60 protein-coding genes (1 of these 60 only partly in view) are annotated in these 54774 nt (G+C 67.6%); 17 read left to right on the forward strand and 43 right to left on the reverse strand.

Translation table 11 applies throughout. The features are described 5' to 3' along the window. Positions 1-120 precede the first annotated feature (120 nt). Positions 121-1095 (reverse strand): zinc-binding alcohol dehydrogenase, encoded by a 975-nt coding sequence (locus ACFW16_RS24670; RefSeq protein WP_380310023.1) that lies wholly within the window; start codon positions 1093-1095, stop codon positions 121-123. 76 nt (positions 1096-1171) lie between these two features. Between ACFW16_RS24670 and xylB the strand changes: the two genes are divergently transcribed. Both xylB and ACFW16_RS24680 read left to right on the forward strand, forming a co-directional pair. After that, the gene (gene xylB, locus ACFW16_RS24675; RefSeq protein ID WP_380310025.1) at positions 1172-2641 is read left to right on the forward strand and encodes a xylulokinase; all 1470 of its coding nucleotides are present in this window, start codon (positions 1172-1174) and stop codon (positions 2639-2641) included. After that, entirely contained in the window at positions 2638-2826 is a 189-nt protein-coding gene (locus ACFW16_RS24680; RefSeq protein ID WP_380310026.1) for a hypothetical protein, read from the forward strand. The genes xylB and ACFW16_RS24680 overlap by 4 nt, the downstream gene beginning before the upstream one ends. Positions 2827-2990: 164 nt before the next feature. Here the strand turns inward: ACFW16_RS24680 and ACFW16_RS24685 are convergent, their stop codons facing one another. From ACFW16_RS24685 to ACFW16_RS24710, 6 genes are all read right to left on the reverse strand, one after another. Next, positions 2991-3854 (reverse strand): DMT family transporter, encoded by an 864-nt coding sequence (locus tag ACFW16_RS24685; protein ID WP_380310028.1) that lies wholly within the window; start codon positions 3852-3854, stop codon positions 2991-2993. A 210-nt stretch (positions 3855-4064) separates the two neighbouring features. Further along, positions 4065-4706 (reverse strand): LysE family translocator, encoded by a 642-nt coding sequence (locus tag ACFW16_RS24690; RefSeq protein ID WP_380310030.1) that lies wholly within the window; start codon positions 4704-4706, stop codon positions 4065-4067. A gap of 259 nt (positions 4707-4965) precedes the next feature. Then, positions 4966-6171 carry an ABC transporter substrate-binding protein gene (locus ACFW16_RS24695; protein WP_380310032.1) on the reverse strand — a complete coding sequence of 402 codons (1206 nt, stop codon included), beginning with the start codon at positions 6169-6171 and terminating at the stop codon, positions 4966-4968. Between the two features lie 293 nt (positions 6172-6464). Next, on the reverse strand, positions 6465-7460 hold the full coding sequence (locus tag ACFW16_RS24700; protein WP_380310034.1) for a PBSX family phage terminase large subunit: 996 nt from the start codon (positions 7458-7460) through the stop codon (positions 6465-6467). A gap of 73 nt (positions 7461-7533) precedes the next feature. Continuing rightward, complete coding sequence (locus tag ACFW16_RS24705) at positions 7534-8925, reverse strand: nucleotidyl transferase AbiEii/AbiGii toxin family protein (protein WP_380310036.1); 1392 nt, start codon at positions 8923-8925, stop codon at positions 7534-7536. Between the two features lie 175 nt (positions 8926-9100). After that, positions 9101-9880, reverse strand: a complete 780-nt coding sequence (locus ACFW16_RS24710) for a DNA-methyltransferase (protein ID WP_380310038.1) — start codon at positions 9878-9880, stop codon at positions 9101-9103. 144 nt (positions 9881-10024) lie between these two features. Here ACFW16_RS24710 and ACFW16_RS24715 point away from each other — a divergent pair, with 144 nt between their 5' ends. Next, positions 10025-10561, forward strand: a complete 537-nt coding sequence (locus ACFW16_RS24715) for a hypothetical protein (RefSeq protein WP_380310040.1) — start codon at positions 10025-10027, stop codon at positions 10559-10561. Between the two features lie 286 nt (positions 10562-10847). Here the strand turns inward: ACFW16_RS24715 and ACFW16_RS24720 are convergent, their stop codons facing one another. The 14 genes from ACFW16_RS24720 to ACFW16_RS24785 form a co-directional block, all read right to left on the reverse strand. Then, entirely contained in the window at positions 10848-11534 is a 687-nt protein-coding gene (locus tag ACFW16_RS24720) for a hypothetical protein (RefSeq protein WP_380310042.1), read from the reverse strand. 159 nt (positions 11535-11693) lie between these two features. Further along, the gene (locus ACFW16_RS24725) at positions 11694-15452 is read right to left on the reverse strand and encodes a host specificity factor TipJ family phage tail protein (protein WP_380310044.1); all 3759 of its coding nucleotides are present in this window, start codon (positions 15450-15452) and stop codon (positions 11694-11696) included. Beyond that, positions 15442-15849: an NlpC/P60 family protein gene (locus ACFW16_RS24730; protein ID WP_380310046.1), complete on the reverse strand. Its 408-nt coding sequence runs from the start codon at positions 15847-15849 to the stop codon at positions 15442-15444. Before ACFW16_RS24730 ends, ACFW16_RS24725 begins: the two co-directional genes overlap by 11 nt. Next, positions 15846-16385 carry a DUF1833 family protein gene (locus tag ACFW16_RS24735; protein ID WP_380310047.1) on the reverse strand — a complete coding sequence of 180 codons (540 nt, stop codon included), beginning with the start codon at positions 16383-16385 and terminating at the stop codon, positions 15846-15848. Before ACFW16_RS24735 ends, ACFW16_RS24730 begins: the two co-directional genes overlap by 4 nt. Before the next feature lie 4 nt (positions 16386-16389). After that, the gene (locus ACFW16_RS24740; RefSeq protein WP_380310049.1) at positions 16390-17217 is read right to left on the reverse strand and encodes a hypothetical protein; all 828 of its coding nucleotides are present in this window, start codon (positions 17215-17217) and stop codon (positions 16390-16392) included. Next, positions 17218-19410, reverse strand: coding sequence for a hypothetical protein (locus ACFW16_RS24745; protein ID WP_380310051.1), 2193 nt, complete (start codon positions 19408-19410; stop codon positions 17218-17220). It lies immediately after the preceding gene. Positions 19411-19416: 6 nt separating this feature from the next. Next, positions 19417-19905, reverse strand: coding sequence for a hypothetical protein (locus ACFW16_RS24750; protein WP_380310053.1), 489 nt, complete (start codon positions 19903-19905; stop codon positions 19417-19419). Then, positions 19902-21824, reverse strand: coding sequence for a hypothetical protein (locus ACFW16_RS24755; protein ID WP_380310055.1), 1923 nt, complete (start codon positions 21822-21824; stop codon positions 19902-19904). The genes ACFW16_RS24750 and ACFW16_RS24755 overlap by 4 nt, the downstream gene beginning before the upstream one ends. After that, entirely contained in the window at positions 21794-22162 is a 369-nt protein-coding gene (locus tag ACFW16_RS24760) for a phage virion morphogenesis protein (protein WP_380310057.1), read from the reverse strand. Before ACFW16_RS24760 ends, ACFW16_RS24755 begins: the two co-directional genes overlap by 31 nt. Beyond that, a complete protein-coding gene (locus tag ACFW16_RS24765) occupies positions 22162-22590 on the reverse strand; it encodes a gp436 family protein (RefSeq protein WP_380310059.1) in 429 nt (142 codons plus the stop codon). Before ACFW16_RS24765 ends, ACFW16_RS24760 begins: the two co-directional genes overlap by 1 nt. Beyond that, on the reverse strand, positions 22587-22760 hold the full coding sequence (locus ACFW16_RS24770; RefSeq protein WP_380310061.1) for a hypothetical protein: 174 nt from the start codon (positions 22758-22760) through the stop codon (positions 22587-22589). The genes ACFW16_RS24765 and ACFW16_RS24770 overlap by 4 nt, the downstream gene beginning before the upstream one ends. Beyond that, on the reverse strand, positions 22760-23698 hold the full coding sequence (locus ACFW16_RS24775; RefSeq protein ID WP_380310063.1) for a phage capsid protein: 939 nt from the start codon (positions 23696-23698) through the stop codon (positions 22760-22762). The genes ACFW16_RS24770 and ACFW16_RS24775 overlap by 1 nt, the downstream gene beginning before the upstream one ends. 16 nt (positions 23699-23714) lie before the next feature. Beyond that, a complete protein-coding gene (locus ACFW16_RS24780) occupies positions 23715-24077 on the reverse strand; it encodes a DUF2190 domain-containing protein (protein WP_380310065.1) in 363 nt (120 codons plus the stop codon). Beyond that, a complete protein-coding gene (locus ACFW16_RS24785; protein ID WP_380310067.1) occupies positions 24070-25197 on the reverse strand; it encodes a hypothetical protein in 1128 nt (375 codons plus the stop codon). The genes ACFW16_RS24780 and ACFW16_RS24785 overlap by 8 nt, the downstream gene beginning before the upstream one ends. 327 nt (positions 25198-25524) lie before the next feature. On the opposite strand from ACFW16_RS24785, the gene ACFW16_RS24790 reads away from it, so the two are divergent. Both ACFW16_RS24790 and ACFW16_RS24795 read left to right on the forward strand, forming a co-directional pair. Then, a complete protein-coding gene (locus ACFW16_RS24790) occupies positions 25525-26907 on the forward strand; it encodes an AAA family ATPase (RefSeq protein WP_380310070.1) in 1383 nt (460 codons plus the stop codon). After that, complete coding sequence (locus ACFW16_RS24795; protein WP_380310072.1) at positions 26908-27510, forward strand: hypothetical protein; 603 nt, start codon at positions 26908-26910, stop codon at positions 27508-27510. It begins immediately after the preceding gene. Positions 27511-27617: 107 nt separating this feature from the next. Here the strand turns inward: ACFW16_RS24795 and ACFW16_RS24800 are convergent, their stop codons facing one another. The 3 genes from ACFW16_RS24800 to terL are packed head-to-tail and all read right to left on the reverse strand — an operon-like array spanning position 27618 to position 31505. Next, on the reverse strand, positions 27618-28862 hold the full coding sequence (locus tag ACFW16_RS24800) for a PBECR2 nuclease fold domain-containing protein (RefSeq protein ID WP_380310074.1): 1245 nt from the start codon (positions 28860-28862) through the stop codon (positions 27618-27620). Next, positions 28852-30396 (reverse strand): DUF935 domain-containing protein, encoded by a 1545-nt coding sequence (locus tag ACFW16_RS24805; RefSeq protein ID WP_380310076.1) that lies wholly within the window; start codon positions 30394-30396, stop codon positions 28852-28854. Before ACFW16_RS24805 ends, ACFW16_RS24800 begins: the two co-directional genes overlap by 11 nt. After that, positions 30393-31505 carry a phage terminase large subunit gene (gene terL, locus ACFW16_RS24810; RefSeq protein WP_380310078.1) on the reverse strand — a complete coding sequence of 371 codons (1113 nt, stop codon included), beginning with the start codon at positions 31503-31505 and terminating at the stop codon, positions 30393-30395. Before terL ends, ACFW16_RS24805 begins: the two co-directional genes overlap by 4 nt. A 269-nt stretch (positions 31506-31774) precedes the next feature. On the opposite strand from terL, the gene ACFW16_RS24815 reads away from it, so the two are divergent. Continuing rightward, positions 31775-32077 carry a hypothetical protein gene (locus tag ACFW16_RS24815; RefSeq protein ID WP_380310080.1) on the forward strand — a complete coding sequence of 101 codons (303 nt, stop codon included), beginning with the start codon at positions 31775-31777 and terminating at the stop codon, positions 32075-32077. A gap of 31 nt (positions 32078-32108) precedes the next feature. Here the strand turns inward: ACFW16_RS24815 and ACFW16_RS24820 are convergent, their stop codons facing one another. From ACFW16_RS24820 to ACFW16_RS24880, 13 genes are all read right to left on the reverse strand, one after another. Next, on the reverse strand, positions 32109-32507 hold the full coding sequence (locus tag ACFW16_RS24820) for a phage protein GemA/Gp16 family protein (protein ID WP_380310082.1): 399 nt from the start codon (positions 32505-32507) through the stop codon (positions 32109-32111). Further along, a complete protein-coding gene (locus ACFW16_RS24825; protein WP_380310084.1) occupies positions 32504-33001 on the reverse strand; it encodes a DnaA N-terminal domain-containing protein in 498 nt (165 codons plus the stop codon). The genes ACFW16_RS24820 and ACFW16_RS24825 overlap by 4 nt, the downstream gene beginning before the upstream one ends. Further along, a complete protein-coding gene (locus ACFW16_RS24830) occupies positions 32982-33404 on the reverse strand; it encodes a hypothetical protein (RefSeq protein WP_380310086.1) in 423 nt (140 codons plus the stop codon). The genes ACFW16_RS24825 and ACFW16_RS24830 overlap by 20 nt, the downstream gene beginning before the upstream one ends. Before the next feature lie 284 nt (positions 33405-33688). Beyond that, a complete protein-coding gene (locus tag ACFW16_RS24835) occupies positions 33689-34003 on the reverse strand; it encodes a LexA family protein (RefSeq protein ID WP_380310088.1) in 315 nt (104 codons plus the stop codon). Beyond that, positions 33996-34304 (reverse strand): hypothetical protein, encoded by a 309-nt coding sequence (locus ACFW16_RS24840; RefSeq protein ID WP_380310090.1) that lies wholly within the window; start codon positions 34302-34304, stop codon positions 33996-33998. Before ACFW16_RS24840 ends, ACFW16_RS24835 begins: the two co-directional genes overlap by 8 nt. Positions 34305-34312: 8 nt before the next feature. Further along, entirely contained in the window at positions 34313-34513 is a 201-nt protein-coding gene (locus ACFW16_RS24845; protein ID WP_380310092.1) for a hypothetical protein, read from the reverse strand. Continuing rightward, positions 34510-34821 (reverse strand): hypothetical protein, encoded by a 312-nt coding sequence (locus tag ACFW16_RS24850; RefSeq protein ID WP_380310094.1) that lies wholly within the window; start codon positions 34819-34821, stop codon positions 34510-34512. The genes ACFW16_RS24845 and ACFW16_RS24850 overlap by 4 nt, the downstream gene beginning before the upstream one ends. Beyond that, the gene (locus tag ACFW16_RS24855; RefSeq protein WP_342239673.1) at positions 34818-35051 is read right to left on the reverse strand and encodes a hypothetical protein; all 234 of its coding nucleotides are present in this window, start codon (positions 35049-35051) and stop codon (positions 34818-34820) included. Before ACFW16_RS24855 ends, ACFW16_RS24850 begins: the two co-directional genes overlap by 4 nt. Then, positions 35044-35385 carry a hypothetical protein gene (locus tag ACFW16_RS24860; protein ID WP_380310097.1) on the reverse strand — a complete coding sequence of 114 codons (342 nt, stop codon included), beginning with the start codon at positions 35383-35385 and terminating at the stop codon, positions 35044-35046. The genes ACFW16_RS24855 and ACFW16_RS24860 overlap by 8 nt, the downstream gene beginning before the upstream one ends. Beyond that, positions 35369-35935 (reverse strand): hypothetical protein, encoded by a 567-nt coding sequence (locus ACFW16_RS24865; protein WP_380310099.1) that lies wholly within the window; start codon positions 35933-35935, stop codon positions 35369-35371. The genes ACFW16_RS24860 and ACFW16_RS24865 overlap by 17 nt, the downstream gene beginning before the upstream one ends. After that, on the reverse strand, positions 35935-36702 hold the full coding sequence (locus tag ACFW16_RS24870) for an AAA family ATPase (RefSeq protein ID WP_380310101.1): 768 nt from the start codon (positions 36700-36702) through the stop codon (positions 35935-35937). The genes ACFW16_RS24865 and ACFW16_RS24870 overlap by 1 nt, the downstream gene beginning before the upstream one ends. Further along, complete coding sequence (locus tag ACFW16_RS24875; protein WP_380310103.1) at positions 36702-37700, reverse strand: Mu transposase C-terminal domain-containing protein; 999 nt, start codon at positions 37698-37700, stop codon at positions 36702-36704. The genes ACFW16_RS24870 and ACFW16_RS24875 overlap by 1 nt, the downstream gene beginning before the upstream one ends. A gap of 303 nt (positions 37701-38003) precedes the next feature. Further along, the gene (locus ACFW16_RS24880) at positions 38004-38654 is read right to left on the reverse strand and encodes a glutathione S-transferase family protein (protein ID WP_380310105.1); all 651 of its coding nucleotides are present in this window, start codon (positions 38652-38654) and stop codon (positions 38004-38006) included. Positions 38655-39083: 429 nt separating this feature from the next. On the opposite strand from ACFW16_RS24880, the gene ACFW16_RS24885 reads away from it, so the two are divergent. Then, positions 39084-39446, forward strand: a complete 363-nt coding sequence (locus ACFW16_RS24885) for a hypothetical protein (protein ID WP_380310107.1) — start codon at positions 39084-39086, stop codon at positions 39444-39446. Positions 39447-39678: 232 nt separating this feature from the next. Here ACFW16_RS24885 and ACFW16_RS24890 read toward each other — a convergent pair whose 3' ends face one another. Next, positions 39679-39798 carry a LysR family transcriptional regulator gene (locus ACFW16_RS24890; protein WP_380310109.1) on the reverse strand — a complete coding sequence of 40 codons (120 nt, stop codon included), beginning with the start codon at positions 39796-39798 and terminating at the stop codon, positions 39679-39681. Positions 39799-39870: 72 nt separating this feature from the next. On the opposite strand from ACFW16_RS24890, the gene ACFW16_RS24895 reads away from it, so the two are divergent. Together ACFW16_RS24895 and bdcA are read left to right on the forward strand one after the other, a co-directional pair. Further along, a complete protein-coding gene (locus ACFW16_RS24895; protein ID WP_380310111.1) occupies positions 39871-40182 on the forward strand; it encodes an EthD family reductase in 312 nt (103 codons plus the stop codon). An 85-nt stretch (positions 40183-40267) separates the two neighbouring features. Further along, positions 40268-40978, forward strand: coding sequence for an SDR family oxidoreductase (gene bdcA, locus ACFW16_RS24900; RefSeq protein ID WP_380310113.1), 711 nt, complete (start codon positions 40268-40270; stop codon positions 40976-40978). A 218-nt stretch (positions 40979-41196) separates the two neighbouring features. Here the strand turns inward: bdcA and ACFW16_RS24905 are convergent, their stop codons facing one another. After that, entirely contained in the window at positions 41197-43161 is a 1965-nt protein-coding gene (locus ACFW16_RS24905) for a transglycosylase domain-containing protein (protein WP_380310115.1), read from the reverse strand. A 633-nt stretch (positions 43162-43794) separates the two neighbouring features. Here ACFW16_RS24905 and ACFW16_RS24910 point away from each other — a divergent pair. Next, on the forward strand, positions 43795-44925 hold the full coding sequence (locus tag ACFW16_RS24910; protein ID WP_380310117.1) for a type III PLP-dependent enzyme: 1131 nt from the start codon (positions 43795-43797) through the stop codon (positions 44923-44925). A 26-nt stretch (positions 44926-44951) separates the two neighbouring features. After that, a complete protein-coding gene (locus ACFW16_RS24915; protein WP_380310119.1) occupies positions 44952-45479 on the forward strand; it encodes a GNAT family N-acetyltransferase in 528 nt (175 codons plus the stop codon). A gap of 87 nt (positions 45480-45566) precedes the next feature. Here the strand turns inward: ACFW16_RS24915 and ACFW16_RS24920 are convergent, their stop codons facing one another. Further along, the gene (locus tag ACFW16_RS24920) at positions 45567-46325 is read right to left on the reverse strand and encodes a TrmH family RNA methyltransferase (protein WP_380310120.1); all 759 of its coding nucleotides are present in this window, start codon (positions 46323-46325) and stop codon (positions 45567-45569) included. Positions 46326-46333: 8 nt separating this feature from the next. After that, a complete protein-coding gene (locus tag ACFW16_RS24925; protein ID WP_380310122.1) occupies positions 46334-46801 on the reverse strand; it encodes a RidA family protein in 468 nt (155 codons plus the stop codon). 379 nt (positions 46802-47180) lie between these two features. Between ACFW16_RS24925 and ACFW16_RS24930 the strand changes: the two genes are divergently transcribed. From ACFW16_RS24930 to ACFW16_RS24945, 4 genes are all read left to right on the forward strand, one after another. Continuing rightward, positions 47181-48275 (forward strand): ABC transporter substrate-binding protein, encoded by a 1095-nt coding sequence (locus tag ACFW16_RS24930; protein ID WP_380310124.1) that lies wholly within the window; start codon positions 47181-47183, stop codon positions 48273-48275. Positions 48276-48388: 113 nt separating this feature from the next. Further along, positions 48389-49294 carry an ABC transporter permease gene (locus ACFW16_RS24935; protein ID WP_380310126.1) on the forward strand — a complete coding sequence of 302 codons (906 nt, stop codon included), beginning with the start codon at positions 48389-48391 and terminating at the stop codon, positions 49292-49294. Further along, entirely contained in the window at positions 49291-50082 is a 792-nt protein-coding gene (locus ACFW16_RS24940; RefSeq protein ID WP_380310128.1) for an ABC transporter permease, read from the forward strand. Before ACFW16_RS24935 ends, ACFW16_RS24940 begins: the two co-directional genes overlap by 4 nt. A 53-nt stretch (positions 50083-50135) precedes the next feature. Then, the gene (locus ACFW16_RS24945) at positions 50136-51224 is read left to right on the forward strand and encodes an ABC transporter ATP-binding protein (protein ID WP_380310131.1); all 1089 of its coding nucleotides are present in this window, start codon (positions 50136-50138) and stop codon (positions 51222-51224) included. Between the two features lie 97 nt (positions 51225-51321). Here ACFW16_RS24945 and ACFW16_RS24950 read toward each other — a convergent pair whose 3' ends face one another. Then, positions 51322-52242: a dihydrodipicolinate synthase family protein gene (locus ACFW16_RS24950; RefSeq protein WP_380310133.1), complete on the reverse strand. Its 921-nt coding sequence runs from the start codon at positions 52240-52242 to the stop codon at positions 51322-51324. A gap of 337 nt (positions 52243-52579) precedes the next feature. Between ACFW16_RS24950 and ACFW16_RS24955 the strand changes: the two genes are divergently transcribed. After that, positions 52580-52882 (forward strand): hypothetical protein, encoded by a 303-nt coding sequence (locus ACFW16_RS24955; protein WP_380310135.1) that lies wholly within the window; start codon positions 52580-52582, stop codon positions 52880-52882. A gap of 55 nt (positions 52883-52937) precedes the next feature. Here the strand turns inward: ACFW16_RS24955 and ACFW16_RS24960 are convergent, their stop codons facing one another. After that, positions 52938-53900: a TolB family protein gene (locus ACFW16_RS24960; RefSeq protein WP_380310137.1), complete on the reverse strand. Its 963-nt coding sequence runs from the start codon at positions 53898-53900 to the stop codon at positions 52938-52940. Positions 53901-54098: 198 nt separating this feature from the next. On the opposite strand from ACFW16_RS24960, the gene malQ reads away from it, so the two are divergent. Further along, positions 54099-54774 carry the start of a 4-alpha-glucanotransferase gene (gene malQ, locus ACFW16_RS24965; RefSeq protein WP_380310139.1) on the forward strand. Its footprint extends 1328 nt past the window's final position, so the window shows 676 of its 2004 coding nt (coding positions 1-676); it begins with the start codon at positions 54099-54101; the stop codon falls past the right edge of the window.

Genomic DNA, 54774 nt, shown 5'->3' on the forward strand with positions numbered 1-54774 from the left:
AAAATGCCGACAGGGTGCGTCGAACGGCTTGCCCGATGCAGAAGCATCGCGCTGCGCCGCTCTCCTGCCCCGTCGGCATTTTGAACCGGCGCAGGACGCAAGGGGAGTGAGAAAGGCAGGTTAATCCTCCGGGTAGCGGATGCGCTGGCACAGCGCGCCGGCGGGGTCGGCCGCCAGCCGGGCCAGCACCTCGGGCAGGTCGTCGAACGCGCAGTCGCCGCTGAACAGCACGTCCAGCGCCGGGTCGAGCAGCAGCTCCAGCGCCGTCCCCATGCGCCTTGCATGGTCCCAGCGCGGCCGCTGCGCCGCCGCCACCATCCCGACCTGGGACGAGCGCAGGGTCAGGCGCCGGGAGTGGAAGGCCTCGCCCAGCGGCAGCAGCACCGGCGTGCCGCCGTACCAGCTGGCTTCGACCACAATGGCCTCGACCCCGGCGAGGCCGAGCGCGGTGGCCGCGCCCTTCGGATGGCCGCTGGCGTGGATCACCAGGTCCTGGTCGCCCGGCGCGTCCGGCGGCAGGGCGAAGCCGACCCCGAGCGCCGCGGCGACCGCCGCCCGGCCGGGATCGGTGTCGACCAGCGTCACCGTGCAGCCCGGGATCCGCCCGGCCAGCCGGGCGACCAGGCAGCCGACCGCGCCGGCGCCGACCACGGCGATGCGGTCGCCCGGACGCGCCGCCGAATCCCAGACGACGTTCAGCGCCGTCTCCATGTTGGCGGCCAGCACCGCCCGCTCGGGCGGCAGGCCCTCGGGCAGCGGCGTCACCGCCGCCGCCGGCACGACATAGGCGGTCTGGTGCGGGAACAGGCAGAACACGTCGCGGCCCAGCAGCGCCTCCGGCCCGGCCTCGACCGTGCCGACATTGCTGTAGCCGTATTTCACCGGCCCCGGGAACACGCCGGCCTGGAACGGCGCCCGCATCGCCTGGTGCTGGCTGGCCGGCACCTTGCCCTGGAACACCAGCGCCTCGGTGCCGCGGCTGAGGGCGCCGAAGCGGGCGCGGACCCGCACCTCGCCGGGGCCCGGCTCGGGCAGGGTCTCGGTGCCGATCCGGGCCTGGCCCGGCTTGAGGATCCAGAGGGCGCGCGCTTCCATGGATCATGGATAAGCCGGCGCATTGTCTCCGGCCAGTGGGTTCCGTAGCCTGGGGCCCGTAATCGGGAGGATGGGCATGTTTCTCGGCATCGATCTCGGGACCTCGGGGGTCAAGGTGGTGCTGGTCGACGGCGACCAGCGCGTGGTCGACCAGGAGGCGGTGCCGCTCTCCGTCTCCCGCCCGCATCCGCTGTGGAGCGAGCAGGACCCGGAGGAATGGTGGCACGCCACCGACCAGGCCGTGGTCGCGCTCAAGGCCCGGCACGCCCAGGCCCTGTCCGGCGTTCGCGGCATCGGCCTGTCCGGCCAGATGCACGGCGCCACGCTGCTGGACCAGGCCGACCGGCCGATTCGCCCGGCGATCCTGTGGAACGATGGCCGCGCCGGCGCCGAATGCGCCGAGCTGGAGCGGCGCGAGCCGCGCTCCCGCGCCATCACCGGCAACCTGGCCATGCCCGGCTTCACCGCGCCGAAGCTGCTGTGGGTGGCGGCGCATGAGCCCGACGCCTTCGCCCGCACCCGCCGGGTGCTGCTGCCGAAGGACTATCTGCGCCTGCGCATGACCGGAACGGCGGCCTCGGAGATGTCGGACGCCGCCGGCACGCTGTGGCTCGACGTCGGCGCCCGGCGCTGGTCCGAGGCGATGCTGGCCGCCACCGGCCTGCCCCTTTCGGCGATGCCCGAGCTGTTCGAGGGCAGCCAGGCGACCGGCACGCTGCGGGCCGAGGTCGCCGCCGCCTGGGGCGTGCCGGCCGATGCGGTGGTGGCGGGCGGGGCGGGCGACAACGCCGCCGGCGCCGCCGGGGTCGGGGTGATCCGCCCGGGCGACGCCTTCCTGTCGCTCGGCACCTCGGGCGTGCTGTTCGTCGCCGATGCCGGCTTCGCGCCCAACCCGGCCCAGGCGGTGCACGCCTTCTGCCACTGCCTGCCGGGCACCTGGCACCGCATGTCGGTGATCCTGAGCGCCGCCTCGGCCCTGTCCTGGCTGGCCCGCCTCCTGGGCGGCACCGAGCCGGAGCTGCTGGCCGAGGCCGAGGCCGCCGATCCGGACATCGGCGACCTGCTGTTCCTGCCCTATCTCTCCGGCGAGCGCACGCCGCACAACGACCCGACGGCGACCGGCGTGTTCCTCGGCCTGACCCATGCCACCGGGCGGCCGCAGCTGGTCCGCGCCCTCTTGGAGGGCGTGGCCTTTGCCTTCGCCGACGGCCAGGCGGCGCTGACCGCGGCCGGCACCGAGATCGGCGAGGTCTCGGTGATCGGCGGCGGCGCCCGGTCCCCCTTCTGGGGCCGGATCCTGGCGGCGGCGCTGAACCGGCCGCTGCACTACCCGGCGGGCGGCGAGCTGGGCCCCGCCTTCGGCGCCGCGCGCCTGGGCCGCCTGGCCGCCACCGGCGAGGCGCCCGAAGCCGTCTGCACCCGGCCGCAGACCGCGCATGTGGTCGAGCCGGACGCGGCGCTGGCCGAGCGCTATGCCCAGAAGTACGAGCGCTTCCGCGCCCTGTACCCGATGCTGAAGCCGGCCTGGGCGGGGGTGAAGCCATGAAGAGATCAGCGAGCGACGGCGTGACCCCGGCTCAATACGACTCGTGGTTCCGCCAGAAGGTCGCCGAAGGCATTGCCGACGCCCGCGCTGGGCATGTCCTTTCAGGAGAGGACATCGAAGCTGAATTCGCCGAACGGCGGGCCGCGACGCTGAGCGAGATCGGCAAGCAGATGGCTCCCAAATAGCTTCGCTGTCCTGTTCCGGTCTGAGAGACCGTTTGGAAATGCGCTGGCGTGAGTCGGATGGCGGTGGTTTCGAGAACCGGAGCGCAGCGCACATTGGTGCGTGAGCACCGGAAGCGCAGAAACCGCCGTCAGACGGCCGCGCCAGTAGCATTTACAAATGGTCTCTACTCTCCCGCCACCGCACCGAGGCTGGCGATCACCACCAGGGCGATACCGGCGAGCTGGGCCGGGCTGAGCGCCTGGCCGAGCACGACGAAGCCGATCAGCGTGCCCAGCGCCGGCTCCGCGCTCATCAGGATGCCGAAGGCCCGCGTCGGCATCCGCCGCAGCGCCATCATCTCCAGCGCGTAGGGCAAGAGCGGCACCAGGATGGCGAGGCCGATGGTGATGCCCAGCACCGGCAGCGGGATATGCCCGCCATTCTCCGCCAGCCCCCAGGGGGTGGCGACCAGCGCGGCGACGGCCAGGGACATGGTCAGCCCCTGCAGCCCCGCGAAGGCCTGGCCGACCCGCTTCATCAGCAGGATGTAGACCGCCCAGCCGAGGCCGGCGCCGAGGGCGAAGCCGGCACCGGCCGGGTCGACCGTCCAGTCCGACCCGTCATGCACCAGCAGCACCACGCCGACCAGGGCGAGGACCGGCCAGAGCGCGTGCCAGGCGCGGCGCATGCCGAAGGCGGCGACGCCGAGCGGCCCGAGGAACTCGATCGCCGTGGCCAGGCCCAGCGGGATGCGGATCACGGCCTGGAAGTAGCACAGCGTCATGCCGGCCATCGCCGCGCCCAGCAGGATCGCCCCGCGCCACTGCGCCCGGCTGTAGGACAGGATCTTCGGCCGGGTGACCATGGCCAGCAGCAGCGCCGCCCAGGCCAGCCGCAGCCAGGTCGTGCCCAGCGGGCCGAAGCTCTCCAGCGTCGGCGCCGCCAGGGCGGCGCCGAGCTGGATCGAGGTCATCGAGCCGACCGCCATCAGCGCGGCGACGGCGATGCCCGCGGTGGTGCCCGGTGTGCTGTTGGAATCGGTCGCCATGCTGTCTGCATCCGGCTGTCGGGTTGGGGCCGCAGTATAGCGAGGATGGAGAGTCGCGGCGGTGTCAGAGACCGTTTGGAAATGTGCTGGCGTGAGTCGAATGGCGGTGGTTTCGAGAACCGGCGCGCAGCGGACGTTTGGGTCCGTGAGCACCGGAAGCTTCGAGTTCGCCGTCAGGCGGCCGCGCCAGTAGCATTTACAAGCGGTCTCTCAGACCGGGCGCTTGTCGAAGGCCAGCCGCACGGCGAAGCCGGCGAGCAGGCTGCCCATCACCCAGCGCTGCACCTGCAGCCAGGTCGGCCGCGCCGCGAACCAGGACGCGATGCCGCCGGCGGCCAGCACGATCAGCAGGTTGACGGTGAAGCTGATCGCCACCTGTGTGGCGCCCAGCACCAGGCTCTGCGCCAGCACCCGGCCGCGCTCCGGGTCGATGAACTGCGGCAGCAGCGAGACGTAGAAGATCGCGATCTTCGGGTTCAGCAGGCTGGTTAGGAAGCCCATGGCGAACAGCTTGGCCGGGCGGTCGGCCTCGAGGTCGCGCCGCGGCTGCAGCGCCGAGCCGGCGCCGGGGCGCACCGAGGTCCAGGCCATCCACAGCAGATAGGCGGCCCCGGCCAGCTTCACCGCCTCATAGGCCAGCGGCACGGTGAGCATCAGGGCGGTGAGGCCGAGCGCGGTCGCCAGCATGTAGCAGAGGAAGCCGAGCACCACGCCGCCGAGCGAGATCGCGCCGGCCAGCCGGCCCTGCAGGATCGAGCGCGACAGCAGGTAGATCATGTTCGGCCCGGGGGTGCAGACCATGCCGAGCGCGATCAGGGCGAGGCCGGCCAGGCCGGTGGGGCTGACGATCATCGACGCGGTCCTCGGCTGAAGCGAAGCCGAGCATCGCGGCCGGCCTCGCCGCCGGGCAATCGAAACATTGCTCGGAGGGCAAGATTTACCTCCGATAGAGAGCCCCTGGCCGTGTTGCTTTCTTATTCATTGTCATTGCCGGGCTTGACCCGGCAATCCAGGGGCCACCCGGAACGGCATCGGCATTTCCTGGATGCCCGGGTCAAGCCCGGGCATGACAGTCAAAAGCGGCTGCGAGCGATCGCGACGGCGCCATCCACTAACTCTTCACCAGCGGGCAGCCACCCTCGGCCTCGGGCCGGAAGGCCTGGTCGGCCGGGATGGTGGCGCGCAGGGTGTACAGGTCCCAGTCGCCCTTGGCCTCGCCCGGCGCCTTGACCTGGAACAGGTACATCGGGTGGATGTGGCGGCCGTCGGCACGGATCCGGCCCTGGCCGAACAGCAGGTCGTCGCTGGGGTTGGCCTTCATCCAGGCCATCACCGCGGCGGGGTCCTTGCCCTTGGTCGCCGCCACCGCCTTCAGATAGTGGGTCAGCGCGGCATAGACGCCGGCCTGGATCATGCTGGGCGGGTTGCCGCCCATCTGCTCGGCGAAGCGCTTGGAGAAGGCGCGGGTGCCGTCGTTCATGTCCCAGTAGAAGCCTTCGGTGAACAGCAGCCCCTGCGCCGCCGGCAGCCCCAGCGTCTTGACGTCGCGGATCGTGGTCAGCAGCCCGGCCAGCTTCTGCCCGCCGGCCTGCAGGCCGAACTCCGCCGCCTGCTTGATCGCGTTGATGGTGTCGCCGCCGGCATTGGCGAAAGCCACCACCTTGGCGCCGGAGGCCTGGGCCTGCAGCAGGAAGGAGGCGAAGTCCTGCCCCGGGAACGGGTGCCGGACCGAGCCGACGACCGTGCCGCCCTGGGCCTTGACCAGCGCGCCGGCGTCACGCTCCAGCGCATGGCCGAAGGCATAGTCGGCGGTGATGAAGAACCAGGTGTCGTCGCCCTGCCCCACCAGCGCGCTGGCGGTGCCGTGGGCCAGGGCCCAGGTGTCGTAGGTCCAGTGCACGGTGTTGGGCGAGCATTGCGCCCCGGTCAGGTCCGAGGTGCCGGCGCCGGAATTGAGGAAGACCTTGTTCTTGTCGCGGGTGATCTGGTTGACCGCGAGCGCGACCGAGGAGGTCGGGACGTCGAGGATGGCGTCGACGCCGTCCTGATCATACCATTGCCGGGCGATGTTCGACCCGATGTCGGGCTTGTTCTGGTGGTCGGCGGAGACGATCTCGACCGTCACCGTCCTGTCGACCGCGGCGAAATCCTCCGCCGCCATCCGCGCCGCCACCACCGAGCCCTCGCCGGTGATGTCGGCATAGACGCCGGAGCGGTCGTTCATCACCCCGACCTTGACGGCGGTCTGGGCTCGGGTCTCGCCGGAGGACAGAAGGCCGGCCGCGATCAGGCCCAGCGCCAGGACGTGAAGCTTCATCGTCTCCCCCCGATAGTATGTTTTCGTTGCCGGGATGATGACAGGAAGTCCGTCGGATCGACAAGCAAGCCCGGGTTCGAGCCGGCCCATCCTTTCATCCTCCCCCTCCCCTTGCGGGCTACAGCATTCACACATCTGCTTGAGACACCGGCGGTGGGTATACGAACAGATTGCCTCTCCCGCTTGCGAGACCTTTTCACAATAGCCGCGACTGCTCTTCTTTAGTCCCCCCTCCCCTTGCGGGAGGGGGAGGATGAAAGTCCACAGCGGACAGGAGCGGCGATCGGGCCCCCTCACCACCTCCCCGTCCCCACCCAGCTCAGGCTGGCGTCATAGGTGCTGCCGCTCCTCTGGCCTTCCAGGGCATAGCGCAGGGCGTCGATGGCGTGGTTCTCGCGGTCCTCCAGCTCGGGCAGGACATCGCCGGTGCGCGGGTCGGTGCGCCAGCTGTACAGCGCCAGCTCGTCGATCAGGTGCCGGCAGCGCGGATGCACCAGGATGTCGCAGCTCTTCAGGAACTCGACGCCTTCCTTGACCGACCCGGCGCCCTTCGCCGCCGCCCGCAGCCGCGGGAAGCCGTAGCGCTGCATGTAGCTGATCGTCTCCGGCCGGGCGCCGTCGGCCACGATCGGCCAGTCGCGCGCCGCCGGCACCGTGTCGAACAGCGCCGGCGTGCGGTCGATCTCGCAGCCGACCCGATAGGCCTCGTGGTCGACATGCAGCGTCCGGCCCACCAGGAAGCAGCGCACCAGCACGGTCGGGTCGCGGGCGAAGCCCCAGTCGGCACCGAACAGGAAGCGGGCCTTGGCCGGCGTCTCGAACGGCTCGACCCGCCAGTTGCGGAACACCCGCGCCTCGCTGCTGCGCTGATAGCCGCCCAGCCAGACATGCTGGTACTTGTCCGGGTCGCGCTCGCGGTCCCATTCCATCTCCGCCTTCAGCACCTTCGGGAAATGCGGGTTCGCCATCCAGTTGGCCTCGATCAGCGTGGTCCGGGGCGGCTTCGCCCCGGCGCGGAACAGCTGGTCGACCGGGTCGTCCGGCCGGGTCGGGTTCCAGGAGAACCACAGCTCCGACTCCGGCTTGCGGATGGTCGGGCGCAGCAGCTCCAGGCTGCGCTTCGACAGCGACTGCGCCTCCTCGACCCAGGCGATGTCGTAGCCCTCCAGCGACTTGATGCTCTCCGCCGTGTGGTTCTGCATGCCCTGGAAGATGATCCGCCCCTCACCCGGCCCGAGGATCCGGTCGGCCTGGTATAGCGGGGCGCGCGCTTTTAGATGACGGGGCACCCGCTTCTGGACTGACTGCGAGCGCCGGAGTGCGACAGAGATCCGCGACGATGAGAGATGCAAACCCTGGCTGCTATGTGACGTAGTAGCCTCTCCTCCCAGAGCAGGGGTACCCATTCGGGTCCTTGTGCGGACGCAACACCGTCGACCGTGTCTTGCGGACGAACCGCTTTAGGCAATACGGGCATTCGACCTTGTGGGTCATCGAAGATCTGGATACCCACTTTCGGGAGATAGGCCGAGGCCGTGCCACGGCGCCGGCTCGACCCGATCCAAAGTCCTTGCCAAAATAATCTTTCGACGCTTTCTCGCCGGCTTTCGTTAGCTCAATCGGAAAACGTGGTTCGAAAACCTCGTCTTCTAGCTCCAGCCTCCGTATTTTATGATGGAAGAATGTTTTTACACCAGGATCGCTAGAGCGGCCGCCGGTTCGATCCCAAACGTAGAAATATTCGGCAGCCTCTCCATCCTTCTTCCGCTTATAGGCAAGCGCATAGGGCTCGACGAGGCGCGGCCGTCCATCGTCATAGGTTAGCGACAACAATCGCCTTTCCGCCCCCGCTTCCATGATCACGTTTCTATAACTGGACGGGAAAAACGGTGCGGCCTGCCATCTGGACGAGACGATGTCTTGAAAAATGGCCTCGATTGAGCTTCTAAAGCCCACTTCGGCACGATCGAAGTCAAAACGACCGACGATCGGAGCAACATATTTTTGCCAAGCGGCGCGAAAGAAGGGCATCGGAAGTCCAAGCAGGATTTCCTTTGCGGCACCGGGGCTCCGTTCAAAAATCGTCTTCCTAAGAAACGTCGACAATACCAGACTGCGATTAATATTTATCGATTCATCAAAAAAAGTCGCATAGACAAAATCATATAAATCAAAAGAATGCCGACGTTGAATTAGACACTTCAGTTTGTTTGCCAGCAATTCTTCAAGAGCTACACATCGCAACTGCGCCTGACACGCCGCCTCGTCTGAGTACGGATGAATGAGTGGGCGTGTGACGATCGGAAGGTACAACCTGTCAAATTCTGTCAGATCGATCCGAATGCTGATAAGCAGGCTATCGGAATTGCCATAGAAATCTCTAAAATAAATTCTACCTTTATAGGATTGTCGCTCAGCGTCGAGCGCCGTTTCTGCCCGCAATGTATTTTTGTCAGTATCAAATAAGACGCCGCACTGCTGATGGGCCGCAGCACAGGCTTGATTTATCTCGGCCTGCATTCGACCAACATCAATATCCGACAGAACAGAAAAATCAAGATCACTCGAAAATCGTGTATTCTGATAGAATGCTTTCCGCATGCAATTTCCACCCTTAAATATCAGCATTTCAGATAGATATGCATTCTCGTAAACAGCTTTGAGCAACCACCCGAAGACGTAGTCGCGCTCTACATTAGCATGATGTACGCCAATTATTTTGGACTGCGCCTCAATCTCTCTCTTGTCAATCATGGTGAATATTCCACTAAGCCAGGATCCAACATCTTACCTAAAATTGCTCCTGTCGCCCAGGGCAGCCGGATATCTTGCAGTGCCACGGTGGGAGTGACGGCCGACTGGGCATTGCTAATCCGGCGACCGAAAGAAGCGGGGCAACCGCCAATTGATGGCTGCCCCGCTGCACTCGTCAGTGGTCGTTGGCGACGGGAGGATGGCGATCGGATGCTCGATACGCCTCCTCGATCCGGCGGCACGCCACCTCGAAATACCCCTCATCTTGCTCGATGCCGAAGAACCGCCGGCCCAGCAGAACGCAGGCGACGCCGGTCGTGCCCGAGCCCATGAAGGGATCGAGCACCGTCTGGCCGCACAGCGGGAGCAGATCGCTCATCAGCCGGGTTGGTTTCCCGGTCAGGTGGTGCTTGTCCTCGGGAAGGACCCGATGCCGGAACACCCCAGGCAGACACGGCCCATTTACTGGTAGCGAGCCATTGGACCCCCAGGCGATGTACTCTGCCTGGTTGCGGTAGCGTCCTCGCTGCGGCCGGGCCGCCTCGGTCTTGTCCCAGATGCACAGCCCGCGCCACAGCCATCCGCCGGCCTGAATGGCATCAGTGGTGACGGGCAGTTGGCGCCAGTCGCTGAACACCAGACATAAGGCACCCGGCCGTGCGATCTTCAATGCGGCGGCCATCCAGAGAGCCGACCAGGCGAGATAACTGCGCTGGTCCCGATTGTCGCCGGAGAAGTCCCGATAGAGGTGCCGCTGTGCGGTGTTGACGTACTTCTGGGAGGGCTTGCCCATGCGATCCGCGGCATGGACCCCGCCCGAGCTATACGGCGGGTCAGCGACTAGGGCATCAACCTGATCGAGGTCCGGAATGATGCCCAGCGACTCTCCGCAATACAGGACAGCGTGGCCGATCCGCCGGACTTTGGCCCGGTGGATGATGGACGGCGCCTTCAAGATTCGACTCGACTCTCGCAAAGTTTGTTCTACCTTTGTTCACGTCGTCGCGCGGCGATCGACGGGTCGGAAACGAGCGAGTGCCCCTCTCGCGGCTTGGGCGTTGGCGCGCCCAGCCCCCGTCGCACCGGACGGAGGTGTTCGATGAAAAGGACGAAGAAGACCAAGCCCCGGATGACCCTGGCGCTGCCGCTTGATCCGGCAGCCCGGAACGATGAGCTGGAGGCCGCCGTGCGGGCGGCGGAGGCGTCGTTCCTGGCGAAATCTGCGGAGCCTGAGGCGGAACCGGAGCCCACGCCCGCTGCCGAGCCGGCCAAGGTCGCCGCGCCCGCCGTGCCCCAGGTCCCGATCCTCACACCCTCGGCGCCTCCGGCGGCCAAGGCCACGGAGTTCGTGGACGAGCCGCGCAGCGGCCGGAACACCCTGTACATCGTCGCCGCCGCCAAATGGGGCGAGATGCGGGCCAAGCGCGGCAAGAAGCTGGGATGGCAGCGCCTGCCCGACGCCGGCTTCAAGGCGAAGGCCCAGGCGCTGCGGGCCGCTGAGCTGATGGTCGAGGCCGGCCGGGCGACCGGCGCCGTCGCCGTCCAGCAGACAGCCGATCCTGACGCTGGAGACTATGACGAGCCGGTCATCCTGGCGCAGTTCGGCCGGCTGCCCGAGGGCTTCGCCGAGGTCTAGGAGGCCGCCGGGGTGCCTTGGCCCGCGAACGCATCGTCGATAATTGGGATCTCGGGATGCGGTTGTCCGACGTATCATCGGGCACCGCCATCGTGGCGAGCTGCGGCCGGTGTAAGGCACGCCGCCAGTTGGACCGGCGCAAGGTGATCGAGGCGTTCGGCAAGGAGGCCCGGCTGTTCAAGTTGGAGTTGATCTTGAGATGCCGGCGTTGTGGAACCGGAGCGGCATCACGCATTCAGCTATTTATGGTGCCGAGGTGATGCCGCGCCACTCAAAGCACAGCGGTCTAGATACCCAGGAACTTGGCCGCAAGCGACGACACAACTCCCCACGCGACCTGCTTTATGCCATCGGTTGCCTCGGCAAAAAGCCGTTGAAAGATGGGCTTTGCGCTGGCTAGGTCACCATTAGTGGTCACTTCGACCAGTTGCTTCACCTCTGCCCGCGATACTGCATCAATCTTCGCGCCGCTGCTGGAGAGCAACTGTAGAAGGTATTCGATCACCTCCGTCTGGTTCTCGATATTGACGCTAACCGCTTGGGTAACGTGGCCACCTATCCCGATCGGAGATTGGTGAAACGTTCCGCCGGAGATGTGAACGCTGGGTCGCGCCTCAGACCGTTGAGCTGGCTTTGCCGTCGCCTTGCTCTGGTTCGCAGTGCGGTAGCCTAGTTCCGTCAGATACGCGAACTCCCGCTTGCTATATATGCCGAGGATCATGACCCCAGAGTTGGGGTCATTCTCATACGCTGCCATCGGGCCGGTGCCGATCAGCGCGCTCTCCTCCAACTCCTTAAGGGCGAGATCGTAGTCGACGTTCGTCGCGCCGGAAGCAAGGCGATTGGCCTTCAAATCGGTAAGCGACAAACCCTCGTAGCCGGCCCGTAGGTCATCTGCGGTCAGGTCCCGCGCCATAAAATCGGCAAGCAAATCGGCGAGAACCGCCAGGGGTAAACTATCCAGTTTCCGCATAAATGCCTCTCCCAATGTCCGCTTCGACGGCGGAGGCTAAATGTCATTCATCATTCGACACAGGGCAAGATATGGAGGCGCGGTGCAGCTCCGCCGCGCCTCCGGTTGGATTTCACCTGTTCAAGATCCGCGAGGCCGAATCAGCCTCCGCTCGGCGCCCTACGGCAGCGCCAGCGTGGTCGCCGGCGACAGGCCGGCGCCATTCTTGGCCCTGATATCCAACTCCAGCGCCGGCCACGGGCCGCCATCGGCTGCGATCAGGTCGGCCGTGTAGGTCCAGCCGTTGTAGAGCGCGCGGTAGGTACGCACCGCCGCGGCCTGGCCGTTCGGCCGGACGGCGATCTGGTACTCGGTCGCTCCGGTCGAGGGCTCCCATTGGAACACGAGATCCGGCGAGGTGTAGGCGTTGGTCAGCTCGGCGTTCTCCGGCGCCGCCGGCGGCTGCTGGACCACGGTCAGCGGGATGCCAGCGGAAACCAGGTAGTCGCCGGGGAACAGGTCTCTGGGCTCGATCCGCACATACTGCGTCTGCCCGGCGGGCGGGGCGTCCACCTCGATCTCGGTCGCTGTGCCCTCATACACCAGGTTGGACGAGAGGGGCGTGAAGTCGGCGGCCGGCCCGCGATAGACGGCATAGGACTTGAAGTCCGGCTCGGTCACAGCGGCCCAGCTCACCTTCATCCGCCCGGTAAGCTGGGGCGTGACGGTGATGTCGGCCGGCGGCTCGGGCGCTGGATCGAGGACGCGCAGCACGGCCGGCGTGGGAGACTGGCCGGCCTCGTTGACTCCGACCACCTGGATCTCGAACCGCCGCCACGGGCCGCCGACCGGCTGCACGTCGCCGGCCGAGATCGTTAGCGGCGGCAGCGGAGTGGAGAGCGCTAACGCCAGCTTGTCGAAGATGCCGGGCGTAGCGTCCTCGACATAGAGCGAGACCTGGTAGGACGCGGCCCGCGGAGCCGGATTGAAGCGCAGGCGGGCGGAACCGGCGGCATACCGGGTTTCGAGGGCGAGGCCGGAGACCACCGCCGGCAGGATCTGCGGCTGTCCGTAGACGCCGCCGATCGGCGGCGTCCAGGGTCCGCGGAACATTCCGACCGCGGCACCGCGGATGTAGAGCATTCCCGGCTCCGGCCGCACCGTGACGCGGTTCGCCTGGCCGGCATAGACGGTCGACCAGGCGATGGTGTCCCGCGACGTCTGGATGATGTAGCTCACCGCGCCCGGCGCGACGGCCCAGGACAGGAACAGGATGGGGTCCAGGCTGTTCGGGTCCTGCGCGATGCGCAGGTCCCGCATCTCCGGCGCGTCCGGCGGTAGCGGCAGGATCGGCGGCATTGGCGGGACCGGGAGACCCTGCTCGGCGACATGGACATACTCGTCCTCGATCTGCAGCTGCAGCTCGGCATGGGTGAGGTCGATGGGGCGGGCCGAGATCAGCAGGAACCGCTTAATGAACTCCTTGCCCGGCCCGGCGACCCATTGGGTCGTCACCGCATCCGGATCGAGGCGGATGATGTCAGCCAGCGAGGCGCCTTGCTGGGCGGCGACCAGGTCGTGGTCGGCCCGATCGACGATGGCCTGGTCGTCGAATTCGCCGCGCGTGATCTTCACCGGCCCCCACTCGCCGCCGTTCGGCCGGCGCAGCGCCATCCAGTGCTGCGCGCCTTCGACCCAGCCGATCGCCTCGTCCAGGTCGAGCGTGAGCGTTGCCGGCGCGAAGCCCATGACATCGCCGCCGTAACCCCATTGCGGCATGTCGTGGTTGAGGATGACCAGGTCGCCGCGCTGCAGGAGCCGGCCCTCCATCTCCGCCTGGAACTTGGCGAAGATGCGCCGCCGCGCGTTGACCGCAGCCTGGTAGATGCCCTCGCGGAACGCCTGGGGCCGCTTGGCGCAGCCGAACAGCGACATGCGCGCCGGCTTGACCGAGGCGCTGCCCGGCAGCGCACACCGGACCTCCTGGTCGGTCCAGACCTGCTCGTCGACATACTCGACGATCACGTCGTCGGGCGACTCCGGGTCCCAGAGCTTGTAGGTGACCTCAAGCGTGCCGCGGACGATGGACCGGGGCGTGAAGACGGCCTTGGCGATGCTCTGCGGCCGGTCGCGGGCGACGGTGACGATGCCGCCTAGGTTCACGTGCTGCGCGCGGCCGACGCGGAGCAGCGCGGTCAAGGCGTCCTCGAAAGAGCGCTCGGTGTCGAACACGCCGTCGAAGGTGTCACCGCGCTGTGCCCATACCTGGTCCAGTGCCAGGAAGGCTGGGAGGTCGATCCGGCCATCCAGCACGCCCGCGCCTGAGCGGCCGTTGCGGAGCATGTAGGTCGCTGCCCAGGCGATCGAGCGTGTCGGCTGTTCCTCGGTCCAGCTGGCGCCGGTCCAGATCGGCAGCATGCGGGTCTGGATGACCCTGAACTGGCGCGACGACTGTTCCGAAAGCTGGTCGGTGGCCTTGATCTTGACGGCGAGCAGCGAGGTATCGGGATAGGTCTGCTCTCCGACGATGTAGGCCCGGAGCCCGCCCCAGACCGAGCTGTCGCGGACATTGGTGTCGTTGGAGTTCTTGCTCGTCCGCCGCATGCGGGCCTGGTACCGCCCATCGGCGACGTCGAATGGAATCGTGAGGCGCTGCGGGTCGACGGTGGCTCGCTCCACGAAGGGCTCGCCGAGTGTCACCCAGCCGCCGACCGGATTGCCGAGGTCGTCGATCTGCCGGGCCTGGCACTCGAAGGTGACCGACTGCTCGCCGATGTCGCCGTCCTTCTCGTCGGCCTCGAAGAGCCCCTGCGGGAAGACGATGTCGAAGGCGAGCCGGTTGCAGATCTGGCCCGGCCCCGACGCCGCGAAGGGACCGACCCAGCCTTCAAGGACGATCTCGATCTCGGCGTCGGTCTCGTCGGCGACCGGCTCGGCGACGATGACGGTCTTATCGTCCGGCGAGATCGAGACGATGGTGAACGTGCCGTTGTTGTGGGCGGAGCCGGCAACGATCACCTTGTCGCCGACGATGAAGCCCTCAGCGCCCTGCGACTTGTCCTGGTCGAAGGGGCCGTCGCCCTCGCGGAAGCGGATGGACCGGTCGGCCGCATGGATGTCGACGTGCCCCTCGCTGCGCAGATGGCGCAGGCTCTGCCCCGTCACCTCCGCCGAGGTCACGACATTGAACGGCCATTTCACCTTGCCGCCCGGCGGGATGAACTGCAGCTCGACCCCGACGAAGTTGCCGGTCAGGCCGCCGGCTTCCCGCCAGAGCGAGGTGTTGGCGATCAGCACCTCGTGGTGCTGGTAGCGGCCGACGCCCAGGCTGAACAGCTGGTACAGGAACTGCTCGTTGTCCTGGAAATCCGCCCAGGGCGGCGCCGCGAAGTCGGGGACGAGGATATGGCGGCCGAACAGCTCAGGGATCGGCTGGTCGAGCCGTGCCTGGTTGCCTTGCGCCTGCAGGCTGTAGGTCGGCGAGGCCGCGGGCAGCCCGCCGGCGCCGCCCGGCGACTTCGGCGTCGCCGGCGGCAGGATCATGTTGATCAGGACGCCGCCGACCAGGGTGATGCCGGCGGTCACCAGCGACAGCGTTGCCGCGGTGGCGCCCACGCCGGCGATGACCGGCGCCAGGTAGGGCGCCGCGACCGCGAGCGCGAGCATCGCCACGATGCGGAAGATGCCGGCCGAACCGCCGCCGCCATCGCCCGGCAGCTCGATGAAGGCGACGCGATCGGTCGGATCGATGACCGTGGTCGACCAGTCCGCGCGCAGGACCGGCACGTCGTTGCGGATGCAGACGACGGGGATGCGCTGGTCGATCGGGTGGCGCTCCAGCCATCCGGCGATCGTCACCGGCTCCGCCAGCTCGAAATGCGCGATCGGCCCGAGCGGCGTGGTCCGGCAGATGGCCGGCTCGATCCCGTCAAGCGGCATGGTCGTACCAGGTGAGGCAACGCCAACCGCCGGCGGTCAGCTTGGCCGGGGTGTCGAACAGCACCCCGCCGGAGCGGGCCGCATGCAGGACGCCGCCTTCATCGAGCTGGAGCCAGACCCCGACATGGTGCGGCGTCGAGGCATGGCTCATCTCCACGATCGCGCCGTGGACCGCGGCCGGGATCGGCGACCAAGCGGAACGGGCGTGGTGGCGCCGGATGGTGCGGGCGATGGTCAGCGCATCGTCGGTGCCGACGCGCACGATCGGCAGCTCGCGGCCGAACAGCTCCCGCTGGACGTAGCGGCAGAGGCCCCAGCAATCGAAGGCGTCCGGCCCCTGGCCGCCGAGCGCCCAGGGCAAGCCGATCAGGCTGTTGACGAGGTCCGCGGGCGTCATCGGGCCAACAGCGGGAAGCCTTCGCGGGTGTAGCGGAGACCCGGAAAGGTGCGGTTGACGAAGTCGAGGAAGCCGGCCCGGCCGGTCACGCGGTAGATCGTGGCGATGGCCTCGCGCAGCGTGAAACCGCTCATGACCCGGTGAGGCTGCGAGGTGTCGGCGGCCAGGTACTCCCGATAGGTCAGCTCGATCGGCGCCCGCACGGCGATGGCCTGGCCGAGGCGGTCGGCGATCTCTCGGGTGACGTTGTCCACCGAGATCTCCATTTCGGGGAGGCGGCCGGCCGCCTGCTCGGGCAGCCCTACGGTGAAGGCGAAGCCCTTGAACGCCACCTGGAGGCCGCCGTGCAGCGGCGCGTCGGCTTCGAGGGTCAGGACGTGATCGTCGTGATCGAGCACCACCCGCACGGCATCGGGCGCGCCGCTTTCGGTGACGAAGGCCGGGTGCCGCATCTCCAGCGTGTGCAGCACCAGAGTATTCGGCGCCGCGTAGGCGTAGGCTTCGGCCAGCGCCTGGCTGATGGTCGGAGCCGTCATCGGGTCAGCGGCTCCGAGCCTGGCGGATGACGGCGCCAGCAGCGTCGACCGTCGCCAGGCCCTGGTCCGACAGCTTGCGCTTGTAAACTCCCCAGGTCTCTACCGCGAGGCTGCCTCGCGGGTAGATCGGCGACTGCGATCCGAGGACGGGCTTCATCGTCGAGACGACGTTGCCCGCGCCGTCCTTGGTCATCGCGGCGATGTCGACTTGGGCGGAGGCCCGCACCACGATGGCGCCGCCTCGGACAAACAAGACCTCGGCCGTGCCAGTCGAGGCGCTGTCGGGCGCAAAGCGCAGGCAGAGCGTTCCGATGGCCCCGTAGGTCAGGCCGGCCGTCCCCGGCGTGCCCACCGCCGGCAGCTGCACGCCGTTGGCCGAGACCCGCATCGCGAAGGCCAGGAGCGTGCTGGCGTCCGGATAGATGCTGCCGACGGTCTGGAACACCACGATGCCGCGCGTCGTCGTGACCGTGGTGGTGATGAAGCCGCTGGTCCAGGGGGACGGGCCGCCAGGAACGAGCGGCGACTCAATCCTGCCGTGCCAGAAGGCAGACCACGGCTGCGTCATGTCGATCGTCGGGCCAGGCACATGGGCCGTCGCCTGCAGCCTGATGCCGCCGTTGGCCATTAGCGCTGCGCTGTCACCCGCCGCGCCGGCCGTCTGGGCAGCTGTGGGCGCGCCGCCCGGCGCCCAATTCTTGATCGAGCCGACCGTGTCGTTCTGGTCGAAGCAGTAGAGGCCGACCAAGTCGGTGATCGGGAAGCCGCGGACACCGACGATCGGCAGGTCGGGACGCGGCGCATTGCCCTTGAGCCGGATGAGCAGGGCCATTCAGCGGATCTCCATCTCGAAGGCGATGAGCCAGTTCCAGAGCGGGTACGGGCCGGATCGGCCGTTATAGGAGGTGTCGGCGAAGACGAGCGGCGATGTGGCGCTGTCGTCGTCGCGGATGTTGCCGAAGCTGAAAGGCCGGTAGGCGGAGATCGGGTCGCCCGCGGCGAAGGCCGTCCCGGTCAACTCCCGTGCCTCGCCGCGCAGGATCGTCTGCCCGCCCGTCTCGATCACTTGGCGCACGACAAAGCGGGCGTTGCCCGCGTTGGCGACATAGAACGCGCCCTCGCTGGCGATGGTCGCGAACTCGGCCGCGACCGGGCCGGCCAGAACCAGATCCTTCGACGCCTGCCCGTTCGGCAGAGCCGGGCCGTCCTGGATGGCGGCAAGGGGCAGCGATGCCGTGAAGGCGTAGCTCTGTTGCCCGTGGCGCAGCGTGTAGGTCGCCTCCGCGTCCAACCCGTCGCCGGCGAGAGCCAGCTCCAGCGTGTCGGGGGCGACGACGGCGACACCGACGACGGCCGGGCCGCCCGTGCGGATCTCGAACCCCAGCGCCGAGCCCTGGGCCGGCAGAATCGTGGTGTCGATCACCAGCCGACCGCCGCGCGGCAGCCGACCGCCGGCCAAGCGCACCATGACTTTCTTCGGATCGGTGCGGCGCCGGACCTCGACCGGGTGGAGCGGCTGCCAGTTCTCCCGCTCAGCCCAGATGCGGCCGAGCACCTTGCCGGCCTGAAGGCCGAACCAGCGCGCACCGTCCGCCGCCAGGTGGATTCGCCCACCGTGCGTCTCCGGGGCGCCGTAACGGCTGTTGATGGCCGAGGCCACATGGTAGTGCGGCCCGATCATGTAGATGTGCGGGTGCCGCTCCGCGGCGCGACGCTGGGCCTCTCCGGATGCCTCGCCCTCGGTCTGATAGGTGATCAGCGGGACGCGGCCGGCCTGCCCGGTGATCGCCCGAATATCCGCGTTGGCGTCGTCGGCATAGTCCATCAAGTCCTGGCAATAGGTCTCGCGGAACTCCTCCTTGTCGAGCACCGGGCCGCCCGGCTCGATCTGGTACAGGTTGTTCGCCGGCCCCTGCATCCAGAAGACGCCGGCGACGGCATAGGACTTCTGGTTCTTGTCGGCCCAGGCTTTCAGGCGCCGGACGTCATCGATCATCGTGTCGTAGAACTTCGCCTGGGGGTCGCGCGCATGGCGCTTGTCCAACTCACGCAACATGCGACCGCCCTGGCCGGCGAAGGTCACCACGATCATCGGCGGCGCCGAACGCTTGGCGGGGCCATAGGCGCCCAGCAGCATCTCCTTGAACATCGCCGCAGCGCCGGCAAGCGGCGTCTCGCCCAGGGCTCCGTTCACCACCTCGGTGAGCGGGACAAGCTGGAAATCGCTGTCCGGCCGGGAGGCCGGCGCGGCCGGGAAGTTGGCCTCCAGCCAGGTCCGTGCGCCACGGGCGAACCGCATGGCATCGTGGCCGGTCTCGGCGGTGGTGACCGGCGGGATCGCCTCGGCACCTTCCTGCTCCGACTGACCATGGCCGATGATGTGCAGCACGTCGGGCAGCCCGGTGCCGGCGCCGGAGCCGAGGCCGGCCAGGAAATCATCCTTGCCGTCCCCAGAGAACTTGAGAAAGTAGCGATCGTCCTCGCTGGCGATGCCGAGCAGAATGTTGGGGTCCACCCCAGGCTCGAAGCTCGCTCCCGATCCGAACAGCTTGAGCACGGCGTAGACGATGGTGTTCAGTTGGGTGTCCCAGGCCACCGCCGGCCGGTCATCATCGCCCACGACGGCGCCGGCGATCGGCTGCCCGTCGACCTCGCCCGCCGTGTCCGGCCGCACGGTATCGGCGATCGGTGCGAGATCCGCGCGGACCTCGCCGATGGCGGTGTCGCCGATCTTGGTCCAGCCCGGCGATCCGGCGGGCGCCGTCTTCTCGTAGACGCCGTTGTTCGCCCGCGTGTCCCGCTCGACCTCCGCTAGCCAATGGATGTCGTCTTCGACGATCTGCTGCAGCTGGGCCAGAGTGTCGACGCGGCGCTTGCCGACGAGCCGGATCTTCGACACCGCGCGGGCCATGGAGTCGACCTGGCCGCCGTCCGTCTCCACGACGGTCGAGGCGTCGCCGTTGACGATCAGGCTGGCGCGCTGCGCGTCGCGCTGGAACTTGGCGATATCGTCTTCAAGGGCCATAGGGGCTTACTCGTTTGCCGGAAGCGAGGTGGGGAGGGTCACGTTGACCAGCTCGTCGAGGCTGGCCATCAGCCTGGCCGCGTCCTCAGGGCCATAGGTGCCGAGGAACCAGACGGCATCGGCATTGATGGTCGCGAGCTGGCGCACGGAGAGGGTCGCCGAGACGGCCCAGGTCATGGAGCCGCGCAGCTTCGGGCGGTACGGCCCGACGAACTTGACCAGGGTCGGCTCGTACCGAGAGCCGGTGAATAGCGGCACCGTGAACGACAGCTGCCCATTGCCCAGCACGTGCTGATACCAGCCCTTGAACAGCTCGAACTCGTCCAGATCCCACAGCCAGGTCTGCCGGAACGTCGCCGGCGACCGGCTGAACCGCATCCGCGTCCGCGCCGGGCCGGCCTCCATGTCGGTGCGGAGGAGCGGCTCGTGCGGGTCGAAATCGAGATCGTCCCGCGACGGCTGATAGGTGAGCCCGGCCGGCCAGGTCGCGGTCATGACCGGTTCCCCATCGCCCGGTTCAGGCCGAAGCGCGACGACATGGCGGTGACCTCGTCGCTGTCGCCGCGATACATGCCGTCCACGATCTCCTGGCGGACTCGCCGGGAGACGATGCGGATGATCTCCTCGCCATCCGGCCCGCGGTCCTGCTGGACCGTGGCGCGGGTGCCGTCACCCTGGATGACCTGGACCTTGACGTTCATACCTGGCGCGCTGCCGCCGGCGCCGGCCGTGCCGCCGATCGACGCCGGCGGCGCCGGGACATAGCCGCCGAACACCCCGCCCTGGGCGAAGGGCTGGGCCGGCGGCAGCGCGACGCCGAGCGTGCCATCGGACAGGCGGGTCAGGTGCAGCGGCACGATCTGCCCATTGTGATTGGCAGCGCGCACCGCCAGGCCGCGGGCGCCGGTGATCAGCGGCATGATCGCCTCGGGGCCGGCCTCCCCCATCAGGCCGGTGCGACCGCCCGCCACCGGGAAATAGGTCGGGCCGGTCACCACCGTGCCGGCGGCGAAAGGCTGCACGGATCCGCGCACGAACGCCGCGCCCTTGGCGAAGCCGAGCGAGGTGCCGATCGAACCCAGGAAATCGCCGATGCCGCCGCCGATATCGCCCAGGAAGCTGCCGATCCCGTTGACGATGCTGCCGAATGCGCCGCCCAGGCCGGACAGGAACCCGCCGCCCTGCTGCTCGACCCCTTCGGTTACCGAGTTGAGCCCGGAGCCGAAGTTCTGGTTGAACTGGTCGGCCGCCGCCTTGGTGTCGGTCGCCGCCTCGGCGATGCTGCCCAGCAGGTCGCCGCCGGCGCCGCCGCCGACGCCCGGCAGACCGGACCCCACGGTGATGGTCGCGGTGCCGACCGAGATCGCAGCCGCTGCCGCGTTGTCGTTGGCCGCACCTCCGAACAGGCTGCTGGCCAGGCCGCCCAGCAGCCCGCCGATGCCGCCGCCGCGGTTGTCGTTGGCCGGCTGCGTCGGGCCGGGCGACCTGCCCAGCCCGGCGCTTCGCGCGATGTCGTCGAACATCGCGTCGGCCGCCTCGCCGAGCGGCTCGAACGCGAACTTGTCCAGCGCCAGGCTGTACAGGCTGTCCAGGAACGACTGGAGCGCGTTGCCGGCCTCGGCGCCGCCCTTGACGATGGTGGTCGCCAGGTCGCGGAAGCTGGTCTTGAATCCGTCCAAGAAGCCGGACAGGCCGGGGTTCTGCAGCTCCAGCGTGCGGCGCCGGATGGCTTCGAGCGAGTCCGCCACCGAGTATCCGGACTCGGCGAGCTTATCGAGCATGGTCGGATCGCCGCCCTGGATGAGCTGTGCCATGCGCGAGAGATCGGCCAGCTCACGGTGCCGGGCCTCCGCCGGTCGCGCCGTCGAGCCGACGAGCGCGACCGTGTTCCCCGCCAGGCTCTCCCGCTGGCGCTGGGCGATCTGCGCCTGGCGCTGAGCCTCGGACGCCTTGGCGTAGGAGTCTGCCTGCTTGTCGATCTCCGCGGTCAGCTGGGCCGTGACCTTCCGGCCGTCCTGCTCGGCCGCGGTCAGCAGCCGGCGCTGCGCGGTCAGCCGGGCAGCAGCTTCGGACGACAGGCCGAGGGTCTCCGACTGCAGCTGCATGTCGCGGACCTGGTCCTTGAGCCGCTTCGACTCCTTGTCGAACTCGGACTCCTTGGACCGCGACGAACCGGCGCCGCCTTGGCCTCGGTTCCAGGTCGACCACTGGCCCTGGACGCCCTTCCAATACTCGTCCCAGCTCGGCACTGTCTCCGGCTCGCCCTGCGCCTGGCGCGCGCGGGTCAGAACGCCGTTTGCCATGCCGGCGACCCAGCCGAGAATGCCGCCCGCCTGCGATCCGGCCTGGGTCAGCGAGATCATGGCGTCCAGCGCCCGGCTGATCACGTCATTGAGCGCCGCCTTGGCCTGCATCGCGCCCCAAGCGATCTTGGCCTGGGCCTCGATCTGCGCCTTGATGGCGGCGGCCAGCTCAGTGTTGCCGTCCTTGACGGCTTTCCTACATGGGTGATGCTCCCGTACAGCCGCCCCGACAGGCGCAGGATGTTGCCCCCCTCGATCAAGACGCGCAGCGGCTTCGGCCAGGGGCTGCCGTCCGGCGCCTGCTCGCGCTCGAACCGCATCTGGGTCGAGACCACCATCGCGGCGCCGATGTTGTCGTAGAGGCCGCGGGCGTTCGCCATGCGCTCGGACACGCGCCCGAGCGCCGCCTGGACGATGGCGCTGTCGACCCGCGTCGAGACACCGACCATCAGACGAAGCCCCGCAGGTTCGCCGGCGTGAAGACGGGCGGCGAGCTGGACGAGACGCTGGCCGACGCCGGGCCGCGCTCGGGCTCGATCCCGTCGAGGTCGAGCCGTTGCCGGCCGGCCGCGATGTCCTGCAGGGTCTTGATCGCGTCCCGGTAGTCGGCCGTGATCTTCTCGTCCGGCGCCTTGCGGTGGAGCTTGTAGATCGCCACGGACTCGGCCGTGTGGGTCAGCAGCTTGGGCACCGAGGCGATCGGCAGCCGGTAGCGCGCGGCCAGGTAGCCGTCGATCGTCGCGTCGGCATCGGCCAGGGCATCCTCGACCGCCGCCGCATCGATCTGGCCGGTGGCCGGCTGGCCGCGGTCGGTCAGCTGCACCAGCAGCTTGGTCCCGTACCGCGTCTCGAGCCCGGCCTGGGTCGCGTAGGTCACTTCGCCTTGACCTTGCGATTGGCGTTGGCAGACGCCGGCCCGATGCGCTCGCCCAGAAGGGCAGCGTCCTCGTCCAACAGCTCGGGCAGCAGATCGCCGATCTCGAAGCGCCGGCCGCGATACTTGATCGCGACCAGGGCAACGTGGCGCGTAGGGGTGACCTCGGCCATCAGCTGACCGCGTCCTGGATCAGGTAGCCGGCATATCCGGCGATCACCAGCTCGCGGACGCTCTCGCCCGTCCGGACGCGCTCGCCGCCGCGGAGGCCGATATCCGCATCGGGGCGCGAACCCGCGACCTTGTCGCCCCACTGTGCGGTGGCCGCGAAGGTCAGGTCGGGAGCCCGGAACGAGAAGTTCCGGTTGCGGTGGATGAACGAGGCATGATTGCCCCAGACCTGCGACAGCGCGGCCGGCTGCCCCTTGCGTGCCGTGTTCAGCCGCGACTGGCCGACGATGATGTCTTCCAGCTCCAGCAGGTCGGCCACCGCCCGGCGCGTGGCCACCGCCTCGTCGCCGGAATTGGCATTGATCGCCTTCGCGATCTTCGGGTGCCGCCGCAGCTTGGACCACACCTTCTGGCCCAAGACGCCGATGTTCGGCCGCACCAGGCAGGCGTCGAGACCGGTGAGGATGTCATCGACCGGATCGCTCGTCGGATCGTCCCAGCGATCGGCCGCGGTGGCGAGCTGGATCTTGTTGCCGACCGGATAGACAGCCGGGTTGAACAGGAGCCTGGCCGCGCGGACCTCCCGCCCGAGGGCGATGTAGTCCGCCAGCCGCTCGGTCGCATGGGTCCGCGGGTCGTAGCCCACGGTGGCGCCGATATCGATGTCTTCCTGGGGGATCGGGTCCTCCAGGCCATAGTCATCGACCGAGCCGTCGCGCTCCTCCGCGCGGAACTCGATCTCATTGGTGCGGCCGGTACGGCCGACCTTGGTGTCGGTGGTCGAGAAGGACTCGTCGACCGGGTATTCCCACCACTTGAACAGCCGCGACGGCACGGTCGCGCGCGGCAGCACCTGGTCGGCGATGTACGCCTGGTTGCGGTAGCCCACCGCCACGGCGGTGAGCTTCGGATCGATGGGAAACGGCGCCTGAATGGCCATGGGACCTCTCTTGGGGTTAGGCGGCGACGCCGCGATCGATGAGGACGGAGCCGATGTCGCCGAGGACGCCGGTCGCCATCGCCTTACCGATGACGCGGTTGCCGGCGGCGGCGATCACCGCCCGGCCCTGGGCGTCGGCGGTGAGATCGTCGCCGCGGGTCACGGGGCCGCCATACTCGACCTCCGCAACACCGGTCAGGACGACGTCGCAGGACAGGCCGGCGGCGCTGGCGCCGAGCATGTCGACCACGCCGATCGACTTGTCGGCCGCTGCGGTCGCCAGGGCGACCGTGTCGTCGTCGGCGCCGAACTTGACGATGCGATAGCCAGCGAAGGCCGCGGCGGCGAAGAAGGTCTTGATCAGGCCATGGTTACGCACGGCGGGCCTCCCCGTTGGTGGTGACGTGGTCGACCGCCGCCGCAAAGCTGACGGTGTGGCCCAGCTGCGCCCGCTCGGCCTGGTACTTGGCCGCCCGATCGGCGATCTGCTGGGCGTTCTCCTCGGCCGGCCGGCCGGCGGATTCGGCGACCTCGCCGAACGCGACGGTGGGCGCCAGGCGGGAGAGGAACCGGCGGAAGTAGCCAGCCGGCGTCTCCTTCTCGTCGCCGGCGGCGAAGGCCACCGTCTCGCCGTCGTCCAGATGCGCCAGGAAGGCGGCGACCTCGGCCTTGTGGCCGGCCGGAACCCGATTCTGGGCGACCAGGCTGTCGATGAATGCCGCGTCGGCTGCTTTGCGCCGCTCGGTCTCCTGCGCGGCGAAAGCGGCGAGCTGCCGGTCCTTGGCCTCGTTCTCCTGGCGCAGCCGTTCCAGCTCCGCCTTGTCCGCATCGGACATCGGTGTCTCCGTGATGGTGGTGGTGTCGGTGGTGGCGGCGGCCGGCGCCGCGTAGGCGACCCGGCTGGCCGCTGGGTCGTCGGACTTGGCCGCCTCCTCCGCGAGAAAGTCCAAGTCCCAGGTCGGGATCACCTGGTCGGCCGTTTCCAGCCCTTCCTTGCCAATCAGCCAATCCCGGATGCGGCGGAGGATGCTGGCGACAGTCCGCTCCGCCCACGCAAATTCGACGGTCCCGCCCTCGTCCTCGGCCGCGAACCGCACCGGCTGCAGCCCCTCGACCGCCGGCGGATGGGCGCCGAGGAAGCCGACGTGCTTGAGGTACCAGACGCCGGGCACGGGGTTGCCCTTCGCCTCCGGGCGATAGAAGCAAGCCGAGACGTTCTGGTAGCGGCCGTCATTGACGATCTGGGCGAAGGCGGCCTCGACCCGCTCGGGCACCACCCGCAGTGTGTTGCCGTCGGCTTCGACCCTGCCGACCCAGCCCCAGGCCGGATCCTCGATCTTGGGATGGCCGATGACCAGCGGCGCCGGCCGGATAGTCGGGTTGTAGGCGGCGGCGGAAGCCGCGAGATCCTCCGCCGTGATCGTGACGCGGGCGCCGCTGGCATCCGTGCGAGTGCCGGCGCGGAAGGCGTCGAAGGGGTCGAGCGGGGCGTTGGGCACAGGAACCTCGATCGGTGCGGGATCGAGGGCTGTGATAGGTTGAACGGCCCTGGTGTACGGTGACCCAATCGTTGGGGCAGAGCGCCCCTCCTGGACGTTCTCAGGCTGGCATCACACGAGGGCTATGTCCATTGCGCGTAGGATCGACGCTAACGGGGGGCTAACGGGGGCAAGACAGGCAACGGCAGCTGCCCTGGCCCATGGACGTGGCGGATCTGGACAGGCTTCCGGTACGCGCTGCCCCGATGGACTGTGATACGATCAGAATCGGGATACTCCATTATGGGCATCTAGCTGCTCCATTGCCGACCGACAATCGAGGTCCAAATGCTACGAAATCTTCGTGTTGACGGATTTAGATCTCTACAGGATTTTGAATTGTATCTTCGAGAAGATGTCAATGTTCTTGTTGGTCCAAATGGCGCCGGAAAAACCAATATACTGGCATTCTTTGAGTTGCTTTCACTCCTGACGCAGGAGACTGTTAGCGATTCGTTGCTAAGATTGGGCGGAGTTGGAGCGAATTTTTCAATAAGAACTTCTGGGAAACAGCGAAGACCGATAAGCTTTTTCGCTTCTGGCGAAACCACGTACAATGACCTTGCATCTCGACCACAGTCAGAAAGGAGAGTATTTTACGAGATTGAGGCTAGTATCGTTGTTGATTCTGATTCAGGATTTATATACTTCGAGAAGCAAGCTCTTAGATTAAGGCTCGTTGCGCTCGAACCCGATTTGCCAGACCTTTTCATAGACAGACCTGCCTGGGATCTTGAAATCCTCCATGACGGCACGCTGAGCCCCTATTCAGAGGTAAAAATCCCTTTCATGGATCAAGATAAATTAGATATCAGAACTACATTTGCTTTACGCAATCGGAAAGACGAGGATGATATTCAACGTGTTATCAGGACAGAACTGCAGAGAGAGGAGCCGATAGCGAGATTATTCCCACAATTTGCAGGATCCACCTTTCCTGCCATTAGGGAAATTAGAAGGGATCTGCTTAAAGGGAGAGCTTTCAACATTGTACCGGAACACGTAAAGAGGAGAGAGGATCTATCTACAGCACCCGGCGTCCATCATGATGGAAGCGGCCTAAGCGCAACTCTTCTGCTGTTGTACAGACTCTCACGACGAAGTGAACAGCCAAGGCCATCGCGACTGTACACTCACAGATCAGTAGCCGCAGGAAGCTATTTCACGGCAGGAGCATTTGGTAGAATTGTCGAATTATTAACAATGATCAACCCAGATATTCAAAATATTGAAGTAACAGTAGATAACGATCTTAATTATATAAAAGTGATGATTGTCGTTTGTGGCGAAGGTGGGAGGCAGATTCGAATTCCATTGCAGCAGATATCAGATGGATTTTCCAAATGGCTTGCATTTGTTACCATAACGCAGACTAATAGTGAGTTGTTTGCCATCGAGGAACCCGAGAACTTCCTTCATCCACACCTTCAGAGACTAGTGTTAGAGGTGATACGGAACGGCCGCGTAGTTCCGCGACGACCAACGTTTGCGATGATCACGACTCATAGCGAAACGCTGATAAATTCGGCCAGACCAGAAGAGCTGATAATTGTTTCTCTATCCGAAGGCAGAACAACCGCGCGAAGAGTCGATGATCCGGGAGCTATCCAGGAAGAGATAAATAGCACAGGCTTTGGTTTGAGCTTCTTCTATACCTCGGAGTCTCTTTAAATGCCGAAACCAGCATTCATTGTTGATGGTCACCTTGAGTTTTCGATATTGCAGGCAATCTGCAAGGACTCTCCTCTTCGCAGATTAAATACTAACGGAGATTCTGTAGTAGTAAGCAAAATGGCCGAAAAGGCTGCTCCAGTTATTCGTTTGCTGGGAAATAGATATTACCCCGTCTATATAGTGAGTGATAGAGAAGATCGGGAAGAATCATGCGAAGCTATGGAAGCACAATATCTGAGCGAACTGAAGCTAAGAGGAATTGATATAACTCAAATAAAAATAGTTTTTTGTGACCGAATGATTGAGAATTGGATTATTGCTGATGTTGAGATGATTCGTGGTGAGTATGGCGATTGCGTTTCGGCTGGCGAAACCGAGGGTTGCGACGGGAAAACCAAGCTGCGTCAGATTATGAGCGGTGCGCAAGAACGCTACAGCGAAACCGTGCATGGTCTGCGGCTTTTCAAGAGATGCAACCCTGCGCGCATAGCGGAAAACAGCCCAAGTTTCCGAAAGCTCGTTCTTGCTTTAGAGGATCGATGCGAGTGGTTAGCGCGACACGGAGTTTTCTGTGCCAGTCTGGTAGACAGACAAGCCTAGCCGCGACACGATATCCAAGCTACGCTTTGGATGCTGCCACGACTGAGCCGCACCGCCCGGCATCGTTAAGGCGTGGGGCAGGCCGGGGGGCGGGTTCCCGGCCATAGTCATGGGCGCTGATAGAGCAGCACCCCAGTGCGCTGGCGATCGAGATAGGAAACCGTGTCAGGCGGAAACGCTGTGGCACCGCCCCATCCCTGCTCCATCCAGCCGAACGTCGCGATTCCGCCCTTGCGCCCGTCCATTTCGAACCGGCGGATGTAGCGCCGGCGCAGGCGCCATTTCGGCGCGGCGTCCTTCGGAGCGATGTTCTGCCAATCCACCCAGATCTCATCAGGATCGAGGACGGCCATCGCGAGGGCAAGGATCTGCCGGTGGCGATCGAACTTGGTGACCTTCAGCTCGCCCCGGCTGTCGCGGAACAGCTCGTCCGAAAGCGTGATCCGCGACCCGCTCGGGTCGCGCCATACTACAGGCTGCTCTATGTCCGCGCCGAAGGGGCGAAGGAACTGCCTCACATAGTCTTCCTCGGGTAGCCCATCCGGCAATGATGCGACGCCGGGGTCACGCGGCACCGGCATGGGCGGAGGTGGTGACGCGGGCGCAGGCATGTCCGGCGGGGGCAGCGGCTTTCGCAGCTCGGGCGGGGTGACTCCCCGCAGCCAAGAGTCGCCTGGATTGTACCCAAATCCGGTGTCGATGCCTTTCGGCGTCCAGACCGTTTCGAAGGAACCGTCCGGAGCGCGGACCTCGCGCGGCTCCATCTCGATCTCGGGCGGTTCGAGGGTGACCTTCAGGCCGAAGCGCTTGAGATCCCGCTCTGAGAGGCTCTGGGCGTGGCACCGGCAGTTCCACCCGTTGGGCGGCCAGTGGGTGCGCCACCAGGGATCATCGATCGGCAGGATGATGTCGTGCCAGGCGTAATGTTCCGGTCTGGTTCGCGCATCGTGGACATCGACATAGCGGGCATAGGGCCTGGTCGCCTTCAACCGCTGCGCCTGCTGCCACCGGCCGGAGCTGTAGGCCATCCGCGAGTTGGTCTCGAAGATTACGCGGCTGCGCCAGTTGCGGCTGCCGTGGTAGCCCCAGCCGTGCTTGGCGACGATCCGGTCGAAGTCCGCGCGAAAGGTCTCCAACGTGCCCCCGGTCGAGATCGCGCTGTCTAGCGCCTCCCGGAAGTCGGAGAGCAGGGCGCCCGAAGTGGCGCCGGCGACCGTGAAGGCGCGGGTGTGCGCCTGGTGCATCAGGTCCGACCAGCCGTTGGTCGGCAGGTTCACCTTGCTGCGGAAATAGTCGATCGCCTCGGTGAAGTGGACCGGGGTCGCCGAGACCGGAACCGCTTCACCGGCCATCGAGCTGGTCGCCCATGCCGGTCAGCGCCGAGAGCGCCAGGCTGTCGCGCAGCAGCTCGGCCAGGCCGTCGATCGGCATGGTCGACTCCATGCGCGCCAGGCGCGCGGCGAACTGCACCGGGGTTTCGCGGAGGCGGATGGACTCGTCCAGCTCGGCCTTGATCGCGTCGATCATCTGGTCCAGCGCCGGGCCGGCCGCCTCCTCGACCTGGTCGACCAGGTGGTCAGCCGGATCGGGGGCCGGATCGCGCTCGGCCGGCGTGGCGAAGGCGGCCGGCGGGGGCGCGCCGCCCAGCGCCGGCGCCAGCTGTGGCTCCGGCCGGCCGACGAAGAACCACCGGCCCTTGGCCTGGTCGATGAACTCGGCCTCAGCGTCCTCCGGCTCGTAGCCGGCCCGGCGCATCTTCTCGACATACTCCACCGCGGCCGACCGCGCGTCGGTCTCGGCCTTGTCTGTCTCCGCGTTCTCCTTGCGGTTCTCCGGCCGCGGGCGCCAGACGGTCGGCGGCGCCGCGTCCGGAAAGTTGGCCTCCGCCATCCAGGAAAGCAGCTGACCGTTGAGCGTGGCCGACAGCTCGTCGCAATCGCCGTCGCAGAGATCCTCGCGGACCTCGTTGTGAGTCTGACTGGCCGCCCGGCTGCCGGCTTGGCCGACATTGGTCGAGAGGGTCTCGCCGAGCACCGCCTCCGAGACCTGCTCGTCCAAATAGCGGCAGAATCCCTCATAGGTGTTAACGCCGGCGCCTTTGGCGGCGTCCAGCAGCTCGATCAGCGTGCCCTCGGGAACGGCGATGGCGCCGTCCTGGCCCAGGCCGATCAGTTGCTTGAGCAGGTCCTTGGTGTCTTCGCCGGGACCGGCGGTGCCCTTGATAAAGGGCATGCCGAACCGCTCGCAGAACTTCGCCCAGAACTGCAGCGAATTGCGCTTGAAGAAGATCGGCCAAAACAAGCGATGGCCGAGGCCGAGGCCATAGGGATCGAAGCTAGTGCCGAACCGATGCACCAGGAACTTGCGCGGGGGCAGCGCGATGCCGTCGAGCTGGTTTTCCGGGGTCAGGAGCCGCAGCTCCCAATCCCGGTTGAACACGAAGCGGCGCGGGTCGCGGGCCTTGGCCTCGACCGGCACGGCGAAGCCGTCCCGCATCTCCCAGATCAGCTCGGAGACCGCATAGCCCTTGAGCTGGGCGTCCAGCAGGTCGAGGCACAGTTTGTCGAAGGACAGCCCCCATTCGCCGTCGAGGACGCGCTCCGCCAGCTTGGCCGCCTGCTTGTCGGCGCGCCGCGGCCCGCCCGGCGTCACCGACCAGTCGCGAGCCACCACCGCCCGCTTGCGCTTGTCCAGCACGGCGCCGGCGCGCGGGTCGCGCGCCAGATCCTCGTACAGCTTGAGACCCTTGCCCACGCTGCGCTGGGCCAGGATGTCATCCTGTGGCCGGAGGGTGTCGCCCCAGCCGAGAATGGTGATGTCCAGCTTCGCGGTCGCGATCTCGCCGGTGCGGGTGACGGCCGGCGCTGTGGCGGGGGTGTCGGTCATGGCAGCTGGAATCCGTTGTGGATCTGCTCATAGGGCATCGGCCGCGGGCCGGCGCGCTGGATGCCGGCCGTCATGCGCATGCGCTTGATGGCCAGCACCCACAGCATTTCGAGGGCGTCCGGCCCGTCGTCATGGTCGGCCTTCGGATAGTGGCGGAGCTGGTCGAGCAGCACCGTCTGCGACGGATGGAACCGGATCAGGCCGTTGGCGACGTGCGGCTGCAGGCTCTCGATACGCAGCGCCTTGTCCGACTTCGTCATGATCGGCACGGCCGGCACGGGCACGCCCCGCTCCGCCGAGCGGCGCACCAGCTCTGTCCGGAAGAACTCCTGGAACTGGATCGCTTCGACTCCCCAGACCAGGCAGCGATGCTCGCGCTGCAGGGCTATGACGTCTTCGATGATCCTGTCCGGCAGCCGCCGGGCGATCCGGGCCTCGACCACGTCGAGGATGCCGGTCTCCCGATTGAGGCCGCCGACCAGGAGGGCCGACGGATCGCGCCCGCGGTTCTGCTTGCCCAGGGACGGATCGCAGGCCCCGAACATCATCCAGTGCCCGAGACGATTGACCCAGAACGTCACCTTGCCGAACAGCGCATCCTCGCTGCTGACCGGGTCGTTCTGATACTCGCAATCGAACGGGCCGACCTTGATGCGGACCCGGATCTTCATCAACTTGACGAAGGGCTGGACGGCCGGCCACAGCACCTCGGCGCCGGCGTCCATCTGCTCCCGGTTCGCGGCATAGAAGGCGTCCGCCGCCGCCTCGTCCTCATTGCGGAGGACTTCCTCCCACCGCTCCCACAGGTCCATCCGGTCGGGCCAGCGGCCGATCGCGCGGAACACCGTCGCCCGCCACAGCGGGTTCCGCAGCTTCCGGGCCAGCACCGCGTCATAGTGCAGGATGGTGCCGACATAGATGATGTCCATGGACCCGTCCGGCGGACCCAGCGGCTCGACGGCCTTGTCGATCCACGCTTCGAGCTTGTCGCGCTGCTCGGGCGACCGGACGTTCTCGTCGTTCTCCAGATCGTCCAGCCAGCACAGGTCCGGCCGGTAGGCGCCATGGCGCACACCGCGCAGCCGCTTGCCGCTGCCGAACGCCTGCACCTTCCCGCCCGGCCAGGCGGCCAGCGTTTAGGGCAGCGATGTCTGCGGTCGGCATGCAGTCGTAGTGGGCTTGCGCCGACTTGCCCTGGCCCTTCTCCGAATAGGTCTCGTACAGCCAGGGCGGATCGGCGAGCAACACGCTGTAGCCGAACATTTGTAGGGAACCGAAGGGCCAACCATCCCAGGTGGCCGACTTCGCGAGGCCGCGGCTTGAATCAGCCATGGCACCCCCTATCTAATGCGCACGACCATCTAGGAGTATATTCACAATGATCCGTTTCACTGGTCTGTACGTGCCTCCCGGCCACTATGGTGATCTCGGGACCTATTACCGCTTCGAGTGCGATAGCGAGGGCGGCGTGACCACCATCCTCGCGCACGAGGATGATCTTGAAGATGGCTGCGAGCTGCCCAGTCATCTCGACGCGCGGGCCGCTGGGGCGCTTGCGATCCAAAGCTGCGGTGCTCGCCTGGAGGCCGCGTTTCGAGACGCAATCACCGAGGGGAGCCGGTACTGCGACGGACAGGTTCTCGTCCGGCTCAGGCACCTGGACCCGAGCCAGGTCGTCTGATCCAGTGCGAGGGAACGGCGCGTAGGAGGGCCTATGCACGGAGTCTCCTCCTCATCACCTTCAGCGCCTCGATAACCTTCGAGGCGTCTGCAACAGCCAGCATGTCGGGTTCAGGGATCACGTCTTCGGCAAGGCCGAGGACGCGGCGGATCATTGAACGCAGTGACGCCTCCGACTTCTCACGAGAGGCATCGCGCCAGAGCGCGCGGATCAGGCGGCCGGTCGAGGTGCGGCCGGTGCGGAGGTCGGCGCCACCCGTCCAGCCGAGCCGGACGAATTCTCGGATGACGTTCCCGAGCTGGACCTCGTTGAGGTCGGCGGCGCTGTCGCGACCGGTCACCCGGCGCAGCACGGCCCGGTAGGTCTCGTCGTCCAGCCCGAGCTGCTTCTTGGCGACGTGGACCTTGGCGATGGCGGAGGCACGGCTCACGGCCGCACCTCGATCTCGCCCCACGCTTCGCGGAGCAGCTGCTCGAACTCGGCCCGGATGCGATCGGCATGGAACTTCGTTGGGGCGACGACGATCTGCAGCTCGCCCTGCCGCTCCAGCCGGAGCGGCCGGAACCAGGTCGACCACTTCTTGATGCCGACCTGATCGACGAGGCCGCCGAAGGGATGGGCTCCCGTGTCCGGCTCCGGTGCCACCGCGGAATCGGTTGCCTCCTCCGCCGGGACATAGTCGCGCCAGCGCTCCTCACCGAGGAAGGTCGAGGCCATCCAGTTAAATTTCGGGTCGGCCTTCGCCGCCCGTCGCTCGGCGGCATAGGCGGTGGCAGCCGCGGTCAGCTCCTCCGCGGTCACGGTGCCGGCCTTGATGAGGGCGTTGAACAGCTTCCGCGCCCGCTCTCGCGGGTTCGGCCGCCGCGGAGGATAGACGGCCCAAAAGGCATCGAAAACAGGATCGTCAGGAGGCTTGCGGGGCATCGGTCGACTCCGTCACCGAGACGGACGTGCCGGCCGCCAGCGACGTCAGCACGTCATCGCGGACCAGCACGAAGCCGTTCGGGATCTCAGGGGTGGGTAGCTGCGGCCGGGCGGGCGCCGGCAGGCCGCGAATGGCGTTATTGAAGGTGATGGCGATATCCGGCCGGGCGATGCCGGCGCGCTCAAGGCACTCGACGACACCGAGGATCAGCCACCGGGCGTCGTCCGCCGTGAACCGCAATTCAGGCACCGGGCGCGCCTGCGTCTGCTCCCGGCGCAGACCGGCGACGATGCGGAAGATCGTCTCCTTCGCCGCCGCCTTCGAGCTGCGGGACGGGCCGTGGGCTTCCTGGAAGATCCGGTTGAGCCGGAACAGGAACAGGGCAAGCTCGGTGTTGTTCATTGCTCGGCGCCTCTATCGGTCGCCGGCATCGGCGTGATCAGCCCGGCGGCGCGCTAGGCGTCGCCAAGTGGCAAACTCCTCTCGCGCCTCTTGCCGGCCACCGATGAAGGACAGCGCCTTGCGGAGGTCCGCGCCGCACCGCGAGAAGGCGGCGGCCAGGTCATCTCGGCTGCAGCGCTTGAGCAGGCAGGCCAGCTGGGATCCCTTACCTTGGCCGGCTCGCAACAAGGCGCGGTCGATCTCGGCGGGGCTGATAGGTGCAGGACGGCGAGCCATGGTCGCTCCTATTGGCCGCGCCGCTCCGCCAAGTCGGCGGAGAGGACGAAGGCCGGTTCGTCGAAGTTCAGTGGGACGCGACGGAGGATCTCCAGCGCGCGGCTGTGGTGCGGCTGCCGGCGCAGGTAGCCGCGCTCGATCAGCCTGGTGATGAGCCGATGGATTGCGCCCTTCGAGCGAAGGTCCAACTCGTCGGCCAGCTCCTGGTACGACGGGCAGACCCCCGATTGGTCCATCAGCTCCTGGATGACGCGCATGCAATCGGCCTGATTCGGGGTCAGGCCAATCCCGGCCGATGCCGGGTCGAGGGCGAGGTCAGCCACGGCGCCGCTCCACCGGCACCGGGCCAGAGCCATGGGGATTGAAGCCGTCGTCCTCGTCCTTCTCCCGCGCCAGGAAGGCGTCGACCTCACTGTCGGTCATGAAGCGCCAAGCGCCGACCGCCTTGATCGGGGCTTTCAAGCGGGTCTGGCAGACCTCAAGGAAAGCGATCGGGTCAGCCGGGTCCGCGATCGGCGGCAGGTACTGCAGGTTCGGGATCTCGATCGTCACTTCCTCGCCGGCCGTGCCGACCAGGAACAGGCGGACTCTGGCGCGGACGCCTTCGGGCAGGATCATCGTCATGGGGCGCCTCAATTGGGGGTGCCCAGGCCCACGAAATGCGGGCCGTAGAGCACGAGGGACAGGAGAGCGATCAGGATCAGGGTCTCGGCGACGAACTGCCGGGTGACCACGCGGACGCCGTGCAGCCAGTAGGCATGCCAAGCGAGGCCGCCGACGAGACCCGATAGACCGGCCAGCCAGACGGCCAGGATCACGAGGCCGGTGTTCATGGCCGCGCTCCCCGCCGGCTCAGCCAGGCGGCAGCGAGCGCATGCATCTGCCGCCCGATCGGCATCCTCACCGAGCGTCCGTCCAGGATCGCCTGGGCGATCCGGTCGGCCGTGCCGTCGTCGATCACGGTCGCGACCTCTCCTTCGGGAGTGACATCGACGATGCCGGACAGAGTCTCGTTGCCATGCGTCGCCGTCACGGCGTAGCGGTTGTCGCGCAGCTGCCGATAGGTCTGGACGGTCCCGCGCACGGTGCCGTGGCCAGCCAGCTCGAAGCTGACCTCGCGGCCGATGAGGCGCGCCGTCACGGCACGATCCCCGCGGCTTCGAGGCGACGGGCCAGGTCGAGCGTCTTCTCCGACACCGCGACCGTCGGCCGGCTTTCGAGTGCGACGGCCTCGACCTCCATGATGCCGAGCAGCTCGATCATCCGCTTCACCTCGGCCTCGCTGAGCGGCTGGCGGGAGCTGAGGCGGGTGTCGAGCTTGCGCCGCATCGAATGCAGCTCGCGGGACAAGGGCGACAGCAACTTAACCACGGGAACTCTCCTCCTGGGGTTTGTTGAGGCAGGTTTGGCAGGCGCGCCAATGGGCGGCGGCGTGCGGGGCGTGGGTGGGACAGGGGCCGAGCGCCAGGCGGCAGCGGTCCCGCTGCACGCGCTCGGCCAGGAAGGGACACTCGACCTGGTCCAGGGCGGCCAGCACCGCCGCCTCGAACCGGCTGGTGTCGGAGGCCGGGTACTTGCCCGAGAGGGCCAGGGACACCGCGGTGCGGCTGCGGCCGATGGCGTCGGCGACGGCCCGGATGCTGCCGCGGCGGGATGCCTCGGCGCGCAGCAGCGCCACCACAGCGGGGTCAACCGGCCTGGACATCGGCGGTCACCACGCGGGCCAGGTTGCGGTCGAAGATCGACCCGTCCCGCCGCACCAGGGGGCTGGCGGGACCGGTGTCGCGGACCAGGCGATAGCGCTTCTGCCCAGGGTTCGGATGGGCGGCGACCCTGACGCGGCCGGTCAGCGGCACGAGATAGCCAACGGCGACCAGTCGGGCGACGTACCGGCGTATCGAGTTTTCCAGCGCCCTCCGATCGCTGTCCGGCTGCGCGACGGCCGCGGCAAGGTCGGCGCGGCAGAACTTGCCGAGCTGCCGCATGGCGGCCCAGATCCGGTTCCGAGCCGTGGCATCCCAGACGCCCCCGGTGCTGCACGGGGCTGCCACCAGCATCAGCGGCTCGGCGTCCTCGGAACGGCCGCGCTCGGTCAGCCGGTAGCACCCCTCCGAAGCGCGCTCGATCAGTCCGGCGGCATAGGCACGCCGCAGGTCGTTGCAGGCGTCGCGGTAGCTCTTTCCCAGCAGGTCGGGCAGTTCGTCGATGTGGACGCAGGTGCCGGGCGCGGCCAAGGCTTCCAGAAGCGCGTGCATCACGACACCACCACCGGCGCGCCGGTCTCACGGCTATGCAGCAGCACCTGGCCGCGCATCGCGTCGACACCAACGGCCGCTCCGGCCTGGCGCAGGCCGAAGCGCTCGATGGCCGCCACCGCCTCCTTCAACTCGCGGATGTAGCCGCCGCTGGCCCGGTGCGTGAAGGCCACCAAGTCATCCTTGACCTCGACCTCGCTGATGCCGGCGATCACCGCTCGGACATCGTCCAGCGTCAGCGGCTTGAACTCGACCTTCTGACTGATGCGCGACGCCACCATGGGATAGCGGTCCAGCCGCTTCCTGATCCGGTCCATGCCCACCAGGATGGTCGGGATCTCCAGGTGGTCCGTGATATCGCGGATGCCCTCGACCACGTCCCGGCCGGCGGCGACGGCGTGGTCGGCCTCGTCGATCAGCATCACGGTGGTGGCGTGCCCCATGCGCGCCGCCTGTGCCTGGCGGGCCGTCAGCGCCGCCACGACCGCGTCGAACAGCTTCGCCGTGTCGCGCGTCTGCGCGGGTCGACCGGTGGCGGCGGCGTAGATGTCCCGAAGGCACCAGCTGTGCGTCCACCCCTGCTTGGCGCGGACGTGGATCGCCTTGTTCTGGACGCCCCACCACACGGCCGTTCCCGTCTTGCCGAGGCCGGGTTCGCCGTCCACCAGCATCAGGCAGCTTTCGGATGCGCCTCGGTTCTTGAGCGCTTCGAAGGCGCCCAACCATTCCGTGACATTGGAGACTCTCGGGATAAACGCGGGCTTCATCAGGCGGCCTCTCTGCACAGGGTTTTCAGCGCCTCGACATCGATCGAGCAGGCGTCGAGCAGCAGCAGGAAGTGAGGGTCGGCCAGGCGCGGCTTCAGCCACGCCAGGTCGGTGGACGTCGCCTGGCCGGGATTGACGGCCAGCCAGGCGGCGAACTGGTGATCGGTGCCGAAGATCGGGCGGGCGGGAGCCTCCGCGGCGTTAGCGGCAGCCGGGGTCGGCGCGCCGCTAACGGTCTCCAGCGCGTCCAACTGCCGCCGGGCGGCGTTCAGGAAGAACTCGTCCACCGTCGTGCGGGAGGCGTGCTCGATCAGCGCGGGGCCGCCGTTCAGCTCGGCCTCGACAACGGCCAGATCGCGGTTCAGGCGGTCGCGCCGGCCCTTGGTGCGGATCTGCTGCTCCCGCTCGGCGCGGGTCAGCGCCGGCATGAACGGCACCTTGTTGCCGTCCAGCTTGGCGACGCCGATCAGGCGCCCGGCCTGGTCGCGGACCCAGACCTGACTGGCGTCGTGCAGGTCGAACCCGACCTGGACGGTCTCGCCATGGTGATGCTCCAGGTCCCGCAGGAAGTAGATGTTGGTCCACAGCTCGACCTGACCGCGCCGGGCGACGCGCTCGACGGTCGGGCGGAACAGATCCGCCGCCTCCTCTGGCGCCAGCCGGTCGATCATCGTGTCGGGCTGGTCGCGGAGCAGCCTCTCCCACCGATCGAGCGGAGACATGCCCAGCTCGCTATGGCGGCGCCCGTTGTAGGCGGCGACCTGTGCGCCGACATACTCCCGGAAGTCGTCGAAGGACATCAGCAGCCGGGACCGGCCGATCATCTTGATGTCGGCGCGGGTCAGCTTGTGGACGCGGTGCTTCGCCTCCTCGTCCATCTTCGCGCCGATATAGGTCGGCAGCTCTCTCGCGGCCCGGACCAGGCAGGATTGGTGGACACGCTCGAACAACCGCTCGCTCGCATCGACCTCCACGGCCCACGCGACGACATCCTCCATGCCGGCCTCCCACGAAAAAGCCCGCCGCGGCGAGGCCGGGCGGGCGCAACTGTTCGACTGTGCCTGGATTATGCGGCGCGATGCGGCATCGCGTCAAGAACAAAAAGGGAACATATGGCCGCTGCCCACCTCAACCCGTCATGGCGAGCCCCGTAGGGGCGTGGCCATCCAGCGACACCGGCCTCGATCCGCCGCACCGGCTCCAGCCTGAACTCCCGGCTGAAAGCTGTTTTCCCTGTCTCACCGCCGGGATCCACTCCAGGCCGGCCAGCCGACTGACGCTTCGCGCCCGGAGCGGCTTCGTCAGCCGGCCGATGCGGCGGTGAAGACCGCCAGCTGGGCGGCGAAGGCCCGCTTGTAGGCTGGCCGCGCTTCGCCGCGGGCGACATAGGCGGAGAGGTTCGGATGGGCCTCCAGCAGATCCGATCCCTGCAGCCGGCGCAGCACCGTCACCATCAGCAGGTCGCCGGCGCTGAACGCGCCGTCGAGCCACTCGGCATCGCCGAGGCGGCGGGACAGGTGGCCCAGCCGTGTCCGGATGCTGTCCTCGAGGAAGCGCAGGCGCTGCTCGTACCAGGGCTCGTCGCGCTCGAGGATCCTGGCGAGGGCGCGGTCGAAGATCGGCGGCTCCACCGTGTCGAGCGCGGCGAACATCCACGCGATCGCGCGCGCCCGGGCATTCGCGTCGTCCGGCAGCAGGCCCCCATGGCGCTCGGCGATATGCAGCACGATCGCCCCCGACTCGAACAGGGCGAGGTCGCCGTCCTCATAGGTCGGGATCTGCCCGAACGGATGCAGCGCGAGATGCGCGGGCTCCTTCATCGCCTCGAACGAAAGCAGACGGACGTCGTAAGGCCGGCCCGCCTCTTCCAGCGCCCAGCGGACCCGCATGTCGCGTGCCAGCCCCTTGCCGCGGTCGGGCGAGCGTTCAAAGGCGGTGATCATGGCCGTCATCGTCGGTCTCCTGAGACTGTCTGTCTTGAAGACGATCGGCTGAACGGGAGACCGACACCGCAGGCGCGGCAATCCGCTCGGATGGCTTCAGCGGCTCTGCCGGCAGTCCATCGGCCGCCTGTCGTCGCCCCCACCCTCAACCCGTCGTGGCGAGCCCCGTGGGGGTACCAACGACGCTGGCCCGAATCGTCATGCCGTTTTGCCGGTTGCGGGTGGTGGGAGAAATGATCTTCCACCAACACCGGCGATTCAGCTTGTCACAACTAATTCGCATTTGCAGATAAATAGGATTCACTTACCCTCGATGAGAATGGTGTCCGGCCAAGGCCACCATCCGGCGCAACGATCGCCTCCATACGTCGACGCTGCATCAGAAGGGGGAGAACCATGGCTGGCGAGATAACTCTTGAATAGCTGGACTGACTGGCAATGACGCGGCGATCGATCATCGTGCTGATCACTGCTCTTGTCCTGGCAATCGGGGGCTGGGTGGCCATCGATAGCCACAATGTTGCGGCGGGTTGCAGGGCGGCCCCGGGCAGCGAGATCCTGTCTCGCCTCGACGAAGCGGTCTCGGCATCGAACCTGGCTCCCCGATCCCTCTGGAAGGAGGTCGCGCCCGAGCCCGGCGGTCCTTCCTACGACCGCATCACCGATGCATGGGATGTCGCCTTCAAGCTCATCGGAAACGATGGCGAGCCGATCGGCCGATACTTCGGCATCATCAAGTGCAGCGGCATGGGAGGCGTAGAGTTCTCCATCGATCAGAGCTTCAAGGCCCCGCGCCCGTAGTTGGAAATCCGGATGGAGTGGACCCCTGTGGTGAGACAGGGGGAAAAATCGGGACAGTTCTCTGAGAAGGAGAACCGATCTCCGAGCGGAAGAGCCGGGAGTTCAAGCTGCAGGCGACGCGTCCGATCAGCCGGACCGAACCGGTTAATTCGGATCGCGGCAGGGACGCCCATTGCTGAGCGCCCCCCGCACAGATCCGTAGTTCAAAATTAAGGTCTGACCGGTCGCGTCTTCACAGCACGCGGACGCGTCTGCCGATCGTCGGATGGCTCAGCCGCAATGCCCGTGCGGCGGCGCCCGGCGTTCCCGTCCGCGCCACAGCGAGAAAAATTCGGACATCGCTCCAATCCATTCACCGCCACCCACATAATTGAACGGAGAATCTGCATTTCTGTAGGTTTTCAGTCAAAGTTGAACGGCTTAAATGCTCGTCCATGACACATGCAACAATGATAGTGACCTGCAGCGGCGGCACATACTTCGATCGCGACTACTATGTGTCGACGTTCACCTGCCATTGGCGCTCGCGTGCTGGCAGCGGCATGGACTGGAAAGCGCCGCCGCCTTCTTCCCCCGCGACGCCGATGCAGTGGATGTCTCCGTGGGGATCTACCGGTTTCGCGATGAGGCCGCGCTGCACGCGGCGCTCGCATCCGCCGAGACAGAGGCGGTGATGGCGGACGTCCCCCGCTTCACGGACGCGACCGTGTCCCGCTGCATCGGCATCCCGCTCTGACCGCGCCGGCCGTCGCGTCGGGTGGGGGCGGCCGCAAACGAACATCGACAGACTGACTCCCTTCCGCATTCAAAGGACAAGCACGATGGAATTTTGTGATCACAAGGTATTCGTCGTCGGCGGCAGCCGCGGCATAGGTGCCGCGATCGTGCGGCGCTTTTCCGCAGCCGGCGCAACGGTCGTGTTCACCTATGCCGCCTCGGCGGATGCGGCCACCCAGCTCGCCACCGAAACCGGCGCGCAGGCGCTTCGGGCGGATGCCGGCGAACGCGAAGAGCTCATCGCGGCGATCCGCGATGCCGGGCCGATTGACATATTCGTCTACAATGCCGGTCTGCTGGTCTTCGGCGATCCGCTGACGCTCGCCGCCGACGACGTCGAACGGATGATCGACGTCAACGTCAACGGTGCCTATTTCGGCAGTGTCGAAGCGTCGCGCTCGATGCCCGACGGGGGGCGTATAATCGTCATCGGATCCGACACCGCCGACAATATGCCGTTCACCGGGCTCTCGGCCTATGTGATGACCAAGGCGGCGGTGCAGGGCATGGCGCGCGGGTTGTCGCGCGACATGGGCCCGCGCGACATCACGGTCAACGTGGTCCAGCCCGGCCCGACCGACACCGACATGAACCCGGCCGAGGGCCCGCGGGCGGCTTCCATGCTCGGGCCGATGTCCATCAAGCGCTACGGCACCGCTGACGAAGTGGCGAGCCTGACGCTCTATCTCGCCGGCCCGCAGGCGCGCGGGATCACGGGCGCCATGCACACGATCGACGGCGGCTTCGCCGCCTGAGCCGCCTATCCCAGAACTTGGGATCGATTGCCGCCCGATCGGTGCTCGCTTCGGATCAATGGGTAATTCGGGACAGCGCATAAATTCCACAGTTCGGCGACTTGTGGAGTGGACCTGGAGTGGATCCCTGGAGTGAGACAGGGAAAATAGGAACAGTTCTCCGAGAAGGAGAACCGATGTCCAAGCGGGAGAGCCAACGCGTTACCTCCTGTCGGAGATCACCCGTTCCCCAGGCTGCCCAGCAGGCCTTCGAGGCCGCCCTGGTCGAGCTCCTGCTTCGCCGGCTGCACCGTCGGGATGGTGGCCGCAGGCGGCACCAGCACCTTCGGCGCGCCCGAAGGCGTGACGGTCGGGGCGATCGCGGCCGGGGTCCCGCCGCCCGGTCCCGCGGTGGCGACCGCGGCGGGCAGCGAGTCGTCGACGCCCAGGAGCGGCCTGGCCGGCCTGCCGCGCTCGGCCTCGACCATGAAGTCGTGCCAGATCTTCGCCGGCAGGCTGCCGCCGGTCACCTTGTCCATCGGCGTGCCGTCGTCATTGCCGACCCAGACGCCGACCACATAATCGGCGGTGAAGCCGATGAACCAGGCGTCGCGGTAGCCCTGGCTGGTGCCGCTCTTGCCCGCCGAAGGCCGGTCCAGCCGGGCGCTGCGGCCGGTGCCGATGGTCATGGTGGCGCCCAGCATCCGGTTGATCGCCTCGACATGCCAGGGCAGCACCGCCTCGCCCGGGCCGCCGCCGAAGCGGGTGTAGAGCGCGGCCTCGCCCGGCGGGCCGATGCGCTCCACGCCGTAGGGCCAGACGCCGTTGCCGCTGTTGGCCAGCGCGGCATAGGCCGATGTCAGCTCCAGCAGGTTGACCTCGCTGGTGCCCAGCGCCAGCGACAGCTCCGGCCGCAGCGGCGAAGCGATGCCGAGCCGGCGGGCCAGCTCGATGGTCCGGTTGATGCCGGCGCGCTGCAGCATGCGCACCGCGGCGGTGTTGTAGGATTTGGCCAGCGCCTCGCGCGCCGTCACCTCGCCGTGGAACTTGCCGTCGTAGTTGCCGGGCGACCAGTTCTTGATCGTGATCGGCGCGTCCAGCACCAGGCTGTCCGGCGTCAGCCCCTGCTCCACCGCCGCCAGATAGGCGAACATCTTGAAGGAGGAGCCGGGCTGGCGCTGCGCCGTCACCGCGCGGTTGAACTGGCTCTGGCTGTAGCCGCGGCCGCCGACCATGGCGACCACGGCGCCGTCCGGCCGCATCGCCACCAGCGCCGCCTGGCTGGCGCCGACCTTGCCGCCATCCTCCGCCATGCGGCCATCGACGATGCTCTCGGCCGCCCGCTGCAGCGACGGCACCAGCGTGGTCTCGACCCTGAGCGCCGGGGCGGCGGTGTTGACGAAATCCGGCACCTGGTCGGCGACCCAGTCGGCGAAGTAGCGGCTGCCCGAGCCGCCGCCCGGCCGGCGCGGCGGCACCGGCGGCTGGTCGTCGGCGGCCGCCCGTTCCTTCTCGGTGACGAAGCCGGCGTCGACCATCGCCGACAGCACCACGTCGGCGCGCTGCCGCGCCGCCTCGGGGTTGCGGTCCGGCGCATAGCGCGACGGCGCCTTCAGGAGGCCGGCCAGCATCGCCGACTGCTCCAGGTTCACCTCCATCGCCGGCACGCCGAAATAGGCGCGGGCGGCGGCGTCGATGCCGTAGGTGCCGGAGCCGAAATAGACCCGGTTGAGATAGGCGGTCAGGATCTGGTCCTTGGAGAAGTTCATCTCCAGCCACACCGCCAGGATCGCCTCCTGGATCTTGCGACGGACCGTGCGCTCCGGCGTCAGGAACAGGTTCTTGGCCGCCTGCTGGGTGATGGTGGAGCCGCCCTGCACCGCGCGGCCGGCCTGCCAGTTCACCCACAGCGCCCGCGCGATGCCGATCGGGTCGAGCCCGTAATGGTGGTAGAAGCGGCGGTCCTCGATCGCCAGCACCGCCTCGGTCAGGTGCTTCGGCAGGGCCGAGGCCTGGACCATGTCGCCGGTCATGTCGCCGTAGCGGGCGATCTGGCCGCCGTCGTCGGCGACCACGGTGATGGCGGTGCGCCGCTCCGGCATCGCCACCTGGCGGATGTCGGGCAGGTCGTAGGCGAAATAGGCGACGACGACGCCGAGCGCGATCACGCCCCAGATCGACAGCACCGCGCCCCACTTCGCCACGCCCCACAGCCAGTGCCGGCGGCCGGCGTGCTTGCGCGGCTTTTGAGTCGATTTCGGACGGCGCGGCGGGGGCTTGCCGGCGGACGTGCTCGTCCGGGAGCGGCCACCGGTGGCGCGCAGGGCTGGTCTACCGGAGGAGCGGGTCGGCATAATGCTGAACTTATCTCGCGAGAATCCCGCAATATCAAGACGGAATGCGGCGGAATTCAGGAATCGGCTGAAGCTGTTGCGCCACGGTGACGGGATAAATTTTCCAACAACAAAATTTCACTTGCATCAGGGGGGCACCGACCGTATTTGACGCCTCGGAACGTATTCGCACGTGCCCCGGCCCGCCCGGTCGAACCAAACTTCGAACCGGTGGGCACAGCAACGACGTCACGCGTCTCCTCGGTCTGTCCGGCTTCGGCCGGCTGGGTTGAAGAGAAGTTTTTCGGTTGCAGGTGCGGAGAGGGTTCCTCTTCCGTGATTGTCTGGACGGTTTTACCGGGTGGCGCCCTTGGCGTCGTCCCGCGATCCCGTCTCTGCGATCCGGATCCGCATGTGCCGCCGGGTTTCGTCGCCGGTGAGCAGAGGCGGGCGCCTCAGGCAACGGTTTGGTTTGAACTGGCTTGCCGTGAGGGATCAGTCCCCATGAACACCAAGATTGCCTCCTTCCTGGAAGAGCGACGTCCGGAAACGCCTTGCCTCGTGCTCGACCTGGACGTGGTCGCCGGCAACTACCAGGCGCTGGCCGCCGCCATGCCCGACAGCCGCATCTTCTACGCGGTGAAGGCGAACCCGGCGCCGGAGATCCTGTCGCTCCTGGCCGCGCTGGGCTCGTGCTTCGACACCGCCAGCGTCGTCGAGATCCGCGACGCCCTGGCCGCCGGCGCCACCCCGGACCGCATCTCCTTCGGCAACACCATCAAGAAGCGGGGCGACATCGCCACCGCCTATGCGCTGGGCGTGCGCCTGTTCGCCTTCGACAGCGAGGCGGAGCTGCGCAAGATCGCCGAGGTCGCGCCGGGCGCCCGCGTGTTCTGCCGCATCCTGACCTCGGGCGAGGGCGCCGAGTGGCCGCTGTCGCGCAAGTTCGGCTGCGAGCCGTCGATGGCGCGCGAGCTGCTGGCGATGGCGCCGGGCCTGGGCCTCGACGCCTATGGCGTGTCGTTCCATGTCGGGTCGCAGCAGCGCGACACCGGCGCCTGGGACCAGGCGCTGGAGTCGGCCGCATCGATCTTCCGCGACCTGGCGGCCAAGGGCATCGAGCTGAAGATGGTCAATCTCGGCGGCGGCTTCCCGACCCGGTACCTCAAGGAGGTGCCGACGCCGGAGGCCTATGGCCGCGCCATCGACAGCAGCCTGCGCCAGCATTTCGGCAACCGCCTGCCCGAGACCATCATCGAGCCGGGCCGCGGCATGGTCGGCAATGCCGGGGTGATCCAGACCGAGGTCGTGCTGATCTCGAACAAATCGGCGAACGACAACACCCGCTGGGTCTATCTCGACATCGGCAAGTTCGGCGGCCTGGCCGAGACCATGGACGAGGCGATCCGCTACCCGATCAGCACGGCGCATGACGGCGACGCGGCCGAGCCGGCGATCCTGGCCGGCCCGACCTGCGACAGCGCCGACGTGCTGTACGAGAAGACGCCCTACCCGATGCCGGTTTCGCTCGCGATCGGCGACAAGGTGCTGATCCACGGCACCGGCGCCTACACGACGACCTATTCGGCGGTCGCCTTCAACGGCTTCGCCCCCCTCAAGGCCTATTACATCTGAACCTCATACGGGTGGGGATCGGGTTCATGGACATCATGCGGGAGCGGCCGCGCCACGCGGCCGCCATCGAGGGTCTCGTCGTCGACTGCTTCGGCGAGGGGCGCTTCGGCAAGACCGTCTACCGGCTGCGCGACGGGGTGCGGCCGAACAACGAGCTCGGCCTGGTGGCGCTGGAGGACGGCGAGCTGGTCGGCACGCTGCGCTTCTGGCCGATCCATGTCGGCGGGGTCGGCGAGACCATCCTGCTCGGCCCGCTCGCGGTCGCCGAGGGGCTGCGGTCGAGCGGCATCGGCTCGCGGCTGATGCGGGCCGGGCTGTCGCGCGCCGCGGCCTTCGGCTACCGCAGCGTGATCCTGGTCGGCGACGAGCCGTACTACCGCCGCTTCGGCTTCCGCCGCGACCTGACCCTCGGCCTGATGCTGCCGGGCCCGGTCGACTACGACCGGCTGCTGGGCCTCGAGCTGGTGCCCGGCGCCCTGGCCGACGCCCGCGGCATGATCGGCCGCGCCGACGGCCTGCCGGTGCGCTACGAGATGGCGGAAGCGGTCGCCTGAAGCTCGCTTCGTAGGTTGGGTTCGCGACCGCGAACCCAACATCGGGCCGCCCAAACAAGTGTTGGGTTCGCGTGCCGCGAACCCAACCTACGTCCGATCGCGCATCGCCACATAATGCCCGTACAGCGCCAGGCTGGCGGCGACGGTGGCGTTGAGCGATTCGACCGCGCCGCTGGTCGGGATCGCCAGCCGCCGCACCGCCAGGCCCGACGGCAAGCCCAGCCCCTCCTCGCCCAGCACCAGGCGCAGGTCGCGCGGCCAGGCGAGGCCCGACAGGTCCTCGCCCTGCCCGTCCAGCGCCAGGAGCGGCCCCGCCGCCTGCGCCAGCCCGGCCCAGGCCGGGCCGCGGCGCAGCTCCAGCGCGAACTGCGCGTTCGAGGCGGCGCGCAGGCATTTCGGATGGAACGGATGCGCCGCGTCGGCCAGCAGGATGACGCGGGACACGGCGAAGGCGGCGGCGCTGCGCAGCAGGGCGCCAAGATTGCTGGGATCGCCGAGGGCGCAGACCAGCTCCAGCCCCTCGGGCGGCCGGGCCAGGTCGATCGCCGCCATCTCCGGCACCACCCCGACCAGGATCGGCAGGCCGGTGCCGGAGACGTCGAGCCGGTCGAACAGCGTCCGGCCGAGCCGGATCCGCTCCAGCTCGGACGGCGCCGGCAGATCCTCGGCGCCGGGCGGCAGCAGCACGGATTCGAACCGGTCCGGATGCTGCGCCAGCGCCTCGCGCACGGTCTTGCGCCCGGCCAGCAGGAAGCGGCGGTGCTTGCGCAGGCCGCGGCTCTCCAGCAGCGCCGCCCACAGCTTGGCGCGCGGATTGTCCAGGCTCTCGATGACGCGCTCGGCCATACGAGGCCTTACTTGATCTCGAACACCGCCTCGACCTCGACGGCGCAACCGAGCGGCAGCTGGGCCACGCCGACCGCGGCGCGGGCGTGCTTGCCGGCCTCGCCGAACGCCTCGGCCATCAGGTCGGAGGCGCCGTTGACCACCTTCGGCTGGTCGGTGAAGTCCGGCGTCGAGTTGACGAAGCCGCCCAGCTTGACCACCCGGGCGATGCGGTCGAGGTCGCCGCCCAGCGCCGCCTTGGCGGCGGCCAGAATGTTGATGGCGCAGATCCGGGCGCAGGCATAGCCCTCCTCGACCGTGAACTCGGCGCCGAGCTTGCCGGTATGGCTGATCTTGCCGTCGACGAAGGGCACCTGGCCGGAGATGTAGAGCATGGTGCCCGAGATCACGGAGGGGACGTAGTTCGCCGCCGGCGCCGCGACGTTCGGAAGGGTGACGCCCTTCTCCTGCAGCCGCGCCTCGATGCTTCCTGCCATGGGTCGGTTCCCGCTCGCTTGAGTGACTCGAAGGCCGCACCATAGCCAGCGCCGCCCGGCCGCGAAAGCCCGGCCCCGACCCGCTTCGGCCGAAGCGCGACGGATCATGCCGCAGCCGGAACAGATCCCCGCTTCCCTCTGAGTCACTCTAGGCTCAAGGCCGGACACAGGCCCGTGCAGGGAGTCGTTGACGGCGTCATGATTTCATGACGTTATTATTACAGTCAGGCTACAATACTGTGGCAGCCGCCATGTCATGGCCCGGCTATCGACTTGTATTCACCTTGACAAGGACTGCGTTGCACAACACAGTCCCGCCCGGATTCAGGGATTTTGTTAAAATCCACCAAACAAGCAGATGAACATCGGGGGTTGTGACATGAAGGCGTCGTGGACATCCGTGCTGTCGATTTCGGCCCTGGCGCTCGTCGCCTCCGCCGCGAGGGCCGAGCCGTCGGCCGAGCTGATCGCCGCGGCCAAGGCCGAGGGCGAGCTGACCACCATCGCCCTGCCCCATGACTGGTGCGGCTACGGCGGCATCATCGACAGCTTCAAGGCCAAGTACGGCCTGAAGGTGAACGAGCTGAACCCCGACGCCGGCTCGGGCGACGAGATCGAAGCGATCAAGGCCAACAAAGGAAACAAGGGCCCCCAAGCCCCCGACGTGATCGATGTCGGCCTGTCCTTCGGCCCGTCCGCCAAGGCCGAAGGCCTGATCGCGCCCTACAAGGTGTCGACCTGGGATTCGATCCCGGACAGCGCCAAGGACCCGGAGGGCTACTGGTACGGCGACTATTACGGCGTGCTGGCCTTCGAGGTGAACAAGGACATCGTCAGCAAGATCCCGGCCGACTGGAAGGACCTGCTGGCCTCCGACTACGCCAACTCCGTCGCCCTCGCCGGCGACCCGCGCACCTCGAACCAGGCGATCCTGGCCGTCCTGGCCGCCGGCCTGTCGACCGAGAAGGACGCCGCCAAGGCCGCCGAGGCCGGGCTGAAGTTCTTCGGCGACCTGAACAAGGCCGGCAACTTCGTGCCGACCATCGGCAAGGCCGCATCGGTGGCCCAGGGCGCCACCCCGATTGTGATCCGCTGGGACTACAACGCGCTCGGTGACCGCGACACGCTGAAGGGCAACCCGGAGATCGAGGTGGTGGTGCCGAAGTCGGGCGTCGTCGCCGGCGTCTATGTCCAGGCGATCAGCGCCTTCGCGCCGCATCCGAACGCCGCCAAGCTGTGGATGGAGCACCTGTATTCGGATGAGGGCCAGATCGGCTACCTGAAGGGCTACTGCCATCCGATCCGGTTCCAGAACCTGGCCGACACCAAGAAGATCCCCGAGGATCTGCTGAAGGCCCTGCCGCCGGCCGAGTCTTATGCCGTGGCGGTGTTCCCGAGCCTCGACGACCAGAACAAGGCCAAGGAGATCATCACCAAGCAGTGGGACTCCGTGGTCGGCGCCAACGTCAAGTAACGCCGAGCGACGCGCTTGAGGCCGCGCCGTCCCCTGCCCTACGCTAGGGTCGGGGGAGGGCGCGGCCTCTCGCGTCTTTCGTCCCCGCGGCAGGTTTCCGTCAGCAGGCGCCGATGACCCAGGCCACGATCGCAGCCCCCCTCGCCGCGCCGGCCAAGCCCGGCAAGCTCTCCTGGGCCTGGCTCGGGGTAGCGCCCTTCTTCCTGTTCGCCCTTTTGTTCCTGGTGCTGCCGACCGTCTATCTGCTGGTCGGCAGCTTCCAGACGCCGGACGGGTCGTTCACCTTCGACAACGTCGCCAACCTGTTCCAGCAGTCGATCGTCGACGCGTACTGGATATCGATCCGGGTCAGCCTCGCCTCCGCCCTGCTCGGCGCCCTGATCGGATTCTTCCTGGCCTATGCCGTGGTGATGGGCGGGCTGCCGGGCTGGATTCGGCCGACGCTGATGACCTTCTGCGGCGTCGCCTCGAACTTCGCCGGCGTGCCGCTGGCCTTCGCCTTCATCGCCACCCTCGGGCGGCTCGGCCTGGTGACGATCCTGTTCGACACCTTCGTCAGCCCCGTGCTGGGCTTCCGGCTGTACCAGACCGGCTTCAACCTGCTGAGCTTCTGGGGCCTGACGCTGACCTATCTGTACTTCCAGATCCCGCTGATGGTGCTGATCCTGGCGCCGGCGCTGGACGGGCTGAAGAAGGAGTGGCGCGAGGCCTCTTCCATCCTCGGCGCCTCGACCTCGCAGTACTGGCGCATGGTGGCGCTGCCGATCCTGTGGCCCAGCATCGTCGGCACCACCCTCCTGCTGTTCGCCAACGCCTTCGGCGCCATCGCCACGGCCTACGCGCTGACCGGCAGCTCGCTCAACATCGTGCCGATCCTGCTCTACGCCCAGATCCGCGGCGACGTGCTGCACAACCCCAATCTCGGCTACGCCCTGGCGCTCGGCATGATCCTGATCACCGGCCTGTCCAACGGTCTCTACATGATCCTGCGCGCCCGCAGCGAACGGTGGCTGCGATGAAGCAGAACCGCATCGGCGCCTGGATCGCCCTGATCATCGGCGCGCTGTACTTCATCGTGCCGCTGATCGGCACGCTGGAGTTCTCGCTGCGCATGCGGCGCGGCGAATACAGCCTCGACGCCTACCGCATCGTGCTGGGCGACCCCGGCTTTCAGGCCAGCTTCCTGTATTCCTGCGTGCTGGCGCTGGCGACCATCGCGGTCGGGGTGCTGCTGGTGGTGCCGACTGCCTATTGGGTGCGGCTGCGCCTGCCGCGGCTGCGTCCGGTCATCGAGTTCATCACTCTTCTGCCTCTTGTGATCCCGGCGATCGTGCTGGTGTTCGGTTACATCCAGCTGTTCAACACCTCCTCGATCCTGCCGCTGCTGGGCAGCGAGCGCGGCACCGACCTGCTGCTGACCTTCGGCTACGTCACCCTGGCGCTGCCCTACATGTACCGCGCGGTCGACACCGGGCTGCAGGCGATCGACGTCCGCACCCTGACCGAGGCGGCCGAGTGCCTGGGCGCCGGCCGGGCCCGGATCCTGTTCCGGGTGATCCTGCCGAATGTCCGCTCGGCGGTGCTGAGCGGCGCCTTCCTGACCTTCGCCATCGTCATCGGCGAGTTCACCTTCGCCAGCCTGCTGAACCGGCCGGCCTTCGGCCCCTATCTGCAGCTGGTCGGCGCCAACCGGGCCTATGAGCCGGCGGCGCTGGCGATCATCGCCTTCGTCGTCACCTGGGCCTGCATGGGCCTGCTGCAGATCTTCGGCCGCGGCCGCCGCGGCTCCTCGGCGGCCACACGATGAACCATTCGACCGCATTCGCGCCCCAAGGGTCGGCGCTGCACGCAGGTGAAGCGATGGACACGGACTTCCTCGAGATCAGCGGCCTGCGCAAGGCCTATGGCCAGAACACCGTGGTCCATGATTTCGACCTGGCGGTGAAGCGCGGCGAATTCATCTCCTTCCTCGGCCCCTCCGGCTGCGGCAAGACCACGACCTTGCGCATGGTGGCGGGGTTCGAGATCCCGACCGGCGGGTCCATCCGCGTCGACGGCCGCGACGTCACCCGGCTGCGCCCCAATCAGCGCAATGTCGGCATGGTGTTCCAGGCCTACGCCCTGTTCCCGAACATGACGGTGGCGGACAACGTCGCCTTCGGCCTGAAGGTGGCGAAGAAGCCGGCCGCCGAGATCGCCGGCCGGGTCAAGGAGATGCTGGAACTGATCAAGCTGCCGCACCTGGCCGACCGCTACCCCTACCAGCTGTCCGGCGGGCAGCAGCAGCGCGTCGCCCTGGCCCGCGCACTGGCCAACAAGCCGAAGGTGCTGCTGCTGGACGAGCCGCTGTCGGCCCTGGACGCCAAGATCCGGGTGTCGCTGCGCGGCGAGATCAAGGCGCTGCAGCGCGACCTGGGCATCACCACCATCTTCGTCACCCACGACCAGGAAGAAGCCCTGTCGATGTCGGACCGGATCGTGGTGATGAACGAGGGTTATGCCGAGCAGGTCGGCACGCCGTTCGAGGTCTACAACTATCCGCGCACCCGCTTCGTCGCCTCCTTCGTCGGCACGCTGAACATCCTGCGCGCCCAGGTGACCGACGCCGCCCAGGGCCGGATCCGGATCGACGGGCAGGACATCGTCGCCGCCCGCGGCGTCGCCGACGGCAAGGACGGCGAGGTGCGGTCCGTGGCGCTGCGGCCGGAGGCGATCGCCCTGGCCGGGTCGGCCGAGGACCGCGGCGCCGACCGCAACCGGATGCAGGGCACGATCGAGGATGTGAACTTCCTCGGCGCGGTGGTGCGGGTGCGCGTCCGCTTCCAGGAGAACGCGGTGTCGCTCGACACCTTCAACAGCCCCAGCCTGGCCCCGCCCGAGCGCGGCCAGCCGGTCACCGTCACCTTCGGCCGGGACGACGTGCTGGTGCTGGAAGGCGAACCGGGCTGAGGCGGCGTAGGTTGGGTTCGCGACGCGAACCCAACATCCATCCGCGAGAACCACTGTTGGGTTCGTCAAGAGACGAACCCAACCTACGCTCGGAAGCTCACACCCCGTATTTCGCCAGATCCGGGCGCTTCGCCAGGGCGGTGCGGACGATGGTCTCGACCCGGTCGCGCTCGGCTCCCTGCAGCTCCAGCCGCGGCTGGCGCACCACGGTCGAGGTGCCGCGCACGATCGCCTCTGTCAGCTTGACGTTCTGGACGAAGCGCAGCGACACGTCGAGGTGCAGGAGCGGCATGAACCAGCGGTAGATCTCGAGCGCCTCGGGGATGCGGCCGGCGGCGACCAGCTTGTGGATCGCCACGGTCTCGCGCGGGAAGGCGCAGACCAGGCCGGCGACCCAGCCGACCGCGCCCAGCATCAGGCTTTCCAGCGCCAGGTCGTCGACGCCGGTGAAGATGTCGTAGCGGTCGCCCACCGTGTTCAGGATGTCGGTGATGCGGCGGATGTCGCCCGAGGATTCCTTGATCGCGACGAAGTTCGGCTCGTCCGCCATCTCGGCGAACATCTCCGGCGTGATGTCGACCGAATAGGCGATCGGGTTGTTGTAGACCATGATCGGCAGGCCGGTCGCCCGCGCCACGGTGCGGAAATGCTGGATCGTCTCGCGCCGGTCGGAGACGTAGCGCATCGCCGGCAGCAGCATCAGCCCGTCCATCCCGGCGGCCGCGGCCCGTTCGGCCAGCGCCGCCGCGGCCCGCGTCGAATCCTCGGCCACGGTCAGCAGCACCGGGCGGCCGCCCGCCGCCTCCTTGACCGCGCCGGCGATCGCCATCTTCTCGTCGGCGGTCAGGGTGCTGGCCTCGCCGATCGAGCCGCAGCAGATGATGCCGTCGACCCCGTTCTCGATCTGGAACGCGACATCCGCGCGCACGGCGGCCAGGTCGACCTCCTGCCGCGCGTCCATCTTGGTGGTGATCGCCGTGTAGACCCCGGTCCAGCGCTGCCCCGCCATTGCCTGCATCCCTTGTTTCCCGCCGCCCGATCCGCCTGCGGCCGAGCCAGAATACCGTCTGTATTTAATTTGTCGACACATTCCGCCGGAGCGGAGCGACCTCTTTGAGGAAGCGGGACGAGCCCTTCGGCAAGCGCATTGCACCGCAGCATTTCCTGCAAATCTATGTTGCAGTGCGAAATGGTACGATCATTCCCATCAGGTGCAGAGAGACGAGGCAACGCCCGACGGGCGGCTCGGTCCCGCCCTCTTTGGACCACATTTTACGGGCATTTGACCGGCCCGGCCCATTCGCGGCCGGATCGAATGTCCAGATCAACAGGTGAAGGTTTACGGGAGCGATCCAATGCCTGCCGTCAAGAATGTCCGCTATGTCACCAAGCGCGAGTTGCCGACGGTTGACGACGCGCTGTACGCCGCCGAAGGGCTGACCGCCGACTACGAGGAGCGGCTGCAGGTCGCTGCCGAGCTGAGCGGCCTGTCGCTGGACGAGGTCCGCGCCGCGGCCGACGCCCAGGCGGCGGAGATGGCGAAGAAGTCCACCCTGCGCATCACCTCGACCATCCGGTCGAACACCGGCAGCGCCGTGGTGGTGGAGCGCCGCCGCACCCGCAGCGTGGCGATGCCGCGCTCGCTGACCCTGGCCTGATTTCCGGTATCCGGGCGGCCGCCCCTGCCACGGCCGCCCGTCGCGTTGCCGCCGGCTACCGCATGCCGGCCGGGGCTGCGATCCGCCACAGCGTGGTGCTGCCCCGGACGTCCGGATCATAGGGCGCCGATTCGAAGACGATGCTGCGGCCGTCGGCCGACCAGCCGGGCGCCCCGTCATAGCCGCAATTGACCGTCAGCCGGACGGGCGTGCCGCCCATCGCCGAAATCACGAACAGGTTGGCGTTGTCGAGATCCGGCCCGCCGCCCGAATAGACCAGCCAGGCGCCGCTCGGCGACCAGGACGGATCGGTGTTCGACCGCGCCGGCGCCCTGGTGACGTCGAGCAGACCGCCGCCGGCCGTGTCGATCGTCATCACATCCCATTGATCGGGCTTGATCTGGCGCTGGAAGGCGATCCTGTCGCCGCGCGGCGACCATTGCGGCTGCCGGTCGTCGGCGCCCTGCGTCAGGCGGACCAAGCCGCTGCCGTCGACCCGCATCTTCCACAGCTCGGCCGGCCCCTCCGGATCCGCTTCCCGGTGCGATTCGAACACGATCCACTGGCTGCGGTCGGCCAGCACCGGCGAGATCGACGGCTCCCACGCCAGCAGGCCCGGCCGGTCGGTCAGGCGCTTCGCCGTGCCGCCGGCGGCCGGGACGATGTAGATCTCGTCGCGATCGACCACGTCCGAGGAATAAACGACATTGCCGGCCGCGCTCCAGCACTGGCCGGGCAGGTTGACGCTCTGCGCCCCGCTGCGGGGGCTGAGCGCCCGGGTCGGGGCGCCGCCGGCGGCCGGCACGGTCCACACCACCGACCCGCCGGTGTTGTAGCGGCGCTTGAAATTGGTGAAGGCCAGCGCCGTCCCGTCCGGCGACGGGCAGGGATTCTGCAGGCTGCCGGCCAGCCCGGTGACCGGGATCGGCTTCGCCGCGTCGCCGCGGCAGGTCTGGGCCATCGCCGTGGCCGGGGCGGCCATCAACGTCGCCGTCAGCAGGATCGTGACACGTCTCATGTGGGGTCCCCCGGTTGCGCCGGGCCGCCCCCTCGCGGCCACGGTCCCGGCACTCTCGGCGGGTAGGGATAGGACAACAATCCCCTACGATTGAGGGAGTGACATCCCGGTGCGCGCGCCGCCTTTCCCCTCCGGGATCCGGGCCCATATGATCGCAGGCGTGCCGCTTTCCGGCGCGACCGAGCGGAAGGGTTTGCATTGGATCTCGCGGATGACGCCCTGCGCGACCGGGCCCGCCGGGCCGGTATCGCGCCCGACTGGACCGACGTCACCGGCCAGGCCCGCAGCGTGGCGCCGGAGACGCTGGAACGGCTGCTGGCGCTGATCGGTGCCGACGAGCCGACCGCGTCCGTGCCGCCGCTGGTCACCGGTGTGGTCCATCAGGCGATCCCGCTGCCGCCCGAAGCCGGCACCGGCGCCGCCGTCCTGGTGCTGGAGTCGGGCGACAGGGCCGACATCACCGTCCACCCTGGCGATGACGGGCGCTGCTGGGTGCCGCCGATCGACCGGCCCGGCTATCACCGGCTGCATCTCGGCAACCGCGAGATCACCCTGGCGGTGGCGCCGCCCCGCTGCTTCGGCCTGGACGAGGTTGCCCGCAGCGGCCGGATGTGGGGCCTGGCCGCGCAGATCTACGGCCTGCGGCGGCCGGGCGACGGCGGCATCGGCGACAGCCGCGGCATCGTCGAGCTGACCCGTGCGGCCGGCCGCGCCGGCGCCGACGCGCTGGCGCTGAGCCCGACCCATGCCTTGTTCACGGCCGAGCCGGAGCGCTTCGGCCCCTACTCTCCCTCCAGCCGGTTGTTCCTGAACCCGCTCCTGGCCGACCCCGCCGCGCTGTTCGGCCAGGGCCGGGTCGCCGCCGCGACCCGGA

It is taken from the genome of Inquilinus sp. NPDC058860, assembly GCF_042743185.1.
In the GTDB taxonomy this organism is placed as follows: Bacteria; Pseudomonadota; Alphaproteobacteria; order DSM-16000; family Inquilinaceae; genus Inquilinus.

Excerpts from the sequence above, each read along its gene's own strand:
- ACFW16_RS24795 (WP_380310072.1), top strand. The coding sequence starts at position 26,908 with ATGCCGAAACCAGCATTCATTGTTGATGGTCACCTTGAGTTTTCGATA.
- ACFW16_RS24915 (WP_380310119.1), top strand. The coding sequence starts at position 44,952 with ATGGACATCATGCGGGAGCGGCCGCGCCACGCGGCCGCCATCGAGGGT.
- ACFW16_RS24960 (WP_380310137.1), bottom strand. The coding sequence starts at position 53,900 with ATGAGACGTGTCACGATCCTGCTGACGGCGACGTTGATGGCCGCCCCG.
- ACFW16_RS24925 (WP_380310122.1), bottom strand. The coding sequence starts at position 46,801 with ATGGCAGGAAGCATCGAGGCGCGGCTGCAGGAGAAGGGCGTCACCCTT.
- ACFW16_RS24870 (WP_380310101.1), bottom strand. The coding sequence starts at position 36,702 with ATGAAGCCCGCGTTTATCCCGAGAGTCTCCAATGTCACGGAATGGTTG.
- ACFW16_RS24825 (WP_380310084.1), bottom strand. The coding sequence starts at position 33,001 with ATGCCCCGCAAGCCTCCTGACGATCCTGTTTTCGATGCCTTTTGGGCC.
- ACFW16_RS24910 (WP_380310117.1), top strand. The coding sequence starts at position 43,795 with ATGAACACCAAGATTGCCTCCTTCCTGGAAGAGCGACGTCCGGAAACG.
- ACFW16_RS24865 (WP_380310099.1), bottom strand. The coding sequence starts at position 35,935 with ATGCACGCGCTTCTGGAAGCCTTGGCCGCGCCCGGCACCTGCGTCCAC.
- ACFW16_RS24930 (WP_380310124.1), top strand. The coding sequence starts at position 47,181 with ATGAAGGCGTCGTGGACATCCGTGCTGTCGATTTCGGCCCTGGCGCTC.
- ACFW16_RS24885 (WP_380310107.1), top strand. The coding sequence starts at position 39,084 with ATGACGCGGCGATCGATCATCGTGCTGATCACTGCTCTTGTCCTGGCA.
- ACFW16_RS24745 (WP_380310051.1), bottom strand. The coding sequence starts at position 19,410 with ATGGCCCTTGAAGACGATATCGCCAAGTTCCAGCGCGACGCGCAGCGC.
- ACFW16_RS24860 (WP_380310097.1), bottom strand. The coding sequence starts at position 35,385 with ATGTCCAGGCCGGTTGACCCCGCTGTGGTGGCGCTGCTGCGCGCCGAG.
- ACFW16_RS24770 (WP_380310061.1), bottom strand. The coding sequence starts at position 22,760 with ATGGCCGAGGTCACCCCTACGCGCCACGTTGCCCTGGTCGCGATCAAG.
- ACFW16_RS24935 (WP_380310126.1), top strand. The coding sequence starts at position 48,389 with ATGACCCAGGCCACGATCGCAGCCCCCCTCGCCGCGCCGGCCAAGCCC.
- bdcA (WP_380310113.1), top strand. The coding sequence starts at position 40,268 with ATGGAATTTTGTGATCACAAGGTATTCGTCGTCGGCGGCAGCCGCGGC.
- ACFW16_RS24685 (WP_380310028.1), bottom strand. The coding sequence starts at position 3,854 with ATGGCGACCGATTCCAACAGCACACCGGGCACCACCGCGGGCATCGCC.
- ACFW16_RS24705 (WP_380310036.1), bottom strand. The coding sequence starts at position 8,925 with ATGATTGACAAGAGAGAGATTGAGGCGCAGTCCAAAATAATTGGCGTA.
- ACFW16_RS24800 (WP_380310074.1), bottom strand. The coding sequence starts at position 28,862 with ATGGCCGGTGAAGCGGTTCCGGTCTCGGCGACCCCGGTCCACTTCACC.
- ACFW16_RS24680 (WP_380310026.1), top strand. The coding sequence starts at position 2,638 with ATGAAGAGATCAGCGAGCGACGGCGTGACCCCGGCTCAATACGACTCG.
- ACFW16_RS24760 (WP_380310057.1), bottom strand. The coding sequence starts at position 22,162 with ATGGTCGGTGTCTCGACGCGGGTCGACAGCGCCATCGTCCAGGCGGCG.
- ACFW16_RS24755 (WP_380310055.1), bottom strand. The coding sequence starts at position 21,824 with ATGCAGGCCAAGGCGGCGCTCAATGACGTGATCAGCCGGGCGCTGGAC.
- ACFW16_RS24695 (WP_380310032.1), bottom strand. The coding sequence starts at position 6,171 with ATGAAGCTTCACGTCCTGGCGCTGGGCCTGATCGCGGCCGGCCTTCTG.
- ACFW16_RS24720 (WP_380310042.1), bottom strand. The coding sequence starts at position 11,534 with ATGCGGAAACTGGATAGTTTACCCCTGGCGGTTCTCGCCGATTTGCTT.
- ACFW16_RS24790 (WP_380310070.1), top strand. The coding sequence starts at position 25,525 with ATGCTACGAAATCTTCGTGTTGACGGATTTAGATCTCTACAGGATTTT.
- xylB (WP_380310025.1), top strand. The coding sequence starts at position 1,172 with ATGTTTCTCGGCATCGATCTCGGGACCTCGGGGGTCAAGGTGGTGCTG.
- ACFW16_RS24840 (WP_380310090.1), bottom strand. The coding sequence starts at position 34,304 with ATGACGATGATCCTGCCCGAAGGCGTCCGCGCCAGAGTCCGCCTGTTC.
- ACFW16_RS24950 (WP_380310133.1), bottom strand. The coding sequence starts at position 52,242 with ATGCAGGCAATGGCGGGGCAGCGCTGGACCGGGGTCTACACGGCGATC.
- ACFW16_RS24895 (WP_380310111.1), top strand. The coding sequence starts at position 39,871 with ATGCTCGTCCATGACACATGCAACAATGATAGTGACCTGCAGCGGCGG.
- ACFW16_RS24730 (WP_380310046.1), bottom strand. The coding sequence starts at position 15,849 with ATGACGCCCGCGGACCTCGTCAACAGCCTGATCGGCTTGCCCTGGGCG.
- ACFW16_RS24880 (WP_380310105.1), bottom strand. The coding sequence starts at position 38,654 with ATGACGGCCATGATCACCGCCTTTGAACGCTCGCCCGACCGCGGCAAG.
- ACFW16_RS24690 (WP_380310030.1), bottom strand. The coding sequence starts at position 4,706 with ATGATCGTCAGCCCCACCGGCCTGGCCGGCCTCGCCCTGATCGCGCTC.
- ACFW16_RS24740 (WP_380310049.1), bottom strand. The coding sequence starts at position 17,217 with ATGGCCCTGCTCATCCGGCTCAAGGGCAATGCGCCGCGTCCCGACCTG.
- ACFW16_RS24715 (WP_380310040.1), top strand. The coding sequence starts at position 10,025 with ATGAAAAGGACGAAGAAGACCAAGCCCCGGATGACCCTGGCGCTGCCG.
- ACFW16_RS24945 (WP_380310131.1), top strand. The coding sequence starts at position 50,136 with ATGGACACGGACTTCCTCGAGATCAGCGGCCTGCGCAAGGCCTATGGC.
- ACFW16_RS24750 (WP_380310053.1), bottom strand. The coding sequence starts at position 19,905 with ATGACCGCGACCTGGCCGGCCGGGCTCACCTATCAGCCGTCGCGGGAC.
- ACFW16_RS24775 (WP_380310063.1), bottom strand. The coding sequence starts at position 23,698 with ATGGCCATTCAGGCGCCGTTTCCCATCGATCCGAAGCTCACCGCCGTG.
- ACFW16_RS24815 (WP_380310080.1), top strand. The coding sequence starts at position 31,775 with ATGATCCGTTTCACTGGTCTGTACGTGCCTCCCGGCCACTATGGTGAT.
- ACFW16_RS24725 (WP_380310044.1), bottom strand. The coding sequence starts at position 15,452 with ATGCCGCTTGACGGGATCGAGCCGGCCATCTGCCGGACCACGCCGCTC.
- ACFW16_RS24735 (WP_380310047.1), bottom strand. The coding sequence starts at position 16,385 with ATGACGGCTCCGACCATCAGCCAGGCGCTGGCCGAAGCCTACGCCTAC.
- ACFW16_RS24845 (WP_380310092.1), bottom strand. The coding sequence starts at position 34,513 with ATGAACACCGGCCTCGTGATCCTGGCCGTCTGGCTGGCCGGTCTATCG.
- ACFW16_RS24670 (WP_380310023.1), bottom strand. The coding sequence starts at position 1,095 with ATGGAAGCGCGCGCCCTCTGGATCCTCAAGCCGGGCCAGGCCCGGATC.
- ACFW16_RS24890 (WP_380310109.1), bottom strand. The coding sequence starts at position 39,798 with ATGGATTGGAGCGATGTCCGAATTTTTCTCGCTGTGGCGCGGACGGGA.
- ACFW16_RS24940 (WP_380310128.1), top strand. The coding sequence starts at position 49,291 with ATGAAGCAGAACCGCATCGGCGCCTGGATCGCCCTGATCATCGGCGCG.
- ACFW16_RS24875 (WP_380310103.1), bottom strand. The coding sequence starts at position 37,700 with ATGGAGGATGTCGTCGCGTGGGCCGTGGAGGTCGATGCGAGCGAGCGG.
- ACFW16_RS24805 (WP_380310076.1), bottom strand. The coding sequence starts at position 30,396 with ATGACCGACACCCCCGCCACAGCGCCGGCCGTCACCCGCACCGGCGAG.
- ACFW16_RS24955 (WP_380310135.1), top strand. The coding sequence starts at position 52,580 with ATGCCTGCCGTCAAGAATGTCCGCTATGTCACCAAGCGCGAGTTGCCG.
- ACFW16_RS24830 (WP_380310086.1), bottom strand. The coding sequence starts at position 33,404 with ATGAACAACACCGAGCTTGCCCTGTTCCTGTTCCGGCTCAACCGGATC.
- ACFW16_RS24920 (WP_380310120.1), bottom strand. The coding sequence starts at position 46,325 with ATGGCCGAGCGCGTCATCGAGAGCCTGGACAATCCGCGCGCCAAGCTG.